46 protein-coding genes and 3 tRNA genes (1 of these 49 running past the window's edge) are annotated in these 57,671 nt (G+C 66.8%); 20 read left to right on the forward strand and 29 right to left on the reverse strand.

The window, feature by feature from the left end:
• The 6 genes from VFW45_14815 to VFW45_14840 all read right to left on the reverse strand — a co-directional run.
• On the reverse strand, nt 1-544 hold a 544-nt coding region (locus VFW45_14815; protein HEU5182057.1), incomplete at its 3' end, for a hypothetical protein.
• Between the two features lie 104 nt (nt 545-648).
• Nucleotides 649-723, reverse strand: a tRNA-Glu gene (locus VFW45_14820).
• Nucleotides 724-728: 5 nt separating this feature from the next.
• Nucleotides 729-802: transfer RNA gene (locus VFW45_14825), tRNA-Gln, on the reverse strand.
• A 148-nt stretch (nt 803-950) separates the two neighbouring features.
• A complete protein-coding gene (locus VFW45_14830; GenBank protein ID HEU5182058.1) occupies nt 951-1,115 on the reverse strand; it encodes a hypothetical protein in 165 nt (54 codons plus the stop codon).
• Between the two features lie 139 nt (nt 1,116-1,254).
• Nucleotides 1,255-2,691, reverse strand: coding sequence for a glutamate--tRNA ligase (gene gltX, locus VFW45_14835; protein ID HEU5182059.1), 1,437 nt, complete (start codon nt 2,689-2,691; stop codon nt 1,255-1,257).
• Nucleotides 2,692-2,735: 44 nt separating this feature from the next.
• Nucleotides 2,736-2,827 (reverse strand) — tRNA-Ser (locus VFW45_14840).
• A 154-nt stretch (nt 2,828-2,981) separates the two neighbouring features.
• On the opposite strand from VFW45_14840, the gene VFW45_14845 reads away from it, so the two are divergent.
• From VFW45_14845 to VFW45_14855, 3 genes are all read left to right on the forward strand, one after another.
• Nucleotides 2,982-3,578 (forward strand): porin family protein, encoded by a 597-nt coding sequence (locus VFW45_14845; GenBank protein ID HEU5182060.1) that lies wholly within the window; start codon nt 2,982-2,984, stop codon nt 3,576-3,578.
• Nucleotides 3,579-3,964: 386 nt separating this feature from the next.
• Nucleotides 3,965-4,453, forward strand: coding sequence for a GAF domain-containing protein (locus VFW45_14850; GenBank protein ID HEU5182061.1), 489 nt, complete (start codon nt 3,965-3,967; stop codon nt 4,451-4,453).
• 25 nt (nt 4,454-4,478) lie between these two features.
• Nucleotides 4,479-6,899 (forward strand): PAS domain S-box protein, encoded by a 2,421-nt coding sequence (locus VFW45_14855; protein ID HEU5182062.1) that lies wholly within the window; start codon nt 4,479-4,481, stop codon nt 6,897-6,899.
• Between the two features lie 477 nt (nt 6,900-7,376).
• Here the strand turns inward: VFW45_14855 and VFW45_14860 are convergent, their stop codons facing one another.
• Nucleotides 7,377-7,688, reverse strand: coding sequence for a hypothetical protein (locus tag VFW45_14860; GenBank protein ID HEU5182063.1), 312 nt, complete (start codon nt 7,686-7,688; stop codon nt 7,377-7,379).
• A 294-nt stretch (nt 7,689-7,982) separates the two neighbouring features.
• Between VFW45_14860 and VFW45_14865 the strand changes: the two genes are divergently transcribed.
• Nucleotides 7,983-10,727, forward strand: a complete 2,745-nt coding sequence (locus VFW45_14865) for a VIT domain-containing protein (protein ID HEU5182064.1) — start codon at nt 7,983-7,985, stop codon at nt 10,725-10,727.
• Nucleotides 10,728-10,786: 59 nt separating this feature from the next.
• Here the strand turns inward: VFW45_14865 and VFW45_14870 are convergent, their stop codons facing one another.
• Complete coding sequence (locus VFW45_14870; protein ID HEU5182065.1) at nt 10,787-11,566, reverse strand: hypothetical protein; 780 nt, start codon at nt 11,564-11,566, stop codon at nt 10,787-10,789.
• 95 nt (nt 11,567-11,661) lie between these two features.
• Between VFW45_14870 and VFW45_14875 the strand changes: the two genes are divergently transcribed.
• From VFW45_14875 to VFW45_14900, 6 genes are all read left to right on the forward strand, one after another.
• Nucleotides 11,662-13,068 (forward strand): glycoside hydrolase family 47 protein, encoded by a 1,407-nt coding sequence (locus VFW45_14875; GenBank protein HEU5182066.1) that lies wholly within the window; start codon nt 11,662-11,664, stop codon nt 13,066-13,068.
• Between the two features lie 90 nt (nt 13,069-13,158).
• A complete protein-coding gene (locus VFW45_14880) occupies nt 13,159-13,707 on the forward strand; it encodes a hypothetical protein (protein HEU5182067.1) in 549 nt (182 codons plus the stop codon).
• Between the two features lie 112 nt (nt 13,708-13,819).
• The gene (locus VFW45_14885) at nt 13,820-14,164 is read left to right on the forward strand and encodes a hypothetical protein (protein HEU5182068.1); all 345 of its coding nucleotides are present in this window, start codon (nt 13,820-13,822) and stop codon (nt 14,162-14,164) included.
• A 112-nt stretch (nt 14,165-14,276) separates the two neighbouring features.
• The gene (locus tag VFW45_14890; GenBank protein ID HEU5182069.1) at nt 14,277-15,503 is read left to right on the forward strand and encodes a TolC family protein; all 1,227 of its coding nucleotides are present in this window, start codon (nt 14,277-14,279) and stop codon (nt 15,501-15,503) included.
• Nucleotides 15,500-16,687, forward strand: a complete 1,188-nt coding sequence (locus VFW45_14895) for an efflux RND transporter periplasmic adaptor subunit (GenBank protein ID HEU5182070.1) — start codon at nt 15,500-15,502, stop codon at nt 16,685-16,687. The genes VFW45_14890 and VFW45_14895 overlap by 4 nt, the downstream gene beginning before the upstream one ends.
• Nucleotides 16,687-19,779, forward strand: coding sequence for a CusA/CzcA family heavy metal efflux RND transporter (locus VFW45_14900; protein ID HEU5182071.1), 3,093 nt, complete (start codon nt 16,687-16,689; stop codon nt 19,777-19,779). Before VFW45_14895 ends, VFW45_14900 begins: the two co-directional genes overlap by 1 nt.
• Nucleotides 19,780-19,863: 84 nt before the next feature.
• Here VFW45_14900 and VFW45_14905 read toward each other — a convergent pair whose 3' ends face one another.
• From VFW45_14905 to VFW45_14945, 9 genes are all read right to left on the reverse strand, one after another.
• Nucleotides 19,864-20,415: a sulfur transferase domain-containing protein gene (locus VFW45_14905; protein ID HEU5182072.1), complete on the reverse strand. Its 552-nt coding sequence runs from the start codon at nt 20,413-20,415 to the stop codon at nt 19,864-19,866.
• Between the two features lie 358 nt (nt 20,416-20,773).
• A complete protein-coding gene (locus VFW45_14910; GenBank protein ID HEU5182073.1) occupies nt 20,774-23,074 on the reverse strand; it encodes an NADP-dependent malic enzyme in 2,301 nt (766 codons plus the stop codon).
• Nucleotides 23,075-23,088: 14 nt separating this feature from the next.
• On the reverse strand, nt 23,089-24,045 hold the full coding sequence (locus tag VFW45_14915) for a branched-chain amino acid transaminase (GenBank protein HEU5182074.1): 957 nt from the start codon (nt 24,043-24,045) through the stop codon (nt 23,089-23,091).
• A 28-nt stretch (nt 24,046-24,073) separates the two neighbouring features.
• A complete protein-coding gene (locus VFW45_14920; GenBank protein ID HEU5182075.1) occupies nt 24,074-25,405 on the reverse strand; it encodes an acetyl-CoA hydrolase/transferase C-terminal domain-containing protein in 1,332 nt (443 codons plus the stop codon).
• The gene (locus tag VFW45_14925) at nt 25,402-26,565 is read right to left on the reverse strand and encodes an alanine dehydrogenase (protein ID HEU5182076.1); all 1,164 of its coding nucleotides are present in this window, start codon (nt 26,563-26,565) and stop codon (nt 25,402-25,404) included. Before VFW45_14925 ends, VFW45_14920 begins: the two co-directional genes overlap by 4 nt.
• Entirely contained in the window at nt 26,562-28,022 is a 1,461-nt protein-coding gene (locus VFW45_14930; protein HEU5182077.1) for a 2-oxoacid:acceptor oxidoreductase family protein, read from the reverse strand. The genes VFW45_14925 and VFW45_14930 overlap by 4 nt, the downstream gene beginning before the upstream one ends.
• Nucleotides 28,003-29,145 (reverse strand): 3-methyl-2-oxobutanoate dehydrogenase subunit VorB, encoded by a 1,143-nt coding sequence (gene vorB, locus VFW45_14935; protein ID HEU5182078.1) that lies wholly within the window; start codon nt 29,143-29,145, stop codon nt 28,003-28,005. The genes VFW45_14930 and vorB overlap by 20 nt, the downstream gene beginning before the upstream one ends.
• The gene (locus VFW45_14940) at nt 29,126-29,374 is read right to left on the reverse strand and encodes a 4Fe-4S dicluster domain-containing protein (protein ID HEU5182079.1); all 249 of its coding nucleotides are present in this window, start codon (nt 29,372-29,374) and stop codon (nt 29,126-29,128) included. Before VFW45_14940 ends, vorB begins: the two co-directional genes overlap by 20 nt.
• Nucleotides 29,375-29,652: 278 nt before the next feature.
• Nucleotides 29,653-30,792 carry a TIGR04053 family radical SAM/SPASM domain-containing protein gene (locus VFW45_14945; protein ID HEU5182080.1) on the reverse strand — a complete coding sequence of 380 codons (1,140 nt, stop codon included), beginning with the start codon at nt 30,790-30,792 and terminating at the stop codon, nt 29,653-29,655.
• Between the two features lie 532 nt (nt 30,793-31,324).
• On the opposite strand from VFW45_14945, the gene VFW45_14950 reads away from it, so the two are divergent.
• The 10 genes from VFW45_14950 to VFW45_14995 all read left to right on the forward strand — a co-directional run bounded on the left by VFW45_14950 (nt 31,325) and on the right by VFW45_14995 (nt 45,040).
• A complete protein-coding gene (locus VFW45_14950; protein ID HEU5182081.1) occupies nt 31,325-32,617 on the forward strand; it encodes a cytochrome c3 family protein in 1,293 nt (430 codons plus the stop codon).
• A gap of 90 nt (nt 32,618-32,707) precedes the next feature.
• Complete coding sequence (locus VFW45_14955) at nt 32,708-34,138, forward strand: YncE family protein (GenBank protein HEU5182082.1); 1,431 nt, start codon at nt 32,708-32,710, stop codon at nt 34,136-34,138.
• Nucleotides 34,139-34,176: 38 nt separating this feature from the next.
• Nucleotides 34,177-36,348 (forward strand): hypothetical protein, encoded by a 2,172-nt coding sequence (locus VFW45_14960; protein HEU5182083.1) that lies wholly within the window; start codon nt 34,177-34,179, stop codon nt 36,346-36,348.
• A 14-nt stretch (nt 36,349-36,362) separates the two neighbouring features.
• Nucleotides 36,363-36,938: a GNA1162 family protein gene (locus VFW45_14965; GenBank protein ID HEU5182084.1), complete on the forward strand. Its 576-nt coding sequence runs from the start codon at nt 36,363-36,365 to the stop codon at nt 36,936-36,938.
• Nucleotides 36,939-36,963: 25 nt separating this feature from the next.
• Nucleotides 36,964-38,094: a hypothetical protein gene (locus VFW45_14970; protein HEU5182085.1), complete on the forward strand. Its 1,131-nt coding sequence runs from the start codon at nt 36,964-36,966 to the stop codon at nt 38,092-38,094.
• A complete protein-coding gene (locus VFW45_14975; protein HEU5182086.1) occupies nt 38,091-39,794 on the forward strand; it encodes a peptidylprolyl isomerase in 1,704 nt (567 codons plus the stop codon). The genes VFW45_14970 and VFW45_14975 overlap by 4 nt, the downstream gene beginning before the upstream one ends.
• A gap of 29 nt (nt 39,795-39,823) precedes the next feature.
• Nucleotides 39,824-41,788, forward strand: coding sequence for a cytochrome c3 family protein (locus VFW45_14980; protein HEU5182087.1), 1,965 nt, complete (start codon nt 39,824-39,826; stop codon nt 41,786-41,788).
• The gene (locus tag VFW45_14985; GenBank protein HEU5182088.1) at nt 41,769-43,076 is read left to right on the forward strand and encodes a cytochrome c3 family protein; all 1,308 of its coding nucleotides are present in this window, start codon (nt 41,769-41,771) and stop codon (nt 43,074-43,076) included. Before VFW45_14980 ends, VFW45_14985 begins: the two co-directional genes overlap by 20 nt.
• Nucleotides 43,073-43,981: an NHL repeat-containing protein gene (locus VFW45_14990; GenBank protein HEU5182089.1), complete on the forward strand. Its 909-nt coding sequence runs from the start codon at nt 43,073-43,075 to the stop codon at nt 43,979-43,981. The genes VFW45_14985 and VFW45_14990 overlap by 4 nt, the downstream gene beginning before the upstream one ends.
• An 81-nt stretch (nt 43,982-44,062) precedes the next feature.
• On the forward strand, nt 44,063-45,040 hold the full coding sequence (locus VFW45_14995) for a hypothetical protein (GenBank protein ID HEU5182090.1): 978 nt from the start codon (nt 44,063-44,065) through the stop codon (nt 45,038-45,040).
• Nucleotides 45,041-45,086: 46 nt separating this feature from the next.
• On the opposite strand, the gene VFW45_15000 is transcribed toward VFW45_14995, so the two are convergent.
• The 12 genes from VFW45_15000 to had form a co-directional block, all read right to left on the reverse strand.
• Nucleotides 45,087-47,492 (reverse strand): ABC transporter permease, encoded by a 2,406-nt coding sequence (locus VFW45_15000; protein HEU5182091.1) that lies wholly within the window; start codon nt 47,490-47,492, stop codon nt 45,087-45,089.
• A 268-nt stretch (nt 47,493-47,760) separates the two neighbouring features.
• Nucleotides 47,761-48,216, reverse strand: a complete 456-nt coding sequence (locus VFW45_15005) for an Rrf2 family transcriptional regulator (protein HEU5182092.1) — start codon at nt 48,214-48,216, stop codon at nt 47,761-47,763.
• Nucleotides 48,213-48,704 carry a GNAT family N-acetyltransferase gene (locus tag VFW45_15010; protein ID HEU5182093.1) on the reverse strand — a complete coding sequence of 164 codons (492 nt, stop codon included), beginning with the start codon at nt 48,702-48,704 and terminating at the stop codon, nt 48,213-48,215. The genes VFW45_15005 and VFW45_15010 overlap by 4 nt, the downstream gene beginning before the upstream one ends.
• A complete protein-coding gene (locus VFW45_15015; GenBank protein ID HEU5182094.1) occupies nt 48,697-49,440 on the reverse strand; it encodes an SDR family oxidoreductase in 744 nt (247 codons plus the stop codon). The genes VFW45_15010 and VFW45_15015 overlap by 8 nt, the downstream gene beginning before the upstream one ends.
• Nucleotides 49,437-50,357 (reverse strand): benzoyl-CoA reductase subunit D, encoded by a 921-nt coding sequence (gene bcrD, locus VFW45_15020; GenBank protein HEU5182095.1) that lies wholly within the window; start codon nt 50,355-50,357, stop codon nt 49,437-49,439. The genes VFW45_15015 and bcrD overlap by 4 nt, the downstream gene beginning before the upstream one ends.
• Nucleotides 50,354-51,700 (reverse strand): BadF/BadG/BcrA/BcrD ATPase family protein, encoded by a 1,347-nt coding sequence (locus tag VFW45_15025; protein HEU5182096.1) that lies wholly within the window; start codon nt 51,698-51,700, stop codon nt 50,354-50,356. Before VFW45_15025 ends, bcrD begins: the two co-directional genes overlap by 4 nt.
• Nucleotides 51,701-51,782: 82 nt before the next feature.
• Nucleotides 51,783-53,090 carry a benzoyl-CoA reductase subunit B gene (bcrB, locus tag VFW45_15030; protein ID HEU5182097.1) on the reverse strand — a complete coding sequence of 436 codons (1,308 nt, stop codon included), beginning with the start codon at nt 53,088-53,090 and terminating at the stop codon, nt 51,783-51,785.
• Entirely contained in the window at nt 53,074-54,285 is a 1,212-nt protein-coding gene (gene bcrC, locus VFW45_15035; GenBank protein HEU5182098.1) for a benzoyl-CoA reductase subunit C, read from the reverse strand. Before bcrC ends, bcrB begins: the two co-directional genes overlap by 17 nt.
• A complete protein-coding gene (locus tag VFW45_15040; GenBank protein HEU5182099.1) occupies nt 54,282-55,052 on the reverse strand; it encodes a cyclohexa-1,5-dienecarbonyl-CoA hydratase in 771 nt (256 codons plus the stop codon). The genes bcrC and VFW45_15040 overlap by 4 nt, the downstream gene beginning before the upstream one ends.
• Nucleotides 55,049-55,516, reverse strand: coding sequence for a GNAT family N-acetyltransferase (locus VFW45_15045; GenBank protein HEU5182100.1), 468 nt, complete (start codon nt 55,514-55,516; stop codon nt 55,049-55,051). Before VFW45_15045 ends, VFW45_15040 begins: the two co-directional genes overlap by 4 nt.
• Nucleotides 55,513-56,619 carry a 6-oxocyclohex-1-ene-1-carbonyl-CoA hydratase gene (oah, locus tag VFW45_15050; GenBank protein HEU5182101.1) on the reverse strand — a complete coding sequence of 369 codons (1,107 nt, stop codon included), beginning with the start codon at nt 56,617-56,619 and terminating at the stop codon, nt 55,513-55,515. Before oah ends, VFW45_15045 begins: the two co-directional genes overlap by 4 nt.
• A gap of 3 nt (nt 56,620-56,622) precedes the next feature.
• Nucleotides 56,623-57,671: the 3' portion of a 6-hydroxycyclohex-1-ene-1-carbonyl-CoA dehydrogenase gene (gene had, locus VFW45_15055; protein HEU5182102.1), read on the reverse strand. It continues 25 nt past the right edge of the window; only the last 1,049 of its 1,074 coding nucleotides appear in the window; its start codon lies off the right edge, out of view; it ends in the stop codon at nt 56,623-56,625.

Below are 57,671 nucleotides of genomic sequence, written 5' to 3' on the forward strand. Positions count from 1 at the left end.
CCATGAAGAGGTTGCCCCAGCCCGGCGGCAAAGCGAGCGCCGCGGTCCCGAGAGCCATGAAGCAGGCCCCCATGATCGGCACCGGCTTCACCGAGAAGGCCCCGGCCGTCACGATCCCCGCTCCGTAAAGGAGCAGCCAGACTGCGGGCAGCAGATCGGAGCGTCCGGAATTGAAAAGCCCCGGCGTCAGGATCGCTCCCGCCGCCAGCGGCGGTATTAGCGCCAGGAAAAAGCGGCGCGCCGGCCGGGCCAGCAGGGCGATTTTGAGACGGCGCGCCTTGCGCGCATTGAGGGAGGTGCCGACGATGACGGCCACCAGGGCCGCGAGGAGCCAGGTCTCCAGCCAGCGCCAGCTCGAGTCGGCTCCCGCCGCCGCGACCGCCGCCACCAGCGCGACGCTCCCGATGAGCATCGCGCCGAAGCCCGACAGCGCGGTGAACGAGGCGGCCCGCTCCATCGTCTCGCGGATGAAGCGGACATTTTCGATGGCCCTCTGCTGCAGGCTCTCGGGAGATCGAGGGGGAACGGGCACGGGGCTGTTCATGCCGGCAAGATACGCTGCGATTCGAGCGATGTCAAGTACTTTGTACTACAAACTTCAAGCCCGACAAAAAAGCCCGCGTCTCAGTCGCGGGCTTCGAAGATTGCTGGTAGCGCTACGGGGATTCGAACCCCGGTTTGATGGCTGAGAACCACCCGTCCTAACCCCTAGACGATAGCGCCATAGCTGGATCCGGGACAGGGATTCGAACCCCGATACCATGGTCCAGAGCCATGTGTCCTACCGTTGGACGATCCCGGATCGGAGCCGGGATTCTAGCCAATTGCCGTCTTTGCTTCAAGTGAGATCGCCCACCGTTACAGGCGTCGGGTGGAAAGCGCCCGCGCCTGAACGGCCGACATGGGATCAGGGGAAAAACCGAACCGAGACCGGAACAGGTGCCATGGCGTCAGGCCGGTGTGAAGTCCGGGCAGCTGCACCCTGCGGCGGTGCAGCGCCTTCCCGGCTCGGGAGCCTCCTCCGGCGCGTCGATTTTCGGATCGACTTCCACCTCCGGCGGCTCCATCACGTGGCTCGAGGCCGGATGGCCGCAGCGGCAAACTGGATCTTCCATATTCACTCCTTCCATAAGTCGCGATAGGCACCCTTGCAGGCGGCGGCTGGAAAGCGGCCGCGCCTGAACGGCCGATCCCGAGCGGCGGCTGGAGAGCGGCCGCGCCTGAACGGCCGATCCTGAGTCAGGAACGCGAGTCTCATACAGTCGAAAATCCCGCGATCGCCGTCTCGATGCGGCGCAGCGCCCTGTCGCGTCCGATCAGGACCAGCACGGTGAAGATCCCGGGAGACACTGCCTGCCCGGTCAGCGCCACACGCAGCGGATGAATCAGCTTGGCCGCGGCGATGCCCAGATTCTCCCCGGTCTTGCGCAGCGCCTCCTCGGTCGACTCCTCCGTGAAGGGCTCCACCTTGGTCAAGGCCTGCCGCAACGCCTTCAGCCGGTCGGGCACGGCAGGATCCTGCAGATGCTTGCGCACCGCCTCCGGATTGAGCTCGACGTCGTCCTTCAGAAAAACGGCGCAGTCGCGCACGATGTCCGACAGCTTGCGCGAGCGCGGCTTGAGCGCTTCGATCACCTGCTCGAACCAGACGCTGCGCTCGTCGTCGAGACTGGGATCCCACTCCCCTTTCTCTTCCAGCGGCTTGCGGATCGTCTCGCGGATCAGCGCCGCCGGCATGGCGTTGACGTACTGCCCGTTCAGCCACTCCAGCTTCTGCTCGTCGAACACCGCTCCCTTCTTGCCGACTCCCTCGAACGAGAACAGCCCGACCAGCTCGTCCTTGGACAGGAACTCCCGCCCGTCGCCGGGGGACCAGCCCAGCAGCGCCAGGAAGTTGAACAGCGCGTCGGGAAGATAGCCGGCCTCGCGGTACTCAGTGACCGCGACCGCCCCATGCCGCTTGCTCAGCCGCTTCTTGTCGGCCCCCAGGATCAGCGGCAGGTGCGCGAAGCTGGGCTGCGGCTCGCCGAGCGCCTGGTAGAGCAGGATCTGCTTCGGCGTGTTGCTGATGTGATCGTCGCCGCGGATCACGTCGGTGATCTTCATGTCGACGTCATCCGAAACCACCGACAGGTGGTAAGTGGGGGTCCCGTCGGAGCGCAGCAGGACGAAATCCTCGATCGTGTCGTTGGCAAACGCGGTCCTGCCGTGGACCCGATCCTCCCAGCTCGTCTCTCCCGCCGGGATGCGGAAGCGCAGGCAATGCGACTCGCCCGTGGCGATGCGCCGCGCCGCCTCTTCCGGCGCCAGGCCGGCGCACTTCCGATCGTATTTCCAGGCGATCCCTTGCTGCTCCGCCGCCTGCCGTCGTGCCTGCAGATCGGCCGGATCGCAGAAGCAGACGTAGGCCTTGCCCGTTACCTGCAGCTTTCTTCCCGTCGCGACGTGCCCGGCGCGGCGCTGCGACTGGAAGTGCGGCCCCTCGTCCCAGTCCAGCCCCAGCCACTGGAGCCCTTCCAGGATTGCCTCGGTCATCTCCTGGCGCGAGCGCTCCACATCGGTGTCCTCGATGCGCAGGACGAAAACACCCTTCTGCTTGCGGGCGAACAGCCAGTTGAACAGGGCGGTGCGCGCCCCGCCGACGTGCAGGTAGCCGGTGGGCGACGGCGCAAATCTCAGGCGGACGCTCATCGGCGACGGAATCTGGAGGGGGGCCTGTATTCGGGAGAAAAAACTGGCGGAGAGGGAGGGATTCGAACCCTCGACCCGGTTTTACCCAGGTAACGCATTAGCAGTGCGCCCTGTTCGGCCACTCCAGCACCTCTCCGCGTGGTCCTGCCGGCCGGGAAGGCGGTAGTCTAGCGTGAAGCCCCTTTTGTTGTCCATGAACGGCCGTTTCCTTGACTCGATGAAACCCGGCACCTAGAATCGCGCGACTTTGCGAGTCCCGAGACGACGACGCCGGAAGCTGGAGGTCGATCATGCGAAACAGGATCCTGCTCGCCCCGATCGCGGCGCTCATGCTCTGGTGCGCCTCCCCCGCGCTCGCCCAGAACCGCTCCGAGGCCTGGGAGCTGAACCCCTACATGGTCTTCACCGATTTCGATCGCGACACCGAAATCGACGAGGACCTGGGCGTCGGGTTCCGCTTCGGATACAACTTCACGCCGTTGCACGAGATGGAGTTCTCCTTCGACGGCGTTTCCACCGAGGACTCGGTGGTCGGACAGATCGACGTCGACGTCTTCAAGTTCCAGTCGAACTACACCTTCAACTTCAATTTTCAGCGCCACCAGCCGGTCATCCCCTACTTCACGACCGGCCTCGGCTTCATCCGCTTCGATGTGAGCGCCCCGGGGATCCCTTCCGACGACGAAGTCGACATGCTGTTCAACTTCGGCGGCGGGGTGCGCTTCTTCATCGGTCCGGTCTTCAACATCCGCCTCGACTTCCGCTTCATCTTTTTCGAGGGGGACAACCAGGTCCTGCGCGACATCGACTACCAGAACAACGAGTTCGGCTTCGGCGTCGGCTGGGTGGTAGGGGGCAAAACGCCTTCCCCAAAGCGGCATCATTGAGGTCGAAGCCCCTCCTCTGATCAAATGCCGGCCTTCAGACGCGCCCGGTTTCCAGACCTCGTATATTGGGGTGGCCGTGCGGTGAGACGCCTCCCAGAAACCCCTCTTCCGATCAAGTACCGGCCCTTCAGACGCGCCCGGTTTCCAGGCGCCGTCTGTAAGGGTGCCGCCGCCGGAAGCTAATCCGATCAAGATTTCCAGGCGTCGTCTGTAAGGGTGACGACGAAGACCCTCATTACACTTGTGTTATCCCACAGTCCCCCCCTTAGGGTCCTATCTTCTTATATGGTTGCGCCGCCGCGCGCCGGCTCCTAGATTCTCCCTCCGGCCGGGGCCTGCCCTGGATCCCGCACGTCTGCGGGAAAGCCCGGCCTACGGAGGGATCGATGACGGGCGAGGAAATTTGCCGCCAGCTCGAGGACCTGCGCCGCAGCGGCGCCGGCCTCGAGGAGATCCTGGCGCGCGCCGTGGATCTGCTGCACCGCTCCAACCCCCGCTTCCACTGGACTGGGATCTACGAGCTCTACCCCGACAACGTGCTGCGATTGGGCCCGTTCATCGGGGCCCCGACCGATCACGTCTTCATCGCCGTCGGCTACGGCGTCTGCGGCACGGCTGTCGCCGAAAACCGGAATATCAACGTCCCCGACGTGCGCCAGGCGCCGAACTACCTCGCCTGCTCCAGCGAGACCCGCTCCGAGCTGGTGGTGCTCATTCGCTCCGGCAAGAAGATTCACGCCCAGATCGACATCGACAGTCACGAGCTGGACGCCTTCGATCGCGACGCCGTGTCGCAGGTCGAGAAAGTGGCGGAATACCTGGCCGAGGCCTACGCACGCTCGACGCGTCCCGCCTCGGGGAGCTCCACAGCCTAGCATTGTCGCCCCGGCGGGAGACTGCGTGAAAGAGATCCACCAAGCCACCGATACCGAGACGGAGTCACCGGAACGGAAGCTGGCCCACTTCGAGCGGCGCTTCCGCCTGCTCGACGAACACCTGCGCCTGCTGGAGCGGGAGCGCCAGAAGCTCTCCGCCATCGTCCATCACACCGACGCCGGCTTCCTGGTGCTGGACGCCTCGCTCAAGGTGACCTGGGCCAACTCGATCTTCGCACGCGAGTTCTCGCGCAACGACCATCCCGGAGCGCTCGTGGGCGCAGCCTGCAACACCCTTCTGTGCGGCGAGGCGTCGATCTGCAGCCACTGCCCCGCCGCGCGCCCTTTCACCACGGGAAAGGTAGCGCACCACGAGATGCGACTGGAAACCGAAGCCCAGACGCGCGCCCTCTACGTCACCGCGATGCCGATCCGGTCCCTTACCGGCGAGACCGACCAGTGCATCGTCATGGTCCAGGACGTCTCCGACCTGGAGGTGCTGCGCAGCTCACAGCAGGCGCTGAAGGAAAGCGAAGAGCGCTTCCGCTCCATCTTCGAGCACGCCGCCAGCGGCATGACCGCCGTCAGCCCGGACGGCGTGCTGCTGCAAGTCAACCCCGCCTTCTGCCGCTTCCTCGGCTACTCGGCCGAAGAGCTGATCGGCCGCAACGTCGTGGACATCACCGACCCGGCCGACAGGGAGCCGACCCGGAAGCTGGTGGCCGCGGGCCGCGACGGGTCCAAGACTGCCATGGAGATGGAGAAGCGCTACCTACGAAAGGACGGCTCCATCGCCTGGGGGCACATCAGCATCACCTGGATTCGCGATGCCGAGGGAAAGCCCATCGTCGCCGTCGGCCTGGTCGAGGACATCGGCGAGCGCAAGCACGCCGAAGAGGCGCTGCGCCAGAGCGAAGCCCGCAAGGGAGCAATCCTGGACACGGCGCTGGACGCCATCATCACGATCGATCAGGCGGGGATCGCGCTCGAGTTCAACCCCGCCGCGGAACAGCTGTTCGGCCACCGGCGGGAGGAGGTCCTCGGCAGGAACATCCTGGAGCTGATCGTCCCGCCGGAGGAGCAGCAGAAAATCCGCGAGGGGCTGCAGAAGTTCTTTCTCACCGGCGAGAGCCCGCTGGCGGGAAGGCACGTCGAGATGCCCGCCATGCACCGCGACGGCACGCGCTTCCCGGTGGAGTTCGCGGTCAGCCGCATCCAGACCACCGGACCACCGGCCTTCACCGCCTACATCCGCGACCTCACCGAGCAGCGTCAGGCTGAAGAGGCCCTGCGCCAGCGCGAGGACCAGCTGCGGCATTCTCAGAAGATGGAAGCGATCGGCACGCTCGCCGGCGGCGTGGCGCATGACTTCAACAACCTGCTCACCGGCATCCTGGGCTACGCCGAGCTGCTCAAGCTGGGCTCCCGCCCCGGGGAGAAAGTCTTCCAGTCGGCGGAAGTGATCGAAAAGGCCGCCTCGCGCGCCGCTTCACTGACCCAGCAGCTGCTTGGCTTCGCGCGGCGCGGCAAGCATCAGAATGTCTCCCTGGATCTGCACGCCTCAATCCAGGAGGTGACCGGGCTGCTCGGCCGCACGCTCGACAAATCGATCAACCTGCGCCAGGAGCTGTGCACCGAGCCGGTCATGATCCAGGGGGATCCCGGCCAGATGGGACAGGTGATCCTGAACCTGGCGGTGAACGCCGCCGACGCCATGACTGCGGGCGGCGACCTGGTCTTCCGCACCTCGATCGTGAAGCTGACCGACGACCAGCGCGCGCGCCACGCGGGCCACAATGGAGCGCACCACGTTCTCCTGTCGGTAACGGATTCGGGGTGCGGCATCCCTTCCGACGTCCTGCCGCGGGTCTTCGAGCCCTTCTTCACGACCAAGGAGCGGGGCAAAGGGACCGGCATGGGGCTGGCCATGGTCTATGGCATCGTGCAGAACCATGGCGGTTTCATCGAGATCGACACCACCGTCGGACACGGCACGACCTTCCGGCTCTATTTTCCTGAGGCCAGCAGGACCGATCGGCCCCAAAGCGCCCGCCTGGCGGCCGGACAGTCGCGGGCCGGCAGCGGCACCGTCCTGGTGGTGGACGACGAGGAGTCGGTGCGCTGTGTGGCTACTGCGTTCCTCGAGGAGATGGGCTACACGGTCCTCACGGCGAAAGACGGCGAGGAGGCGGTGCAGATCTATCGCGGCTCGCAGGTTCCCATCGACCTGGTCATCATCGACATGATCATGCCGAAGCTCGGAGGGCGGGACTGTTTCCGCGCGCTGAAGAAAGTGAACCCGGAGGTGCGGGCCATCATCTCGACCGGCTACGACGTCAATGCCGCAGCCCAGGAGATCCTGGACGAGGGGATGCGCGGCTTCATTCAGAAGCCCTATCTTATGCGGCAACTCTCAGACGTAGTGTCGGCGGCGCTCAAGTCTTGAGATTGCTTGTGGAGACGACTCCACCGTTGCAGGCGGCGGCTGGGAAACGGCCGCGCCTGAACGGCCGCCACTTGATCAGGAGCTCGTGGAGACTGGGACTCCCTTGCAGGCGGTGACTGGGATCGGGCGTGTCTGAAGGGCCGGGACTGAGCAGAAGCCAGGACTGAAGTTCGAGCCTTAATCTATCCAGATTCTGATCAGGGTTTTCTGACCAAGTACCGGCCCTTGAGGCGCGGCGCCGTCAGCCGTCGCCTCCAAGGGTGCCCTGCCGGAAGCTCAATCCATCCAGATTTCGATCACGGATTCCTGATCAAATATCGGGCCTTGAGGCGCGGCGTCTATCAGCCGTCGCCTCCAAGGGTGCCCTGCGTGAAGCTCAATCCATCCAGATTTCGATCAGGGATTCCCGATCAAGTACCGGCCCTTGAGGCGCGGCGTCTATCAGCCGTCGCCTCCAAGGGTGCCTCTGTGTGAAGCTCAATCCATCCAAAACTCGATGCGGTAGATCAGATCGGAAGCGTTGCGAATGATCCAGCCGAGGAAAGCGCCGGGGAGCATTCCGTTGGAATGGTCCCGGATCTGCCCCCAGAACTTGCCGCCGCTCTGGAACAGCTTCACGTCGCCCCGGTGGGTCCCCTGCTGCTTGTGCCTCCAGAGTGCATGTCCCTCCCGGCCGCGCTTGCGCTTCTCCAGGGTGAACACGTAGCGGGGATTCGCTTTCAGCAACTCGATCAGGTCGTCCAGTCCCTTTCCCTGCACGAACACCAGATCGAAGTTCACAACGCGCATGGTCGCCTCCCCTGTCGCTTTGATGGGGAAATCCACTCACCGACTTCCCGACAGAAGCATACCCTGCCAAGAGCCATGGGAGTAGGGGTCCCAGAGATCATGGGGCGAGTTCTTCAGTGTGAGAGCTCGGCCGGCTGGATCACCGTGAGAGGGACTTCGTGCAGGTCCGACACCGCACGGGCGGGGTGCGGGTTCCGGACCGCGCCACTCGAAGCAAGCCATTCCCAAGAAGCGCAAGCGCGCGTACCTTCCTGACAAGGGGATCGGATCGCCCATCCATCAGGAGGTGCCGCGATGAAATCGATCAGCGCCACTGTCCTCGCCCTGTTGTCGATCGCGACTCTCGGTCTCGCCCAGGCTCAAGAGGCATCGCAGGCTCCCACGACGCCGGACAGCGTGCCGGGAGGAGATCTGCGTGTCGCCGGTGACCCGGCCAACCCCCGTTCCTTTCCTCTCAAGCACACCGAGGTCCACGCCGAGATCACGGGAAGCGTGGCCCAGGTCCGAGTGGATCAGGTCTTCCAGAACCCGTATGACCGGATCATCGAAGCAATCTATGTCTTTCCGCTTCCTCACCGGGCGGCGGTGGACGACATGGAGATCCGACTCGGGGATCGAACCATCCGCGGGACGATCGAGCGGAGGGAGGAAGCTCGGGCAATCTACGAGAAAGCCCGCAGCTCCGGCCGGGCCGCCGCGCTGCTGGATCAGGAGCGGCCCAACATCTTCACGCAGTCGGTGGCGAACATCCTGCCGGGCGAGGAGATCGTGGTCAGCCTGCGGTATTTCGACCTGCTGCCCTACGAGTCAGGCTCCTACGAGTTCGTCTTTCCGATGGTCGTGGGGCCGCGTTTCATTCCGGGCGAGCCGGTCGGAAAACAAGGAAGCGGCTGGTCCGCCGATACCTCCGTCGTTCCCGACGCCTCACGCATCACGCCGCCGGTGCTCAAGTCGGATGAGCGATCGGGACGCGACATCGCGGTCGAAATCGATCTGAAAGCCGGCATCCGGATACAGGCTCTCTCCTCTCGGACCCATAAGGTGGAGATCGAGCGGCCGGCGCCCGATCAGGCCCGGATTCGGCTGCGGCCGGAGGATGCGATTCCCAACAAGGACTTCGTGATGCGTTACCGCATCGACGGCGCCGTTCCCGGCGTCGTCATGCTGCCACATCGGACCGGCAAGCAGGGCAACTTCCTCCTTCTCATCCAGCCGGAGGCAAAGCCCTGGCCGGAGCACATCATGCCCAAGGAGATGGTCTTCGTCGTGGACTGCTCGGGCTCGATGTCGGGATTCCCCATCGAGAAGGTCAAGGAGGCGATGCATTACGCCCTCGACAGCCTCAATCCACTGGACAACTTCCAGATCATCCGCTTCTCGAATCAGGCCGAGAGCTTTGCGCAAGGTCCGGTCCCGGCGAGTCCCGCCCATGTCGCTCTGGCCCACGCCTATGTGGACGGTCTCTCCGGAGCGGGAGGAACCATCATGCTCGAGGGAGTCAAGACCGCCTTGAGCTACCCCGAAGATCCGCAGCGCCTGCGGATCATCTCGTTCATGACGGACGGATATATCGGCAACGAAACTCAGATTCTCGATTACCTCCGCAAGAACCTGGGCGGCGCACGCCTCTTCTCCTTCGGCGTCGGCAGCTCTCCCAACCGGTTCCTCCTCGAGAAGATGGCGGAATTCGGGCGCGGCGGCGTGCAGTACCTCCTCCCGAATGGCAACGTGACGGAGGCAATCCAGGGCTTCTACGACAGGATTCGCAATCCGTACCTGACGGATATCAGCGTGGACTGGGGTACGGCGCAAGTGTCGGAGCTATTCCCGAAAGAGGTTCCGGACCTCTTCCTCGGCCAGAGTGTCACCCTCTTCGGAGCTTATGAAAAACCGGGATCCGCCGAAATCACTTTACGGGGCAGGCTCGGCGGCAAGCCCTATGAGCAGAAGCTGCGAGTAGAGCTGCCGGAACAGGCGGCGGACGGCGAGGCCATCGGCACCCTGTGGGCCCGGTCCAAGATCGAAGAGCTTTCCGATCGCATGATCGAGAGCCCCCAGAGCTCGATCGTGGAGGAGATAACCCAGATCGCGATGGAGCATCGCCTCGTCTCTTCCTACACCTCGTTCGTGGCGGTGGAAGAACAGCCAAGGACGAACGGCGAACAGCCCGCTGTGGTCCCTGTTCCCGTCCCCTTGCCTGAAGGGATGAAGGACCCGGAAGCGGAGAAGCCTGTCCTTGGCGGGGTCGTCGGTGGAGTGGTGGGCGGGGTCATCGGCGGTGTCCTGGGAGGGGTTCCGGGAGGCATCCCAGGGCCTCCGCCTTCTCCGGAAAAAACCCGGGGGCCTTACAACGAAAGAGTTCGCGTCGAAGGCAAAGAGGAAGGTGTCAGCACCGGGAGCACGCGAATGAGTACGACCATTACTTCCGAGTATGTTTCCGGCCTCCCCATGCTGGGCACCGACTATCAGGATGTCCTGACTTTGGCTCCTGGTGTCATCGATGCCGGAAAACAGGCTTGTGCCACCGTGCGTGGTTCGCGCGACACCGAAGCGGTAGGCCTGGTGGATGGCGTGAACACGTCCAACGTGACCGGTGGGAAGCAGACGGAAATCGAAGGCCTCGAGGCAACCCTGTCCTCCGTCGGCGCGCAGCAGACCGCACCCCGGCAGGACTCGCTCTTCCTCTTTCTCCGTACGGCGCGCACAGGCTATCGGGTCGGCGAGCCGATCGAGATTCTCGTCGCCATCAAGAACCTGTCCCTGAACAATCTCATGATTCCCGATGCTCTATCCGTCGAGGATGGAAGCTCCTCTTTCAGGATCCTGGACGATGCGGGAAACATCCTCGACCAGCCGGAGCCAGGGATCTGCCTGGAGAGAAAGAGGACCATCGCTCCCGGGGCGTGGTTCGTGTACAGGCTCGTGCTCAACGGTGCGGGAAGGTTCCAGCTGGATCGTCCCGGTGTCTACCAGGTCAGGTTCCTGGGGTTCGACGCCGGCCTGCCCGACTCCACCCTGCTGCTGAAACTCGAGCCGTAGGCGCGAAGGGCCTGCTGCCGTCGCCGCGGATGCGGCAACGGACTTCGGTCCAGCTCCGATCAGGGGAACTCAATTGCCGAAATGCCCCACTTGAATCGGAGCACGGGCTTACAGGCAGAAGCCTCCACGGTGACGGTCACCGAACCGTGGAGAGTTCCTGAATCCGGCGGAGTGATTGTGAATGCGACCTTGCCGGTCTCTTTCAGCTTCGCGGAGGCCTCGTAGCTGCCGCCCGGTCCCTTGAAAGCGTAATGAATCGCCTCTTCGGGCTTGAAGCCGTCTCCCTCAATCAGCCAGGTGTCGGCGTTCAGGGAAAGGCGCTTCGCCTGCAGCCGGCAGCCTCGATCCTCTGCCTCGATCGGAAATGGGATGACTTCGACAAAGCCCTTCTGCTCGCCGTCCGGGGAGATGAGACCCAGCATGTAGACCTGGCCGGCCAAAAAGCCGATGGCGTTGATATCGTTTTCTTCCAAGCCCGCTTGGCATTGAGTCTTGGGTGTCTCCGATACTTTTGGAGGCTCCGGCTGGGGGCAAGCCACTTTCCCTGCGTCGTCCACGCGGAATCCCGACTGCGACAGGTTCCCATTCTTCGTGCTCCAGACCCAGCTATAGAGACTGAGCTCCTTGCCGGGGTTGAAGCCTGTTGCCGACAGTTTGTAATGGACAAAAGTCACTTTCCCTCGCTTCTCCCTGCTCATCTCCTTCAGCTTCAGCTCTACGCCCGGTGAATTCTTCGAGGAATACTCGTATCGGGGCCCCTCCGGGCTCGATTCAGGAACAGCCGCCGTGATGGACAGACCAAGGAACGCGCAGACCAGCGAAATCATTGCACGGCTCATTTTTCCTCCCTGAAATCAGGGTTGGTCATGCTCCATCCTCGTGGGCAGTTTGTGATAGTAATGCATCTGCTGGCAACCGCTCACGGGAGTTCGTGATGTCCAATCTTCGGCTTCTGCTCGCCGCTCTCACCCCGATGGTTCTGGCCATGCCGGCGTGGGCAAGCGGACCGGCGGCGGATCCCAAGCAGCCAGCCGTGAAACAGCTCGACCGGACGGCGCTGGCGGCCGAAGTACGCGACGAGTTCCTGCGCTCGTGGAAGGCCTACAAGGAATACGCCTGGGGCCACGATGAGCTCAAGCCACTCACCAAGGCACCCAGGGACTGGTACGGCGAGAGCCTGCTCATGACGCCGGTCGACGCCCTGGACACCATGCTCCTGATGGGCTTGACCGAGGAAGCAGACGAGGCGAAACAGCTGATCCTCGACAAGCTCTCTTTCGACCGGGACCTCCCGGTCAAGAACTTCGAAATCACCATCCGGCTGCTCGGCGGGCTGCTGTCGAGCTACCAGATCACCGGCGACGAGCGGTTGCTGCGTCTCGCCGACGATCTCGGAGGGCGCCTGCTCCCCGCCTTCGAATCGCCCACCGGCATGCCGTATATGTTCGTCAATCTCAAGACGGGCAAGCCTTCCGGAGCGCGCAGCAATCCCGCCGAAATCGGTACCCTGGTCCTGGAGTTCGGAACCCTCTCCCGGCTCACCGGCAAGCAGGTGTACTACGACAAAGCCAAGAACGCCCTGGTGCAGCTCTATCGCCGCCGATCGAAGATGGGACTGGTGGGCGAGGAGATCGACGTGGAGACCGGCCATTGGGTCAGCCCGCAGAGCCATGTGGGCGGCGGCATCGATTCCTACTATGAGTACCTCCTCAAGTGCTCGCGGCTGTTCGACGATAAGGAATGCGGGACGATGTGGCGGGAAAGCCTGAGCGCCCTCAACAAGCATCTGGCCGACGAGGCGCCTTCGGGATTCTGGTACGCCCAGGTGGACATGAACACCGGCAAGCGCACCGCGAGCGAGTTCGGCGCGCTGCACGCGTTCCTGCCCGCGGTGCTCGCCCTGGGGGGCGATCTGAAGCACGCGCGCCGCCTTCAGTCATCCTGCGACAAGATGTGGCGGATGCATGGCATCGAGCCCGACCTGTTCGACTATCGGTCGATGCGCGTCGTCGCCCCCGCCTACCCGCTGCGCCCCGAGATCATCGAATCAGCCACCATCCTCCATCGCCTCACCCGGGATCCCATTTATCTGGCGATGGGACGCGCCTACTTCGAGGCAATCAAGCAGCGCTGCCGGACGGATGCCGGCACCACGGTCCTGAAGGACGTCACCACCGGGGAACAAGGCGATCTGATGCCCAGCTATTACCTCGCCGAGACCCTCAAGTACCTCTATCTTCTCTTCTCCCCCGACAGCAAGCTCGATCTGGATAAGGTCGTCTTCAATACCGAGGCCCATCCGCTGCGGAAAGCCGCGCCCCGGCCGGACGGCGCGCGCTGAGGCCGGCGGCTCCACGCTCGGCTTTCTCGCGTGACAACGGCGGATGCGCTACCATCCCGGCGCACGTTGTCGCCAGTGCGGAGGGCCAACATGATGACCGCCCCATCCCGGACGCTCGACGAGCAGCGCGCCGAGTTCGCGCGCAATCGCTTCCTCGCCATGCCGATAGCCGGCATCATCGCCTGGACCATCATCGGCATCGGCGGCGCCTTCCTGCCGGTGCCCCTCGCTTCCTGGCTCCTGTTCATTGGCACCGGCTCGATCTTCGGCCTCGGCCTGCTGGTCGCCCGGTTCACCGGCGAAGATCTCCTGGGAAAGACGAGGAACAAGAACGTCTTCGACGATCTGTTCTTTCACACCCTGGTGATGGCCTGGCTGATTTTCTCCATCGCCATCCCCTTCTTCATGATCGAGCCCACCTCGCTGCCGCTGTCGGTCGGAATCCTCTCCGGCCTGATGTGGATCCCCTTCTCCTGGATCATCCAGCACTGGGTTGGCCTGTTCCACGGCATCGTACGCACCGTCCTCATCGTCGTGGCCTGGTACCTGTTCCCACAGCGCCGCTTCGTCGTCATCCCCGCGATTATCGTGGCAGTCTACCTGGTGACGATCGCCGTCCTGGCCCGCCGCCGGCGGTGACTGGTTACCCGCTGCCGCATCTTCAAAACGACGTTGACAGCGCTCTGGCATGGCGTCGCGACAAAATGCTGGCATTGACTCCCTGCGCAATCGGCTCTATCGTAAGCTCCGCATGTCCTCAATCCGGCTGTTGACCAAGACGGGCCGCGCGAATACGGCCAAAGCCGCCGCCCTTCTTGTCCTCTGCATCCTGGCGTTGGACCTCACCGACGCTGCCTGCGACCCCCTGATCATTTCCTGGGGGACGCCGGGTCTCTCCGACGTGCAGGCGGGAGACGGCGACCCATGCGGGGACACCTGCGTTCCCGACTGCTTCTGCTGCTCTTCGAGCGTTCCCGCCGTCCACCTGAGCCTGGCGTGGGAATGGGCTCCAAGCGTCGTGACTGAGAATCCCTGCAATCCAAGACCCTCTTCGGGGTTCCCGAACTTCCCCGATCACATCCCGATCTCCGCGTAATCCCCAGCGTCCCTTCTTACATCTTCATAAGAGTCCTTTCGGGTCGTCCCCGAGGACATCAAGCGCCGGGCGGCGCCGGCGACTTCTCTCTCCTGATTCGTCGAGGTTGGTGATGTGGAAAAGATCCCCGTGGGTCCTGCTATCCCTGTCTTTGTCAGCCGTCGCCGTCGCGGGCGACGAAAGGACGATTACCCTCGACGAAGCACTGCGCCGCGCCCAGGAGCAGTCTCCCGCGGGGCTGGAGATCGCCCTGGAGGTCGAGAGAGCGCGCGCCCGGATTGGCGCCAGCGGTCTTTGGAGCAATCCGGAATTCGCGCTCGTGCGCGAGGAATCGGCGGGCGTCGTGGAGCGTTTCGCGAACGTCACCCAGACTTTTCCTTTGACGGGCCGCCTGGCGCTCGAGCGGGACTCGGCCCGCCGGGGCCATGCGGCGGCCGAAGCCGCGGCCAGTCAGGAAAGGGTCGCCCTGCGCGCCAGGGTGCAGGCATCCTTCATCGACCTGCTGCTTGCCCAGGAGCGCGCCGGTACCGTCGAGACCGCACGCTCGCAGATGCAGGAGCTGGTGGAAGCCCTGCGCGCTCGCGAGCGCGAAGGTGAGTCTTCGGGATTCGATCGCATGAGAGCGGAGCGGGAGCTTGCCGAGATCGCCGCGGACCTTGCCCTCGCCCGCGGAGAGCTTGCCGGCGCCGGCTCTTCCCTGGCGGCGCTCGTGAACCTGCCGCCTGATGGCCTGCTGGCCACGGGCCGGCTGGATGCCGAAGAACCCCTGCCGAAGCGTGAGGAAGTCCTCCGACGCTTCGAAACCCGGGGCGACGTCGTGGCACTGGACCTCGAGGCCGAGGGCTCCGATCTGGCGGCTCGCGCCGCGCATCGCCGCGCGGTCCCCGACGCCGCGCTCACGTTCGGAACCAAGACCACGGAAGCGGGCAACTCCGAGGACAGAGGACCGGTTCTCGGCATCGCTCTCTCCATCCCTATCCTCGACCGGGGACAGGGGCAGCGCGGAGTGGCCCGGGCGGAAGCCGCCTTGGCGCGCGCCCGGCGAGCGGCCCTGGCGCGACAGGTCCTCGGCGAGATCGAGGCCGCCTATGCCGACACCGTCTCACGCCGCGACGCGGAGCTTGCCTACGGCGGCTTGGATGACCCGGAGGACCTCGTCCGGATCGCCCGTGCGGCCTACGACGCCGGAAGCATGGGGATTCTCGAGCTCCTCGACGCCTATCGCACCGTTCTCGCAGTGCGCCTCCGGCAGCTCGAGCTCCACGCGGCCGCCCGCCGCGCGGAAACCATCCTGGATCTGGCGATCGGGGGGAATTCTCCCTCGGCGGAGGCCCGATGATGCACCCTGTGTCTCACGCGCAACCCCGGTGGGCGAAACCGACCCTGACCACGCTGCTCTTCCTGGCGATTGCCTGCGGCGGGACACCGGAGCCGGAGCACGAGAAAGAAGCGGCACATCCGGCCAGGGAAGAGATCGTCCTCTCGACGGAGGCCGTCCGGGCGGCAGGCATCGAGGTCGTTTCGGTCTCCCGTGAGACGTTCCACCCTCACGTCATCGCCAGCGGGATCATCCGTCCCATCGCGTCGAAGAACGTGACGGTGAGGCCCCTCGCCGGCGGCCGGGTGGTCCGGGTCCTCGCCGACATCGGGGACCGGGTCAGGCGAGGTCAGATCCTGGCCAGCATCGAAGGCGCCGAAGTGAGCGCCGCCGTGGCCAGGCATCGGACCGCGGCCGCGCACGAGGAAGCCGCCAGGCGCGCCCTGGAGCGCGGCGAGAAGCTCCTGGAGATGAAAGGCATCAGCCGTGCCGAGGTGGAGATCCGCCGCGCCGAAGCCGAATCCGCGTCGGCGGAGGCCCAGGCGGCCCGGCAGGATCTCGCTCGCCTCGGACTCGATCCCGACGATAAATCGCTGGCCGATCGCCCTCGCGCCGAGTTTTCCGTGACGGCTCCCATGGAGGGGGTCGTCCTGTCACGGTCCCTCTCACCGGGATTGCTGGTCGGGCGGGAAGCCGCCCTGTTCGAGATCGCCGAGCTGTCTCGAGTCTGGGCCATCGTAGATGTCTACGAGAAGGACCTCGGACAGGTCCGGGACCAGGGTGAGGTGGAGATCACGACCGACACCTTCCCAGGGTCCGTCTTCACGGGAACGATCGCCCTTATCGAGCCGTCGCTCGACGAGGCGGGGCGGACGGCCCATCTGCGGGTGGCTCTCGACAACGCCTCGGGACAGCTTCGTCCCGGGATGTTCATCACGGCCGCGATTCCATTGCGCGGAGCAACCGATGCCGAAGCGACCGCCGTTCCCAGCGACGCCGTGCAGATGATCACCGGCCTGCCCGCGGTCTTCGTCGAGAAAGGACCCGGGCGGTTCGAGCTGCGGCCCGTCGAGGTGGGCCGGGAGGCGCACGGGATGACGGAGATCCGCCACGGCTTGAAGGAGCAGGAGCGCGTGGCGACAAAGGGCGCCTTCGTTCTCAAGTCGGAATTGCTGAAAGGGACCATCGAAGGCGAGGAGCACTGATGATCCATCGCCTGATCGAACTGTCGCTGCGAAACCGTCTCGCGGTGACCATGGCCGCCGTCCTCCTGGTCGCCGCCGGGGCGGTTGCGCTCGGAAGACTTCCCATCGATGCCATGCCCGACGTCACCTCGGTCCAGGTGCAGGTGCTGACCAAGGCTCCGGCCCTCGGGCCTCTCGAGATCGAACAGTTCATCACGCGTCCCATCGAGAACGCGATGAGCGGCCTTCCCCGGCTCGAGGAGGTCCGCTCGGTCTCGCGCTACGGGCTGTCGGCCGTGACGGTCGTCTTCCAGGACGGGACCGACATCTACTGGGCCAGGAACCTCGTCGAGCAGCGTCTCTCCGCCGCCCAGGAGTCGATCCCACCCGACGTCGAGCGCCCGGAAATGGGCCCCATCTCCACCGGCCTCGGCGAGGTCTTCATGTTCGTCCTCGAAGGCGAGGGACACTCGGCGATGGAGCTGCGCACGCTGCTGGATTGGGACATTGCCTACCGGCTGCGCAGCGTCCCCGGGGTGATCGAGGTCAACACCTGGGGAGGGCTCGCGAAGCAATATCACGTCCTCCTGGATCCCGGCCGGCTCCTCGCCTACCACCTTTCGATTCCCCAGGTCTTCCAGGCGGTGGAGCGCAACAACCTGAACCGCGGCGGCGGCATCATCGAGAAAGGCGGCGAGGGCTATGTGATCCGCGGAGAAGGCATGGTTACCGGCGCCGCGGATCTGGAAAAGGTCGTCGTCGGCACCACCGCCGAGGGAACGCCCATCCTCATCCGGCACGTCGCCGAGGTGCGGGAAGGACCGATGCTGCGCATCGGCGGCGCGACCAAGGATGGAAAAGGAGAAACGGTCATCGGGATGGTCATGATGCTCGCGGGCGAGAATGCGCGCGAAGTGGTGGGTCGCGTGAAACAGGCCCTCGACGAGATCCAGCCGACCCTCCCGAAGGGGATCCGGATCGTTCCCTACTACGACCGCGAGGCCCTCGTCTCGCGCGTCATCTCGACGGTTTCCAAGAACCTCGTCGAGGGAGGTCTCCTCGTCATCGCCGTCCTCCTGCTGGTGCTCGGAAACCTCCGGGGCGGGCTGATCGTCGCCTCCGCCATCCCTCTGTCGATGTTGATCGCCTTCATCGCCATGGTGCGCTCCGGCATCTCGGGGAACCTCATGAGCCTCGGAGCCATCGACTTCGGGCTGATCGTCGACGGCTCGGTCGTCATGGTGGAGAACATCGTGCGCCGGACCGCCGGCTCGCCACAGTCCCGCGACGAGCGCCAGCAATCCGTTCTGGCGGCCGCCCTGGAGGTCGGCAGACCGATCGCCTTCGCCGTCGGGATCATCCTGATCGTCTACCTGCCAATCCTGTCCCTCAGCGGCATCGAAGGGAAGATGTTCCGGCCCATGGCCTGGACCGTGGTTTTCGCGATCGCCGGGTCGCTCCTGGTGGCCCTCACGATTATCCCGGTGCTCTGCTCTCTGGTCCTTCCTCCACAGGTCAGAGAGCGGGAAACCTGGCTTCTCCGGGCGGCGCATCGAGCCTACGAGCCGGCTCTCCGATGGGCGATGGCACGTCCCCGAGCCACCGGCCTCATCGCCCTCGGGGTCTTTTGCCTCTCGATGCTCGCCGTCCCCTTTCTCGGTGCGGAGTTCGTCCCGCGCCTCGACGAAGGCGATATCGTGATCCAGGCTTCGCGCCTGCCCAGCGTGTCGCTCACGCAGTCGCTTGCCTCGACCACTCAGATCGAAAAGGTCCTGGTCAAGATTCCCGAAGTCGAGACGGTCGTGTCCCGTACCGGAAGCCCCGAAGTGGCCACCGACGTGATGGGCCTGGATCTCTCCGATGTTTTCGTCATTCTCAAGCCCCCGGGGGAATGGCGCCGCGGGATCGACAAGCAGGAGCTCATCGCCGAAATGCACGAGGCCCTCGAAAAGAACGTCCCGGCCAACGTCTTCAGCTTCACCCAGCCGATCGAGATGCGCTTCAACGAGCTGATCGCGGGCGCCAAGAGCGACCTGGCTGTGAAGGTTTTCGGAGACGATCTCGACGTCCTCTCCGCCAAGGCCGCCGAGCTCGGCTCCCTGATCGCAAGGATTCCCGGCGCGGCGGACGTCCGCATCGAGCAGACCGCGGGACTCCCCATGATTCGCGTCGTGGTGAACCGGGATCGAATCGCCCGCCTGGGAGCCAGCGCGGACGACGTGCTGTCGGCCGTCGAGGCGGCCCGCAGCGGGCGGATCGTGGGAAGCGTCCTGGAAGGAAGGCGCCGCTTCGAAATCGCGGTGCGTCTCAAGGAGGGCGTCGCGACCGATCCCCATTCCCTTGCCGCGGTTCCTGTCGGGACGCAGGACGGCCGACTGATACCGCTGGCCCAGCTGGCGGATATCGAGATCCAGGAAGGTCCGGCCCAGATCAGCCGGGAGCAGGCGCTCCGCCGGGTCACCATCGAAGCCAATGTGCGCGGCCGCGACATCGCCGGCTTCGTCGCCGAGGCCCGCCGTGCCGTGGCGACCCGCCTCGACCTGCCTTCAGGCTACTACGTGACCTGGGGTGGGCAGTTCGAGCATCTCGAGGCGGCGACGAGACGCCTCGCCATCGCCGTTCCGTTCGCCCTTTTCCTGATTCTCACGCTCCTGTACGCCGCCTTCGGATCGATCCGGGCGGCGGCGCTGATCTTCCTGAACGTGCCGATGGCGGCCACCGGAGGCATCGGCGCTCTCCTCGTCCGCGGCATGCCCTTCAGCATCTCGGCGGGAATCGGCTTCATCGCGCTCTTCGGGGTCGCCGTCCTCAACGGCGTCGTCCTTCTCTCGTTCACCCGCAAGCTGGAGACCGAGGAGGGAATGGATCCGGGGCAAGCTGCCCTGCGCGCGGCCCATATCCGCCTTCGCCCGGTCCTGATGACGGCGCTGGTCGCGAGCCTGGGATTCGTGCCGATGGCGCTCGCAACGGGAGCCGGAGCGGAAGTCCAGAAGCCGCTCGCCACGGTGGTCATCGGAGGGTTGCTCACGTCGACGCTTCTGACCTTGCTGGTCCTTCCGACGCTTTATCGATGGTTCGCCGGACCGGGAACAGCAGCGTCGCAGCGACCCTGAGCCGCCAATTCTCGTGCCGCTGACGGGAACCATCTCTCGTGTCGCCCCGATGCGAGAACGCCGTCACGTCGCCGACGGTGTCCGCTACTTCCGCACCGTGGGCACCGGGGCGATGGTGTCGAGAGCGAATTTCTCGGCCTGCGGCGTCGCGAGCCCGATCGCCACAGCCTCCTCGCGGGCCTTGTCGATGGTCCATCCGTCCTTCAGGACGCGCTTGATCATCCACAGGGAGCCCACCCGGTTTCCCGACTTGCAATGGATGAACACCGGCTGGTTCGCGGGAGCGCCCAGGACGGCCAGGAACTTCTCGACCACATCCGGATCGGGATGGGCCGGATCGAAAGGAATATGGAAGTAAGCGAGCTTCGCCTGCAGGGCCGCCGCTCTGCCCGCCTCGACGTCGGCGCCTTCCTCGGTCGCGGCCCGCAGGTTGATGACCGAGGCGAAGCCTTGCTTCTTGAGGAAGGCCATCGCCGAGGGCTCGGTCGCCCCGCCGAAGCCGAACCTGGCGCCCCCATAACCGCGGGAGCCTTCCAGCAGGGAGTAATTCTTGATCCCCGGAGCCTCCGACTTCTTCACCGCGGGGTCGACGGATGGAGTCGGCTCCAGGGCCGAAGCGGCGCCCAACCCGATCAACAGTCCACAGAAGATCGCCGCCGCAAAAGGGTGCAGGCGCCGGGGTGAGTCCCGAGGGCTTGAGAAGCGACGGATTATCGCGCCGAAGCCTCTCATGAGCGGAATCCCGTCGCCGTTTCCGAGGATGTGTGGCTCGAGTCGTCTAGGCGGTGCCGGCAGGTGTCGCAGGAGCCTCCAAGGCAGGAACAGGGCACCCCGTCGGCCTGCGCCTCGCTGCACAGCCCCGTTCCGCGCCACTCACGCATCCGCCCTTCGCTTGCGCCAGCATCGCTTTGGCATCGCATCGAGCCCTTCCTGTCCGCTTCACGAGAATTGCCGAGCATCGCGACCTCCATGCGCGGCCGGACCGCGCCTTGGTTCAATCCTGTGCCGCGGCCAGCATTGCCTCGCCGGTCGCCGGCAAATCCACTTTTCGAGCCAGAGCGGCGTCCGCCACCGCGATCGTCGCCAGGTTCACGATGTCGCTCACCGTGCTTCCCTGGTGCAGCACGTGCACGGGTTTGTCCATGCCGGCCAGCATCGGGCCGATTATTTCGGCCCCTCCAAGCCGGTGCAGGAGCTTGTAGGCGACGTTGGCGGCGGAGAGATCCGGGAAGACGAGCACGTTGGCATCCCCCCGGATGGCGCTGAACGGGAACACGGTCTCCGCCAGATGCGGCTCCACGGCAGTGTCGGCCTGCATCTCGCCGTCCACCACCAGGTCGGGGCGCCGCTCGCGGACCATGCGGGTGGCCTCGGCGACCTTCCGCGCGAAGGGATGTCCGACACTGCCGAAGTTCGAGAACGACAGCATGGCAATCCTCGGCTCGAGACCGAAGCGACACGCCAGATCGCTGGCCAGGATGGCGGTTTCCGCCAGCGTCGCGGCGTCGGGCTCGACGTTGACGGTCGCGTCGGCGACGAAGATCGATCGGTTGCGGAAGGTCATCAGGAACACACCCACGACCCGCTGCACGCCGGGGCGGGTCCCGATGATCTGCAGCAGCGGTCTGATGACGTCCGGATAGTGGCGCGTCACCCCGGAGACCAGGGCGTCCGCCTCGCCGCGCGCGACCATGAGCGCCCCGAACATGTCGGGATCGAGGACCATCCGGCGGGCGTCTTCGCGCGTCACGCCCTTGCGCCGCCGCAGGGCGTACAGCGTGTCAGCGGCGGCGTCGGCCACCTTGGAGCGTGCAGGATCGACGACCGTCACCCCGGCAAGCGGCACCCCCAGGTCCCGCGCCGCCTCCTGCACCGCCTCCGCAGAACCGAGCAAAATGGGCCGCGCGACGCGATCTTCGACCAGGACCGTCGCGGCCCGAAGGATGCGGGGATGGGTCCCCTCGGGGAAAACGATCGAGCGCGAATCCTTGCGGGCGCGATGCGTGATGATCCGCATCGCCTCCCGCGCGGGGCCCAGGCGGCTCTCCAACCGTTCGCGGTACTGCTCGAGATCGACCGAGCGCCGGGCCACGCCCGACTCCATGGCCGCCCGCGCCACCGCCGTCGCCTCCCAGGTGATGACTCGCGGATCGAAGGGCTTGGGAATGATGTATTCCGGCCCGAAGGTGAAGCGCCCCTGACCGTAAGCGGAAAGCACGCTCTCGGGAACCGCCTGGCGGGCCAGCCCGGCCAGGGCATGCAAGGCCGCCAGCTTCATCGGCAGGTTGATGGCGGCGGCCCGCACGTCGAGGGCCCCACGGAAGATGAAGGGAAATCCCAGGACATTGTTGACCTGGTTCGGAAAGTCCGACCTTCCCGTCGCCATGATCAGGTCATCCCGCACGCGGCGCGCCGTGTCGTAGGGGATCTCCGGATCCGGATTCGCCATCGCCAGGATGATCGGCCTCGGCGCCATCGATGCCACCATCTCCCGGGTGACCAGATTGGCTTCGCTCAATCCGATGAGCAGGTCTGCGCCGCGCATCGCCTCCGCCAGGGTGCGGCACTTCTCGTCGGTGGCGAAGAGGGCCTTGTAGGGATTCATCCCCTTCTCGCGTCCTTTGTGGACCACGCCGGAGCGATCCACCATGAGGATCTGATTCGTCTGCATGCCCAGCGCCAGGAGAATCTTTGCCGAAGCGATGGCCGCCGACCCCGCGCCCGCGAACACCACGCGCACCTCCGTCAGACGCTTGCGCTGCAGCTCCAGGGCGTTCACCACGGCAGCCCCGGCGATGATCGCGGTTCCGTGCTGGTCATCGTGGAAGACCGGGATGCTCATGGTCCGGATCAGCTCCTCCTCAATCCGGAAGCAGGCCGGGGCGGCGATGTCCTCGAGGTTGATGCCGCCGAAGGTCGGCTCGAGCAGACGCACGGTCCGGATGACCTCCTCCGGGTCGGTCGAATCGATCTCCAGGTCGAAGACGTCCACGTCGGCGAAGCGCTTGAAAAGGACTGCCTTCCCCTCCATGACCGGTTTGCCGGCCGCCGGGCCGATGGCGCCCAATCCCAGCACCGCCGTGCCGTTGCTGACGACCGCCACGAGATTGCCCTTGCCCGTGAGCTCGTAGACCGACTCGGGGTTCCCCTGGATCTCCCGGCACGGCTCGGCCACGCCGGGCGTATAGGCGAGCGACAGGTCGCGCTGGGTCCTGCAGGGCTTGGTGGCGACGACCTCGATCTTTCCGGGGCGGCCGCCACGGTGGTAGCTCAGTGCCTCGCGGTGAAGATCCATGGGCTCTCCCTTCATCAAGCCACGGCCGGAACCGCCGCCTTCGCCGTTCGATCGTAGCCGTACACGGGCTCGGCCCACGCGCGGTATTCGGGGATTCTGCCCCGCACCACGCGCTCGTAGAGCGATTGCAGCTGCAGGGTCAGGGGACCCGGAGCGCCGTTGGCGATCACGCGCCCGTCGATGCGCGTCACCGGAGCGATCTGGGCGGCGGTCCCGCAAAGGAAGAGCTCGTCGGCCACCACCAGCTCCGCCCGGTCCACTCCGCGCTCGTCGGTGCGGACGTCCAGCACCTCGCGCGCCATGCGGATGATGGTGTCCCGCGTGATCCCTTCCAGGATTCCCTGGGAAGCGTCGGGCGTCACCAGGCGCCCGTCGCGCACCATGAACAGGTTCATGGCGCTCCCCTCCGCGACCCGCCCTTCCTCGTTGAGGAAGATCGCCTCGTCGAAGCCCCGATCGCGCGCCTCCTGCGCCGCCAGCGCGGAGTTGACGTAGGCGCCGCAGATCTTGGCCCGGCACGGAATGGAATTGTCCTGAAGCCGCCGCCACGATGAGATGCCGCAATGCAGCCCCTTGCGGGTGTCGACGTAGTCCCCCATGGGCACCGCGATCATCGCGAAGGACTCCTCAACAGGCAGGTTGACGCCCACCTTGGTGGCCGCCTTGAAGGCGATGGGCCTGACATAGACGTCGGTCTCGAAACCGTTCAGGCGGATCAGCCGCGCGGCAATCCTGGCCAGATCCGCGGGCTGGGCCAGCATCCGGATCTTCAGGAACTTCACGTTCTGGGCCATGCGCGCGAAGTGATCGGTGGCACGAAACAGCAGCACCTCGCGGCTCTCCTCGTCACGGTAGGCGCGAATCCCCTCGAACACTCCCGTGCCGTACTGCAGGCCGTGGGTCAGCAGCGGAATGCGCGCCTGCGATTCCGGCATGAAGTGTCCGTTCAGGAAAACAACCTGCTCCGCCATGTTGATCCCTCCTCGGCCTCGCGGCCGCTCAATAACCGCCGACCATCGCCTCGCGGCTCGCGGAGCCGTCGAGCAGGTGGCGGGCAACGGCATGTTCCGTCAGCGCCTCCCGGAAGTCGGGATGCGCAATGGCGATCAGCGCCGCGGCGCGCCGCCGCAGAGAGAGGCCGTGAAGCCGGGCGACCCCATACTCCGTGACCACGGCATGCACGTCGGCGCGGGTTGTCACGATCCCGGACCCGAGGTCGAGCATCGGCACGATGCGCGACACGCGCCCGCCCTTGGCGGTGGACGGCAGTGCGATGATCGGGATGCCGCCCTTCGAGCGCGCCGCACCGCGGATGAAATCGACCTGTCCGCCGAAGCCGGAGTAGATCGACGTCCCGATCGTGTCGGCGCACACCTGCCCGGTCAGGTCGATCTGCAGCGCCGAGTTGATCGCCACCATGCGGTCATTGGCGGCGATGACGAAAGGATCGTTGGTGTACTCGGTCGGGTGCAGCTCGATGATCGGATTGTTGTGGACGAAGCGGTAGAGCCTGCGACTTCCCATGAGGAATCCCGCCACGACCTTCCCCCGGTGCAGAGACTTGCGCTCGTTGTTGATGACCCCCGATTCGATCAGGTCCACCACCCCATCGGAGAACATCTCGGTGTGCACTCCCAGGTCCCGGCGGTCTCCCAGCTCGGCCAGGACCGCGTCGGGGATGCCGCCGATGCCCATCTGCAGGGTGGCGCCGTCCTCGATCAGCCCGGCGACGTGCCGCGCGATGCGGCGGTGCAGCTCGCCGGCGGGATGCCGCGGCAGCTCCAGGACCGGATGGTCGGTCTCGATGATGGCGTCGAGCTTGCGGATGTGGATGAAGGAGTCGCCCAGGGTCCGGGGCATCTGCTGGTTGACCTCGGCGATGACCAGGCGCGCCGCCTCGGCCGCCGCTTTGGTGGTGTCCACGCCGACGCCGTATGAGCAGAAGCCGTGCTCGTCGGGCGGCGACACCTGGATCAGGCAGATATCGATGGGCATCGCCCCGCGGAACAGCGAGGGGATCTCCGAAAGGAAGATCGGCATGTAATCGGAGCGCCCGTCGTTGACCGCCTCGCGCACGTTGGCGCCGACGAACATGGCGGTGTGCCGAAAGTGCGGCTCCATGCCCGGCCTCACGTAACCGGCATCTCCCAGGGTGAGCAGGTGGATAATCTCCACGTCGCGCAGGGAGGAGGCCCGGGCGATCAAGGCCCGAACCAGGGCCTCCGGCTCGGATGCCCCCGGATGGATGTAGACGCGCTCTCCCGAGCGGACGCGCTCGATGGCCTTCTCGGGCGTCGTCACCTTGGCACGATAGGCCGTGAACCAGCTCACGGGCGCCTCCCTGCCGCGGCTGACGGCGCCATCGGCTGGGGCGCCCCGACGATTTCGCCGATCGCGGTGGCGCGCAGCCCGAATGCCCGGCCGACGCTGGGACAGACCAGCTCGCCCTGGTAGAGATAGAGGCCCCGGGCGAAGCCCGGCTCGCGCATCAGAGTGGAGTCGAGGCCGCGCGCTGCCAGCGTCTCCACGAAGGGCAGGGCGGCATAAGTAAGCGCCAGGGACGCGGTTCGGGCCACCGCGGAGCTCAGGTTGGGCACGGCGCAATGGACCACTTCGTGCTCGACGAAAACCGGATCAGCCAGCGTGGTCGGCCGGCTGGTCTCAACGCACCCCCCCTGGTCAATCGCCAGGTCGATGATCACGGCGCCCGGCTTCATCCTTCGCACCACCTCACGGGTGACGATCAGCGGCGCCCGCTCGCCGCGCACCAGGACCGCTCCGATGACCACGTCGGCATAGGCGACAGCGCGATCCACCGAAGCCAGGTGCGAGACCTCCGTGACGATGCCACGCCCGAAGATCTCGTCGGCGCGGCGCAGCGCCGTCAGGCTCGTGTCGAGCAGCGTGACCTGAGCTCCATTGCCGACCGCGCGGCGAGCGGCCGCGACCCCGGAAACGCCGGCTCCGAGAATGACGACGTGCGCCGGCGGGATGCCAATCGAGCCGCCGAGCAGGATGCCGCGGCCGCCGGAAAGCGTCTGGAGCTGGTGGGCCGCGACGCCGACCGCGAGCTGGCCGCCAATCTCGCTCATGGCGTGCAAAACCGGCGCGTCGCCGTGGGAGTCCTCCAGGATCTCCAATCCGATCAGCGTGACGCCGCGGCGCAGAAGGGCCTCGAGGTGGCTCCTGGAGGCGGCTGCGAGGTGGTGGAAGGCGAGGATGGCCTGGCCCTCGCGCAGATGCGGAACTTCCTCCGCGGCCAAAGCCGAGACCTTTATCACCAGGTCGGCCCTGCCGAACACCTCGTCGGTGCCGTACACCACGCGGGCCCCGGCGTCGGCGTACTTCTCATCCGCGAAGCGCGCCGCCCGCCCCGCTCCCGACTCGATCACCACCACGTGTCCCTGATGGACGAGGGACCGTGCCCCGGCCGGCGTCAGCGCCACGCGATGCTCCGTGGCGACGCGCTCCCGCGGGACTCCCAGGATCATGATGCTCCTCCGCGGAGGGCGGGGGTCGCCTGACGGATCCCCTCCTCCAGCGCGTTGAGGTTCAGCTCCAGGGCGCCCGGCTTGAGCGCGTGCTGCTGCAGTGCCGCGCGCACGGCCCATACCGGAAGAATGCCGGTCCTGCCGATCCAGGCCCCGAGCGCCACCAGGTTGGCGGCGCGCGCCGAGCCCAGATGCTCGGCGATGGAGGTGGCGGGAACGGCCAGAACTTCGCGGTCGGACAACGGTGGGGGATCTTGGATCAGCCCCGAATCGTAGATGATGAGACCCTGGGGCCCGACGTCCTCCGCGAATTTCATCAGGGAGGGCCGATTGAAGGCGAACAGCACCGAAGCCTCGCTCACCAGCGGCGAGTCGACTTCGTGTTCGCTCAGAATGACGTGGCAGTGGGCCGTGCCGCCGCGCATCTCGGGGCCATAGGAAGGCAGCCAGGAGACGGCCCGGCCGCTCAACATGCCAGCCTCCGCGATGACCGTGCCGAGGAACAACACTCCTTGGCCGCCGAAGCCGGCCACCTTGATGCGCGGATTCCGGAAGCGCGGCTCAATCGCCTCGGCCGACCAGCCGTCGTGCGTCCCTCCCGGAACGGCCTGGGCTGCATCGAGCCCCAGGACTTTTGGCACATCGACCGGCTCGACGCGGCGGCGTGCTCCGGTGGGTTTGCGGCCTTCGACTCTCACGTCGCGCTTCACACCCAGCGGAAACGTCTTCGTCATGGTTTCCAGAACCCACCTCGCCGAGTCGGGAGGCTCCTGCTTCCAGCCCGTCGGGCAGGGGGACAGCACCTCGACGAGGGAGAAGCCCTTCCCTTCCATCTGGTTCTTGATCGCCTTGCGGACGGCCCGCCGGACCTGCAGGTCATGCCGACCGTCCCCGAGAGCCACCCGCTCAAGGTAGACGGGGGCATCCAGCGAGCCGAGGAGCTCGCAGACCTTGATGGGATAGCCCTCCTGCTCGGGGGCGCGTCCGCGGGGCGTGGTCGAGGTGATCTGGCCCACGAGCGAAGTGGGAGCAAGCTGCCCGCCCGTCATCCCGTACAGGGCGTTGTTGATGAAGATGACGGTCAGGTCCTCGCCGCGCGCGGCCGCCTGCAGAATCTCGTTGCCACCGATGGCGGCGAGATCCCCATCTCCCTGGTAGACGATGACGATGCTGTCGGGTCGCGCCCGCTTGACCGCGGTGGCGACCGCCGGGGCCCGCCCGTGCGGCGCCTGGATGTGCCCCACGTCCAGATAGTAGTAAGCGAAGACGGAGCAGCCGACGGGATTGATGAAGACCATCCGATCGGCAATCCCGAGGTCGTCGACCGCCTCCGCCACCAGCTTGTGCACGTTGCCGTGGCCGCAGCCCGGGCAGTAATGGGTGACCGTCGGGTCTCCGTCCTTGCGATCGAAGGCCGGATAGAACGACCGGGGCCGCTCATGAAGCAGCTTGAGCATGACTCACCTCCCGCGCCGGCTTGAACGCCGCCGCCCAGCGCCGTCCCTCCATGACCCGGACCGCCTCGGCGGCAATCTCCTCCGCCGAAGGGACATTGCCTCCCATGCGACCGTAGAAGGCGACCGGACATCGCTCGCCGGCAGCCAGCCGCACGTCCTCCACCATCTGCCCGGCGCTCAGCTCGACGACGAGGATCTTCGCGACGCGGTGCGCCAGCCGGCGCATGACCGCCTCGGGAAAAGGCCAGAGCGTCAGCGGCCGCAGCAGCCCGGCCCGAATCCCCGCGCCTCGCAGCAGGACCAGCGCACGGCGCAGCACGCGCGCGACGATGCCATAGCCCACCAGGAGGATCTCCGCGTCGGCCACGGCCTCTTCGACGTAGCGCACTTCGCTTTGCCGGATCGTCTCGTATTTGACCTGCAAACCGCGCTCGTGCTGCTCGAGGGCGTCGTGGGACAGGAAGATGGAGGTGATCAGGTTGTGCCGGGTGGCGGCATCGCCCCGCACCGCCCAGGGCCGCGCGGGTGGAGCCGTCGGTGCGAGCGGCAGCTTCACCGGCTCCATCGTCTGCCCGACGAAGCCGTCCGCCAGGACGAAGGCCGGATTGCGGTACTTGTCCGACAGCTCGAAGGCCAGCACCGTGAGGTCGGCCATCTCCTGCGCCGAGGCAGGCGCCAGGACGATGTTGCGGTAGCAGCCGTGGCCGCCGCCCTTGACCACCTGGAAGTAGTCGCCCTGCTCGGGACCGATGTTCCCGAGGCCGGGGCCCCCACGCATGATGTCGACGACGACGATCGGCAGCTCGGAGCCGGCCGCGTAGGAGACCCCTTCCATCATGAGGGAGATGCCCGGGCTGGAGGACCCGGTCATCGTGCGCTCACCGGCCGACGATGCGCCATACAGCATGTTGATGGCCGCAACCTCGCTTTCCGCCTGCAGGAAGGTGCCGCCGCAAGGCGGGAACAGCCGCGCCGCCGTTTCGGCCAGCTCGCTCGCCGGCGTGATGGGATATCCGTAAAACGATCGGCAGCCGGCCAGCAGGGCTCCATGGATTGCCGCCTCGTTCCCTTTCATCAGGCGCGGCTCGGCGCGTCGAGCTCCCTTAGGCAGCGGGCTGCTCATCGGCATCCCTCCTGTAGACGGCGATGGCCCCCGGCTCGGGGCAGGCATAGAAACAGTGGCTGTCGGCCAGGCACCCCTCGCCGGCAAACCTGACCGGGTGATATCCCTGGTGATTGAAGCCCGCGGAATGCGACAGGCAATTCCCCGGGCAGACGGAGATGCACAGGCCGCACCCCTTGCATTCCTCGCTGTTGATCACGACCCAACCGTGCGCTCTTGCACCAGGCATGGCGATCCTCCTCGGCAACAGGCATAGCAGGGTCCGTGCCTGATTCACGAGGATGGATCGATGAGATCCCGGGGACCTCAGCCTCGCCGTGGAGGCGGGTTTGTGGGCCTTTCAGGCGCGATGAGCAGGTTCTTTCGCGTCGCGCGGCGCGTCGTGATTCCCGGCGCGCCGAAACTTCTGCGGCGGCGCTCAGTTCTCGCGCATCGTTTGCGGTGGGAGGAAGCGAGAGACTTGGTGGGATTTCGCATCCCGGGCGGACACCCGGCGGGACGGTTCCCTCACACTCCAGCTTGAGCCGCCGCGCCGGCCGGCGACGGCCGGTAGGCGCACCACGGATCGCTCGCGAGATAGTTCCCCGTCAGCGCGAAGGCGCGGGATCGCGAGCCGCCGCACACGCCGCGGAACTCGCATCGTCCGCAGACGCCGAGGAAGCTCTCCGGAGTGCGGAGGCTGCGGAACAGCGGAGTCTCCCGGTACATCGATGCCAGCGGCGCCGTTCGGATGTTGCCCGCCTTCACCGGGAGGAAGCCGCTCGGATAGACGTCGCCGAGGTGTGAGACGAAGAGAAAGCCGTTGCCTGAATTGACCCCCTGGGAGGCAAGGCCGATCGTATGCCCGGGTCCTTCGGTGCGCACGAGCTGAGCCGGCAGCGACTGCCCCGAGCGGCTCCCCGTCGGCGCGGAGCCCCGCAAACCTTCCCGCATCATGACGTAACGGCGGAAATGCGGTGCCTCGGTGACCTTCACGAGGAACTCGGAGCGCTTCTGCACCTGATAGAGGATCTCGAACAGCTCCTCGCACTGCTCGGCGGTCAACCCGTTGAGCTTCGATCCCCTGCCCGTCGGGATCAGGAAGAAGACCTCCCAGAAGACCACGCCGAGGCGGGTCACCAGCTCGGCCATCTCCTCCAGATAGGGCGCCGACTCGGCGCACAGGGTCGTATTGATCTGCAGCGGAAGATCGTGCCGGTGGGCCCATTCCACCGCCTGCATCGTCTTGGCATAGGCGCCGGGAACGCCGCGGAAGGCGTCGTGCAGCGCCGCGGTCGGGTAGTCGAGACTCTGCGCCATCTGGCTCAGCCCGGCCTGCTTCAGATCCTTCACCACCTCCTCGGTCAGCCGCTCGGTCGCGGCCGGGATGGTGGCCATGCGAAGGCCGAGGTTCGCTCCCGTGCGGATCAGGCGCATCAGGTCGGGGCGCTTGAGCGGATCGCCGCCGCTCAGAATGAAGATCGGAGTACCGAGCCCGGCCGCCTGGCGCAGGAGGTCCTCTCCTTCCTCGGTGGTCAGCTCGTCGCAATGGCGCAGCGGCTGGGCCGAGGCCCGGCAGTGCAGGCAGGCGAGATCGCAGGACTGGGTGGTCTCCCAGATGATCAGGAAGGGAGTGCGATCGTAGTCCAGCCGGGGCATCTTCATCATGGCGACCGCTCCTTCGACGCCCGCGTGCCACGCCTCGAGGCGGGAAACGGGGACAGCCTTCGCAGGAGGTACAGCAACGACTGTGCCACGCTCATTCCCCCTGCGCTCGGCGCGGTGCCCCGGCGACCCCGGCTCACGGGCCTTCAGGCGACCCGGTTGCCTCTAAAAATTTCGCAGAGCCTCTCGATTCCCCGCAAATCTTTCGCTCGCCTCGAGCCCGGTTCCTCGCTCTTGCCCGCGCGCAAACCGGTTTTTGCAGCGTTTCCATGGGGAAGCAGAGATTTCGTTCCTGTGTTTTCGCCGTGCACGCTTCTTGCAGTTCTGCTGCGGCGGGCAGGGGCAGGCAACGGCAAAGGGTTGCAGCCGTTCTCTCTCCCGGCGCCCTGGATCCAAGCAAAAACCGCGAACGTCTCGCGGGCGACTCCCCCCCAGCAGGGAGGTGATGAAAGGCCGGGGAGCAGAGTGAATGCGGGATTCACCGTGGGATGAACGGACCAACTCCTTCCCTCAAGGGGAAGCACACGAGGCGCACATGAGAACGCTAACCAAGATCGTCGCGGTGACGGCCTCCGTGGCGGCGCTCTTCCTGTGGGGGACGCCGGTATGGGCGTTCCACGACGGTGGCGTCGCCTATTGCACGGGCTGCCATAGCATGCACAGCTCCCCCAGCTCGAGCCACCTGCTGATGAAGAGCGACGCCGGTTCCACCTGCCTGCGCTGTCATGAAAGAACCGGCGACGCCGGGCCGAGCAGCTATCACATCAGCACTCCGGCGAGCGAGTTGCTGAATGCGACCGACATTCCCAAGCAGCGCACACCCGGTGGTGATTTCGGCTGGCTGCGGCAGAACCTCACGGCCCTCTCCACCTTCGGCAGCCCCGTCAACAACCAGGGATTCACTCGCGGTCACAACATCATCGCGATGGACAACAGCTACACCTTCGTCGACGGTCCCACCGCTCCGGGCGGGACGATGCCGGCGTCGGAGCTGACCTGCATCAGCTGCCATGATCCGCACAGCCGCGCCCGCCGTCTCGACGACGGCAGCGTCGTCTATCCCACCAGCGTCGGCGTCTCCGCGCCGATCGAGGAGTCGGGCTCCTACGGCTTCGTCCCCGGCCCGGGGATGGCGGCGGGGGTCTACCGCCTGCTCGGCGGATCGGCCTACCAGGCCTTCGACAGCGGCCCGAGCTTCCCCGGAGTGCCGGCGGCCGTGGTTCCAAACACCTACAATCGGACGGAAGCCGCGACCCAGACCCGGGTGGCGTACGGGCACGGCACCACGAGCGGCTACGTCTCCTGGGGCAAGTGGTGCTCCACCTGCCACACCGGCATGCACTCCGACACGGCCTCGAACCTCGTCCACGTCGTCGACGCTCAGCTCAACGCGAACGCCGACATCTACAACTCCTACATCAAGACCGGCGATCTCACCGGGAGCTCGGCGAACTCTTACACGTCGCTCGTCCCCTTCGCCAAGAACACCAATGACGTGGCGACCCTCGCCCTCCAGGCCCTCAACGACGATTCCGATCTGACCGGCCCGGCCGGGACGGATCGAATCGGATGCCTCTCCTGCCACCGCGCGCACGCCAGCGGCTGGAGATTTGGGATGCGCTGGAACAGCGAGTCGGAGTTCCTGACGCTGGCCGACGGAACCGGCGCCCCGGTCTACCCGGGTGTCGATGCCGGCATGGGCAACCAGGGCCAGTACAACCGCGGCTACACGGTGAACCAGATGAAGGCGGCGTACTACGATCGTCCGCCGACGGTCTTCGCCGCGGCTCAGAGGCAGTACTGCAACAAGTGCCACGCGAAGGATTGACCGGACGATCCGGGCTCCCGCCCGGATCCCGGAAAGACTCAGGGGCCGGCCGCTTGGCCGGCCCCTTGTCGTGTTAGGCTGAGGCCCGAATTGGGCCGATGGCCCGTCCTTCCCGGGGACGATTTGAGAGCGCTGGCAGGAGCTTTGCTCGTTCTCTTCGCAGCGGCCGGTTGTGCCGCTTCGAGGCTCGTCGACAAGTCGCCGCTTCCGAGGGACGAGGCCCGCATTCATCTCTACCTCCTCCCGCTTCCCCCGGACGCTGCCCGCCTCGAGGTTCTCCTGGAGGGAGCCTCCGCCGTGCGGGAAGATGGATCGCTGATTCCGCTGCAGCTCGCATTCAATCGCCTCCGAGCGGGAGATCCCGATCGCGAGCGGCGGCTCGCCTCGGGGCCGGCCCCCCCCGGCCGCTACGCCGGATTGGAGCTGCGGATCGGCTCCGCCGCCCTGACGGGCGAAGGGGGCGGCGCCCTCGGCACCGACGCCGCCGTCACGGTTCCTTTTCTTTTCACGGTGCAGGAAAAGCAGCCCGTGGTGATTTCGCTGCGTCTCGATCATGCCGGCTCGATGACCGAGGGGATGCGCTTCCAGCCGTCCTTCGTGGCCGAGGCGCCGCCCCGGCCGCCGTCCGGCCTGATTGCCCTGGCCAGCGCGCGCGGCTCGGACGAGCTGGCGATCTTCGACAAGGTGTCCGGCCGGATTGCCGGAATCGTCCCGACCGGACGCCGTCCGGGGGGGCTGGCGCTGGATTCCGCCCGGCGGCGCGCCTACGTTGCCGTCACCGGGGAGGATCGGATTGAAGCGATCGGGCTCCTCGAGCAGGCGGTGCTCGCCCGGCTGAACCTGCGGGTCGGGGACGAGCCGGTGGAGGTCGCGCTGACCCCCGACGGCCAGACGCTGGTCACCGCGAATGCCGGGTCCAGCAGCGCCAGCATCGTGGACGCATTGGCGCTCGTGGAGCGCGCGCGCGTTTCGGTCGGCAACGAGCCGGGATCGGTTCTCCTGGATCGGGCCGGACGGCGCGCCTACCTGTTCAACACCGGCTCGAGCAGCATCACCGTCATCGACGTGGCGGCGCGTGCGGTGGTGGCCACCCTGGGGACGGAGGCGGGGCCGCTGCGCGGACAGCTCGACCGGGACGGCAGGCGCCTGTACGTCATTCATCGCGCCTCCCCTTACCTGACGATTTTCGACACGAACACGCTCGCGGCAGTCGCCCGCACCTACGTCGGTCCCGGGGCGACCGCGCTGAAGGTCGATCCGAAGACCGACCGGATCTACCTGGCTCGCCGAAAAACGGGGATCCTCGAGATCTTCGATCCTGCCTCCCTCCTGCCCACCGACTCCATCCCGGTGGACGGCGAGATCTCCTTCGTCACCATCGACGACGAGGGAAACGCCCTGGTGCTCACCTTGCCGGGGTCCGGGGAGGCGCGCCGGATCGGAATCGCCGGGAAGACGGCCGCCGCGCGCACCGACGTCGGGGCCGATCCCCGTTACGCGGCCCTGGTCGGAGAAAGGTGACGGGTGGTGTGGATCGCGGACGCGCGCGCGCGCCGGGAATGCAGCCAAGGCGATTTCCGGCATCGTGGCTCGCCGTCCTGGTGGCCGGCTTGCTCATCCCCACCTCCGGGGCGCGCGCCCAGGACGTCTCGGGATACGCGGAGCTGGCGGCCTCGCGGGACCGCACTCACCTGGTGGATGGAGGGGTCACGGACGTGCTGAGCGACTCGTTCCTGCAGCGCTACAGCGTCGACTTCCTGTGGCGGCTGTATCCGAATCTCCAGGTAATGGCCGGAGGTCTGTACGAGCGCGACTTCACCGAGGCCTCCCTGAACGACGTCGATCTCGAGACGCTGCAGCGCAAGGTCCGGCCCTACGTCACGGCCACGCTGCGCACGCCGATCCAGTCGGCCTCGGTGGGCTGGTATCGTAACGAAGACACCTTTCGTTCGGACGGGTCCTCCCTCGGAGCCGTGCAGGAGATCGTGAACGCCACCCTGGGATGGAGGCCGGAGCGCTTTCCGCAAACCACCCTGCGGTTCCTGCGCACCCACGACTACGATCCTGACCGCGTGATCCAGGACACCAACACCGACCTGCTCGACCTGGTCCTGGAGGACGAGGTGAAGGACTCGGTGCACATCTACTACCGAGGGGCCCTCGAGGAGATTGACGATCGGATCAACGACTTCCAGCTGAACCGCATCTCCCATTCGGGACGGGTCGACTATGGCGACTCCTGGTGGGACCAGCGCCTCCAGGTGGGCGGGGAATACGACATCCACAAGACGTCGGAGGAGGTGACGAGCAGCGGCGGCGGCGAGGTGCTCACGCCGCTGTTTCCCATCGGCGGTCTGTCGGGCCTCGACGATACCCCGGCCGACGGCTTCCTGGCGGCCACCCCCGCGCTGATCGACGAGGATCGGATCGCCGGCGTCGGGCTCGACCTCGGGCTGCCGCCGATCGGCGGGGACGTCCGTCCGCGCAATCTCGGGCTCGACTTCGGGGCGACGACCCGCGTGAACACTCTCTTCGTCTGGGTGGACCGCGACCTCCCGGCCGCGGTCTCCGGCTCGTTCTCCTGGGAGCTGTACACCAGCGCCGACAACGTGACCTGGCAGCTCGAGCAGACCATCTTTCCGGCGCTGTTCGGGCCGTTCGTGACCCGCTTCGAGATTCGCTTCACCGCCGTGGACGCCCGCTACGTCAAGCTCGCGGTGCGTCCTCTTGCCGCCAGCGTTCCGAACGCGACCCAGTTTCCCAATATCTTCATCACCGAGCTGCAGGCCGCCGTCCGGACCGCGGCGGCGGATGCGACCGGCCGGAACGAGCTGACCACACAGCTCCTGACCACGAGCCTGAGGCTCCGGCTGACCGATCGTCCCGCCGTGACCTACGAGTTCTCCGCCTTCGGTCGGAAGATCGAGGACTTTCCGGTCTACGGCACGATCTCCAACGGATTCTCGCTGCACCACGTCTTCAATCCGGTCTACTCGACGATGGCCCGCGTGGCCCGCGAGGACAGCCACGAGTCGGATGGCGACCGCACCACCTACCTCTATACGGCGTCGCTCCGGGCGGTTCCGCTGTCGACCCTGGAAAGCACGCTGGTGTTCAGCGGCCGATCCTCGGAGCACGAGGGACTGCCAAGCGATTCGGCCGGGGTGCGCTGGACGACGCAGGCCGAGCTCTACCGGGGAATCAGCGCGCGGCTGGGTCTCGGGCGCTCGGCCGTGCTGACCGAGGACGGAGAGCGCACGGAGATGCGGGAGGTCGACGTCCTGACGACCCTCGACCCGCACCCGGCGGTGACCCTGAGCCTGCTTGTTCAGGACGACTCGGGGAACCGCCAGGGCGGGCACCTGGTGGAGGAGGTGCCGGTGGAGCGGCAGGCCGAGGAGGCGGGAGTGACGTTCCGGCCCTTCGCCACCCTCTATATGTTCTTCTCCTACCGGCGGGACCGCGAGAATTCCCTGCCGGTCCGCTTCACGCGCAGCTCGTCGGCGAGCTGGGCCCCTTTCCCCGACGGGCGGCTCCAGATTCTGTTCCGTTTCGACGACTCGTACCGCTCGGATTTGGAGGCGGAGAGCCGGATCTTCTCTCCACGTGTGCGCTGGAACGTCACCGACCGCTGGTATCTCGAGGCCGCCTACGAGAGCGCCGAGTTCAATTCCGCCCTGGACGATCGCTCGTCCGACATCGTAACGTTCAGCACGCGGATATGGTTCTGAGGAGGACCCGCCCCTTGAAGCGCATCTGGATGATGTCCCTGGCCGGCATGCTGGCGCTGCTTTCGGCGTGCGCCACCTCGCAGGGGGAACGCACGACGTTCCACGACCCGAATATGGACTTCAGCACCCTCCACAAGGTGGCGGTGCTTCCCTTCGCGAACCTGACGACGAGCGCCAAGGCGGAGGAGCGGGTGCGCGACGTCTTCATGACGATGCTGCAGGCGACCGGCGCGTTCTACGTCCTTCCTCCCGGCGAGGTGGCCCGGGCCGTCTCCCGGACCGGTCTTGCCAATCCGTCGGCGCCGACCGCCGAGGAGGCGGTGAAGCTCGCGAAGAACCTCGAGGCCGACGCGATCCTGACCGGCAGCCTGCTGGAATACGGCGAGGTGCGCTCCGCCTCGGCGAGCGCCAACGTGATCTCGGTGAACGTCGCGATGATGGAATCCACCACCGGCAAGGTCGTCTGGAGCGCTTCCGCCACCGAAGGGGGGATCGGCGCCGGCAAGCGCCTCTTCGGAGGAGGCGGGGAGCCGATGAACGTGGTCACGGCCAAAGCGGTGGAAGACTTGATCCACGAGCTTTTCAAGTAGAATGACGCCCCCTAGGGAACCTCGCATGATGCTCATCCGCCGGCGGCTCGCGGCCGCCCTGATGGCCGTTGCGGCCGCGGTCGGCTCTCGCGGCCGGCTCTGCGCGGAGGACCTGCGGGTCCCCGCCCCCGCGGAGGAGATCGCCGTCTTCCCGTTCGAGGACCTTTCGGCCGCGGCGGCGCCGGCGGAGGAGATCGGGGAGCGCTTCCGCGAGGCCCTGGAGGCCCGCGGACTGCGGGTCCTCCGGCCGGACGCGACGGAAGCGTTTCTGCGCCGGCACAGGGTGCGCTGGGTCGGCGGGATCTCCCGAGAGGTGGGAAAGTCGCTGCGCGAGGAGACCGGGGCCGGCGCCGTGCTGGTCGCCTCGGTCGATCTCTTCGACGCAGGCTCCGTCCCACGCTTCGCGCTCACCGCGCGCCTCGTGTCGGCCGGGCCGGAGCCGCGCATCCTCTGGATGGATGCCGCCTCGGGCGCCGGCGACGAGAAGCCCGGGGTGCTCGACCTCGGCCTGGTCTACGACGTCGCGCTCCTGGAGGAGCGGGCCATCGACCGTCTGGCCGGCTCGCTCGATCCCGTCTGGAGGCTGGGCCACGTCAAGCGTCCCGGGCCGGAGAAGGCGGCGAGAAGCCGCCGGCCGCGCAGTTTCTTCCGGTCTCCGGAAGGGGCGGGCGCCTGGAAGGCGGCCGCGAAGACCGCCGTGCTTCCCTTCGCCAACGGGACGACGGCGCCGGATGCCGGCCAGATTGTCACCCTGCAGATCGTTCGCGCCCTGGTGAACGGGAGCAATCTGGAGGTGCTCGAGCCCGGAGTCGTCCGCGAGACGCTCCTCCAGTCGCGGCTGATCCAGGAGGAAGGGCTTTCGGTCCCGCAAGCCGACCTGCTGCGCGCGGTCCTGGGTGTGGACCTGGCGCTGTTCGGAGAAGTCACGGAATATGTCGAAGGAGGTCCCGCAGGGTTCGAGCCGGCAGTCGATTTTTCGGTGCGCGCGATCGACACGCAGCGCGGGCAGGTCATCTGGTCCTCGATCAGCCAGGAGCGCGGCTTCGAGGGAGCCGTCTTTTTCGGCCTCGGCCGGATCCCGACCGCCCACCTCCTGACCTCAGAAATGTCCCGGTCCCTCGTGGCGACTCTCGAGGGTCCCAAAGGAGCACGATGAGCACGCCAAAGGTCCCGTCGAGAATCCTGCTGTGCGGCCTCGCGGCCTTGATCGGCGCCGCAGCGTCTCCCGCGCGGCTGCCGGTATTCGCCGGCAAGGAGGCGGTGGCCACCGTGAACGGCGAGCCGGTCACGCTGGAAGATCTGGCTCGCCACGTGGGCAGCCTGCATGAAGGGATCGCCGAGCCGGCGGCCCCGGTGAAGAAGGCGGATCCCTCCCGGATCCTGCAGCGGATGATCGATGCGCGGCTGGTGGCGCAGGAAGCCAGGAGGATCGGCCTCGATCAGCTCCCCGACATCAAGAAGCGCCTCGATGACGACCGCCTCGATCTGGTGAAGAGCCTCGTGGTGCGCGACGCGGTGAAGGATGTCCCGCCCCCCTCCCCCGCCGAGATCGACCAGCGCGCCCGCGAGTCGGTCCGCGATCTGCGGGTCGAGTCGGTGCTCTTCACGCGCGAGGAGGACGCCCGCGCCTTCGTCGCCGCGGTACGCGGCGGAGGCGACTTCGGCGCCCTGGCGCGCGCCGCCTTCTCCGCCGGCAAGGCCCGGGAGCCGGGGCCCGCGGCCTCCATGAAGCCCGATGCCTTGCGCCCCGAGGTGGCCGATCCGATCCTGGCGCTGAAGCCCGGCGGCGTGACCGAGCCGCTCCGCATCACGGAGGGGTTCACCGTCGCGCACCTCCTCGAGATCCGGTATCCCGTGGAGGCCGCGGACCGCGCCGCCGCCGAGCGCGACCTCCTGGAGCCGCGGCGCCAGGCGCGCCTCGAGCAGGCGAAGGTTCGGATGCGCCGCGATTATTTCCAGGTCGACCAGGGCCTGCTCGCAAAACTGGATTATGAGGCCGCCTCACCCGGCCTCGCTGCCCTGCGCAAAGACACCCGGGTGCTGGCGCGCGTCAAGGGAGATCCGCCGGTCCTGGTGAAGGACCTCACGGCGGAAGTGGAGAAGAACTTCTACCATGGCGTGCAGGAGGCCATCGAGCGCAAGCGGGTCAACGAGAGTCTTCCCCGGCTGCTGGATCGGGTCCTGATGGAGCGCGCCACGCTGCTGGAGGCGAAGCGGCTCAAGATCGAGAGCACCGCCGAGTTTCGCGACACGCTGCGCGAGCGCGAGGACGAGCGCCTGTTCGAGGCCTTCCTGCAGAAGGTGGTTCATCCGGACATCCATCTTACCGACGACGAGCTGCAGCGCTACTATGCCGCCCATGCGAAGGACTATGCATCGCCCGAGATGATGCGCCTGGAGGGGATCGCTTTCGGCCGGCGGGAAGATGCGCAGTCGGCCTTCCAGAAGCTCCAGAAGGGGGCCGATATGAAGTGGATGCAGGCGAACGCGCCGGGCAGGGCGGATCGGGAGCATTTTCCCGAGATGGCCGATCTGGGGAACGGCCTCGTGGTCACCAGCACCTTTCCCGAGCCCATCCGCAACGCGGTCGCCGGCGCCACGGGCGGCGACCTGCGGCTGGCCTCCTCCCCGGCCGGGCCGCACTACGTCCTCGCCATCCGCCAGGTGGTTCCGGCCTCGCCGCGCCCCTTCGACAGTGTGCGCAGCGACATCGCCTCGCTTCTTTACAGGCAGAAACGGCAGGCGGCGCTCGACGAATGGACCGCGAAGCTGCGGGCCGCCTCCGTGGTGAAGACCTTCGCCGACGGCAAGACGCTCGCCTCGCTTCTGCAGGAAGCTTCGGGGAAGCGCAGGTGAAAGGGGCTTTCCCGGACAGGCGCCGGGCGGTGCGCCGCGCCCGACTCGGGTGGCTGCCGCTTTTCCTCCTGGCGGCTTGCATCTCCTCCGCCGCCGCCGAGCCGCGCGGCGGCCCCACCCGGCAGTTCCAGAAAAAAGGGTGTCTCGACTGCCACAAGCAGTTCGCCGATCGCATCCGCTCCCTGCCGGACCTCCATCCCGGCGTCAAGAACGGAGACTGCGAGCAGTGCCACCTGCGGCACGGGATCGTGCCGAAGCTTCTTCTGAAGAAGGAGCAGGGTCAGCTCTGTCTCGAGTGCCACAACCGCGACAAGATCGGCCTGGACGCCGCCCACGTCCACGCGCCGGTGAAGTCGGGCCAGTGCACCGGCTGCCACGATCCGCACGGATCGGCCGCGCCGCGGCTGCTGAAGGCCGAAGGTCCGCAGGCCTGCTTCTCCTGCCACGACCGCAAGCCGTTCGAGCGGCGCTTCGTGCACGAGGTCCTGCAAAAGCAGGGGTGCGTCGCCTGCCACCAGGCGCACGGCTCGGCCCAGCCGGCGCTTCTGGTGAAGGGCGAGGCGCCCCTCTGCCTCTCATGCCACGACGCCACGCGCGACAGCTTCCGCAAGGCGCACGGCGGCTACCCGGTGGAAAAGGCGCGCTGTGCATCCTGCCACGACCCTCATTCTTCCGCGGAGAAGGGGCTGATGAAGCCGAACGTGCATGCCCCGGCCGCGGCGGCGGACTGCGGCTCCTGCCACGCCAAGCCCGGATCGGAGAAGCCCTTCGCGCTCCTCGACGAGGCGGGGAAATTGTGCCGCACCTGCCACGATGACGAGTCCCTCAAGCAGGGGGGCAAGGACGAGCATGCTCCCTTCGCCACCGGCGACTGCCTGACCTGCCACGACCCGCACGCCTCGCAGCAGGCGTCCCTGCTGATCGAGCCTCCCAAATCGCTGTGCGTGGAGTGCCACTCCGAGAAGGGGCGCGCTCCCGCCCATCCGCACGCGGCGATGAGCGCGGAGAAGGCATGCCTCTCCTGCCACCGGCCGCATGCCGGCACGGGGAAGGCGCTGCTCGCCTCCCCGGTGCCGGGGCTGTGTGAAGGCTGTCACGCCGGGGTGAAGAAGGAGAAGGAGGCGAAGGTGCTCCACGCCCCCTTCGACTCGGGCGACTGCGTGGCGTGCCACGATCCGCACGGTTCCGATGTCCCCGCCATCCTGCGCGAGCGGGCCGACGCGGTCTGCTTCAGCTGCCACACCGACGCCCGCGCCGATTTCCAGAAGGCGGAAGTGCATCGTCCCGTCCTGACCGGCCAGTGCGTCGCCTGCCACTTCCCCCACGGCTCGGCGCAGAAGGCGCTGCTGCGCGCCCCGGCGGAGACGCTGTGCGCGCAATGCCATTCCGAGCTGACGCAGCAGGATGCCAAGGGGACGGCCCACGCGCCCGTGGCGGCCGGCGACTGCCTCACCTGCCACGATCCACACGCTTCGGACACCCCCGGCATGCTGGCGAAGAGCCAGGTGTCGTTGTGCGCCGACTGCCACGGCGACATCACCGAGACCAAGGAAAAGACCGTCAGCCGCCATGCTCCGGCGCAGTCGGGAACGTGCACCGCCTGCCACAACCCGCACCGCTCCTCCCTGTCGGCGCTCCTGAAGGTCCAGAGCCCCGATCTCTGCCTCTCGTGCCACCAGAATCTGAAGGAGGCGCTGGCGAAGCAGCATGCGCACCCGCCCGCGGCGCGCGACTGCCTGCGCTGCCACGTTCCTCACGCCTCGCCGCAAAAAGCCCTTCTGTCGCGGCCCACCGCGCAGCTCTGCTCCGAATGCCACGCCACCGGAGAGGAGGGCTTCCGCAAGGCGCATCTCGGGATCGATCCCGGCGTGATGAATTGCGTGAGTTGCCACACTCCCCACGCGTCGGAGGACCCGAAGCTGTTCAAGGAGCAGACGCATGCTCCATTCGCCGGACATTCGTGCGAGGAATGCCATGTGGTCCCCGCCCACTGACCGGGTCGCGCCCCGGGCGCTGCTCGGGCTGCTCGCCGCGCTGGCGCTCGCCGCCACGCCGGCGCACTCCGCCACGCCGGCGGCTTCCTCGGCCGACAAGTTTCATCTCAAGCCCGGGGCGACCGGGAAAGTCTGCCTCGGGTGCCACGCGGATCTGGCGGAAGCCGCGGCCCTCCCGGTCGTGCACGCGCCGGTGAAGGCGGGAGACTGCATCGCCTGCCACAATCCGCATGCCTCGTCGCACGGCAAGCTGCTGGAGGCGAGCGGCGCGGCGCTGTGCGCGCGCTGCCATCCGACGATCGCGCCTCCCGGCGCCGCGCATCTGCACGCGCCGGTCGCGGCCGGCGAATGCGCCCGCTGCCACGATCCCCACGGCAGCCGGAATGCGAGTCTGCTGCGGGCGGTGGGCAACGAGACCTGCGCCAGCTGTCATGCCGCGCTCGTCGGCCATGTGACCCACGCGAAGTTCGCGCACCCTCCCGCGGCGAAGAACTGCCTCGTCTGCCACGATCCGCACGGCGGACGGTCGGGAGAGTTCCTCCTGAAGAAAGACGTCCCCGAGCTGTGCACCGGCTGCCACACCGCCAGCGCGCCGGAGTTCGTCAAGCGCCACGTCGGCTACCCGGTGGCCAAGGCGCGCTGCACCTCCTGCCATGATCCGCACGGCTCCGACCAGGCGGGGGGGCTCTGGGCGAAGGTCCATCCTCCGGCCGCCAACCGGATGTGCGCCCAGTGCCATCTCGACGCGACCGGCCCCAATCCCACCGGCCTGCGAAAAACCGGCTCCGAGCTGTGCCGCTCCTGCCATGGCGAGGTGCTCCGGCAGATCAGCACGCGCAGCCATGTGCACCTGCCGGTCGCCGACCGGGTCGCCTGCCTGAACTGCCACTCGCCGCACGCCTCCGCGCAGGACGCGCTGCTGCGACAGCCGGCGAAGCAGCTGTGCGGCCGCTGTCACGCAGCCACCATCGCCCGGCAGGAGACGTCCAAGACGAAACATCCTCCGGTCGAAGAGGGGATGTGCGGGAGCTGTCACGAGGTGCACGCTTCCGATCACCGCTTCCTGCTGAACGACGCGAACGTGATGGAGGTGTGCGGCGCCTGCCACGAGTGGAAGAACCATTCGACCCATCCGATCGGCGAGAAGGCGGTCGACCCTCGCAACCCGAACCTGACCGTCGATTGCCTGAGCTGCCATCGAACCCACGGCGCCGCCCATCAGGGCCTCGCCCACTTCGATCGGGATTCCGAGCTGTGCGTCCAATGCCATCAGGGGGTGCGTCGATGAGACGCAGAAACGCCACCGCCCGGCTCCTGCGCGCCGTCTTGTGCCTGGGACTCGCAGGCGGATTGGCCCTGGCCGCTTCCGGGGTGCGGCTCAGGCCGCTGCCGCCGATCTACGTCGATGCCGCGGGAGCCCCGCTCCGCCAGCCGCAGGGAGTCGGCTGCGGAGCATCGACCCTGGTGGTGGCCGACACCGGCAACAGCCGCCTCGTCCCCTACTCGATCGCCGGCGAGCAGATCACGGCCGGCAAGGAGATCCGCATCCCGGAGCTCGTTTCGCCGTCGCGGGTCCAGGTGGCGGAAGACGGAACCCTCTTCGCTCTCGACGGCAAGAGCCACAAGATCTTCCGGCTGTCGACGGCCGGGGCCTTGCAGGGCACGGTCCCGGTCCCGGCTGAACCGGCGGCCGGCGCTCCCTTCGTTCAGAGCTTCCGGCGCGCTGCTTCGGGGGACCTTTATCTTCTCGACGTGGGAACGGGCCGTGTCGTGGTGCTCGCCCCCGACGGCGCGCTCCGCCGGACGATTCCGCTGCCCGCGCGCGGCGGCTCCTTCACGGATCTTGCAGTCGATTCGGCCGGGACGGTTTTCGTCCTCGACAGCGCGGCACGCCGGCTGCTGGCAGCCCGCGCCACGGACACCGGACTCGCGCCCCTGGCCGACGGCATGAAGGACGAGGTGGAATTTCCCATCGCCCTGGCGGTTCACGACGGCAAGATCTTCGTCGTCGATCAGTCAGGAGGCGGAATCGTCATCCTGGGGCCGGACGGCTCGTTCCACGGGCATCAATCGGGCATGGGCTGGAACGTCGGGTCGCTGCGTTACCCGAGCGATCTCTGCGCCCTCTCCGGCCTTCTCTTCGTGGCCGACCGCGAGAATCAGCGCATTCAGATTTTTTCCCTCGCCGATTGAGACTTCCTCGAGGGATTTTGCGCCTTCGTGCCATTCTCAATCTGGCACATCGCTTGCTCGAGTAGTACCAAGAGGCTCGAAATGCGAAAAAACTTCCTCGTCTCGACCACCGTCCTGATCGTCACCGGCATTTTTTGCGCCATGTCTCAGGCAGCCTCGCCGACCTCATTTATGTATCTCCTTTCCGACTTCACCGGAGTGATTCCTTACAGCGACGTGAAGCTCCACGCCGACAGGGCTCATGACGAGATCTATGCGATCCTCGGGAACACCATTCGGACCTTCAACGCCGCCGGGATGGAGATTTACAGCTTCACGATCGACCCTGCGCTGGGCACGGTTTACGACCTGGTGGTCGAGGAAGACGGCGGGCTTCTTCTCCTGGTCCTCGACTTGCAGCCGGGGGAGCCTCTCCGGTGGTTCATTCTCCGCTGCGATTACCGCGGCCGGCCCCAGGCGGAGCTGCCGCTCACCGGGCTGCCGCCCGAGCTGGTCTCCTTCCGGCCGAATGCCATGTTCCTGGAGACCGACCGACTGCTTCTCGTCGCCAAGGCCGACCTCGAGGTGGTGTCGTTCGACCGCGGCGGGCGGTTCCGCGAGCGGATCGACCTGGCGGCGCGCTGCAAGGTCGCGGATTTCCGGCGAGCCGGCCACGAGATCGCGGGGTTCGACGTCGCGGAGAACGGCGATCTCCTGTTCACCGTCCCGACCCTCTTCCGTGCCTTCGTCGTTCCACGGCAGGGAGAGTTCCGCTCCTTCGGACATCCGGGCTCGACTTCTGGCTCTTTCGGGGTCGTGGACGGAATCGTGGCCGACGATCAGGGAGGCGCGCTGGTGGCCGACAAGAATCGCGGCGTGGTGATGCGGTTCGACAGGAATCTGGAGTTCGTCGCGGAATTCGGAGATGCGGGAGAAGGTCCTGCCTTACTGATCCGTCCCGCCGAGCTCGCCTTCGGAAGTCATTCCACGCTCTACGTCACCCAGGCGCGGGATCGGGGGGTGGCGGTATTCCGCCTCGAGCCGCCTGCCGAGGCGGGCGGCACCGCAGCCACTCCTTAGAGCTTCCGTCGCTGCGCCGGCACCCCGTCCGGAACCTCGCTCCTTCCTACTCGCACCGCAGGACCACGATCGGGTCCACCGTGGCGGCGCGACGCGCCGGAAGGTAGCTGGCCGCGAGCGAGACGAGGACCAGCAGCGCCGTCATGACGACGAAGGTCAGGGGATCGGTCGGCGCCAGGTTGGTTAGAAGGCTCCGCAACAGGCGCGTGAGCCCCCAGGCTCCCCCCAGACCGATGGCGACGCCGAAGGCCGACAGGACGAGCCCCTTCCCCACCACCAGCCGCATGACCTCCTGGCGGGGTGCTCCCATCGCCAGGCGGATGCCGATCTCCCGCGTGCGCTGCGCGACGGTGAAGGCCATCACGCCATAGACGCCGAGCACCGCGGTCGAGAGCGCGATGAACGCGAAGATGGCGATGAGGGTCATGTTGAAGCGCGGATTGACCAGCTGATATCCCACCAGCTTCTCCATCGTCATGATGCGGCCGATCTCCATGTCGGGGTCCACTCCGGCGAGACGGGCGCGGATCGCGGCCGTCTGCTGCTCGGGATCGCCGGAGGTTCGCACGATGAGCTGGACGGCCCAGCGTGGAAGCTGCGCGAAAGGCCAGTAGATCTGGGGTGCGGGGCGCTCGTCGGGATTGAAGGGACGGACGTCGCCCACCACGCCGACGATTTCGAAGGTCTCCTGATGCAGCAGCATCCGGAGGCGCTGGCCGATGGGGTTTCCATCCGGCCAGAAACGCCGCGCCATGGTCTCGTTGATAATGGCCACCTTCGGTTTCCCCGCCGCATCCTCGGGCGTGAAGCTCCGGCCGCGCAGGAGCGGGATACCGAGCGTCTTGAAGTAGCCTGGATCGACGTCGAACCAGGCGACCGAGGGCCGTTTCCCGGCCGGCGGGACCAGCCGTCCTTCGATCGTGAACTCCTGCTCGCCGTCTCCCCCCGACAGCGGCACGGCCGAGCCCTCCGCCACCGAGACGACGGACGGCACCGACGCCACCTCTTCCGCGGCGCGCCGGAACAGCTGAGCCACCTGCGAGGCTTCGGGATACTTTCCGGGAGAGCTGAACAGAGGCACGATGGCGAGGTTCCGGCGATCGAAGCCGGGCTGCCAATCCACCAGGTTCGCGAAGCTACGCATCAGCAATCCGGCGGCGATGAGCAGCAGCAGGGACAGGGCGATTTCCCCCACGACCAGACCGTTGCGGATGCGCACGCCGCGCGGCCGCTCGCTCGCCGCCCGCGAGCTCTTCAGGGCATCCTGGAGGCTCACCGAGCTGCCATGGAGGGCCGGGATCAGCCCGGAGAGCAGACTGACGAGCAGGGAAAGCAGAATCGTGAAGCCAAGCACGGGAAGGCTCACGTGGACATCCTGAAGGCGCGGGAACCAGTCGGGCGCCAATTTGAGGAAGAAGTCGACGGCCCAGAAAGCCACCAGCGCTCCGACGCAGGCTCCGGCCGCGGCCAGGAGGAGGCTCTCGCTCAGCATGGTGCGCATCAAGTCGAGGCGATTGGCGCCCAGGGCCAGGCGCACCGCCTGCTCCTTCTCCTGCGCGAGCGAGCGCGCCAGCATCAGGTTGGCCACGTTGGCGCACGCGATCAGCAGGACCAGCCCGACCGCGCCCAGGAAGATCAGGAGCGCCGGACGCACCGGCCGGGTGATCCGCTCGCCCAGCGACTGCACCGAGACGCCCCAGCCGGCGTTGGTGTCGGGATGCTCCTTGGCCAGCTGCGCCCGTAGCGTGTCCATCTCGGATTGCGCCTGATCCAGGGTGGCGCCGTCCGCGAGGCGCGCGAATGGAATGAACCCCCGCCAGTCGCGCTTGTCCTGGCGCTCCGGCCAAAGCGGAATCCACAGGTCGATGGACTCGAGGTTCTGCACCTCGAAGCCCGCCGGCAGCACCCCGATCACCTCGTAGGGCTCCGAGTCGATGTCGAGACGGCGGCCCACCGCGGCTGCCTCTCCCCCGAGGTGCGTCCGCCAGAACGCATGGCTCACGAGCGCGACATGCTGTCGCCCGGGAAGCATGTCCGGCTCCTCGAAGGTCCGGCCGGTTGCCGGCTTGACCTCGAAGGCCCGGAAGAACCCGGGCGTCGCGATTCCGCCGCGAGTGCCGAGAGTCTTGCCGGCCAGCTTCACGCTGAACGGCCAGCTTCTCGCCAACCCGATCGCCTGCAGCGTCCGGCTGCGGCGCGCCCAATCCGACGCATTGGCGGGGGAAGCCGCGCACCAGCTCCCCAGCTGCTCGACATTGGTCTCGCAGACGTAGACCAGGCGATCCGGGCGCGGATAGGGCAGCGGCCGGAGCAGGACCCCATGAACGAAGCTGAAGATGGTGGTGTTGGCGCCCATCCCCAGCGCGAGCGTCAGGACGACGGCGAGCGAGAATCCGGGAGCGTGGGCGAGTCGGCGGGCGGCCAGGCGCAGATCGCGAAGGAATCCGCTCACGAGAGCCTCCTTTCGAGAGAGAAATCCTGACCACGGAGCAGCAAGTCCGATGCCAGACCATTCCCAGGTCAGGATCGCGCCGGGCCCCCTCGCGGTCTCCTCTTTTCCCAGGCCGGCATCGTCCGCTTCCGGAATTCACGCGGCCGGAACCGGACGATGCCGATTGCGCCGGCGCCCGAGCGGCACTCCTTCCGTCCCGACGCCATGTTCCTCGAGTCCGGCAGGCTGCTGAAGGCCGAAAAGCGCCGCGCCTCGTCCGGAATCTCGTCTAGCCTGCTTTGCGGCCGGGTCCGGATGCCGGCACCGGCAGGAGGCCGCGCTTGCCGGCGAGGGTGTCGAGCGTGACGGACGCGAACGTGCTGCGGGTGTTCTCGTCCACCTCGTCGAAGAGACGCTTGAGCCGGCAGGTGGGTAGGTTGGCGCAGGGTTCGGGGCGGTCCTGGATGAGGCACTGGCGCAGAGGTCGGGGAGGCTCGAAGGCGCTGACAACGTCGAGGACGGTGACTTTGGACGGCTCCTTGGCGAGCCGGTAGCCTCCGCCGACACCGCGCGTTCCCGTCGCGATCCCCGAGCGGACGAGACGCTGGAACACCTTCGCGAGAGCCGCCTCGGGAACGCCATAGCGACCGGCAACCTGGGCGACGGTGACCTGGGCGTCGTCCTCCGCCTGGGCCATCTCGAGAGCCGCATACAGCGCGTAGCGCGTGCTCTTGTTGAGCTTCAAGACCTGAGATCCAGGTCGAGGCAGAGGCGAGCGGACGGGCGGAAGCCCTGCCGGTGGAAGAAGCCGAGCAGGGGTTGATCATCCCAGCTCACCTCCGTGCGAATCGAGGCCACGCCGAGGCCCGTCAGGTTGGTCCGGAGCTGAGATAGCAGCGCCGCGCCCACACCCCGGCCGCGAAAGGCGGGATGCACTCCCAGCGTGTCGAGAACCGCCACCGGCTCGAGCATCCCGAACTCGCCGTAATAAACCTTCGCGATCAGGAACGCGCAGAACCGGCCGCCCTGCTCCGCGGCGAGCGAGATCCTGATGCCCGTCTCCTGCTGGCTCTCGCGCAGCTTGACGCGGAAATACTCGTCACGCCGACGGCCCACGATGCGCGCATCGAGCGCGATGACCGACTCCAAATCCGACGGGCGCAGGTTGCGCACGACGATCGCATCGCGCTCCGGATGGATGTCCTCCATGGCGACCTCCGGTTTCTCAGGCAATGAGCTGTCCTCCATCCACTCGCAGGACCTGCCCGGTGATGTGCCTGGCGAGAGGCGAGACGAGGAATAGAACGGCGCCGGCGACATCCTCGGGGTCGCCCATGCGGCCGAGCGCGGCCTCTTCCGCAGCCCGATCGCGATGCTCTCTGGGCAGGACGTCGGTCATGGGCGTGTGAATCATCCCGGGAGAAATCAGGTTGACCCGGATCCCGAACCGTCCCACCTCACGTGCGGCGCTGCGCCCCAGCCCGATGAGCCCGGCCTTGCTCGCGGCATAGTTTGTCTGGCCGAACCGGCCCCGCTCCCCATTGATCGAGGTGATGAGGACGATGGCCCCCTCGCCCGTCTCGCGCATCCAGGGGACGACCCGCTTGAGCACGAGAAAGGCCGAATCGAGGTTGATGCGCATCACCGCGTCCCAGTCGGCCTCCGGGAGCTTCCAGAGCACCGCGTCCCGAGCGATCCCGGCGCCATGAACCAGGATGTCGAGGCGTCCATGCTCGCGCCGGAACGCCTCGAGCTGCCGGTCGATCGACTCGCGGCTGGCGAGATCGCACTCCAGCCTGGCGGCCCCTTCCGGAGCGGCAATCCCGGGGCGATCGAGGCTGGTGACCTCGCATCCGGCCGTCAGCAGAAGCTTCACGATCGCGGAGCCGATTCCTCCCCCGCCGCCCGTGACGAGCGCGATCTTGCCCTTCAGAGAGAGGAGATCCGCGAGTCCCGAGGTCGGGGTCATGCTCCGGCTCCGGCGACCGCCGTGGTCGTGCCGTCCCCTTGGCCGAACACCATTCTCCGGGCCGCGAGCTTGCGCACCCGGTAGGCTCCCCAAAGGCTCGCGCCGAGAGCGCCGGCGAAGACTGAATCACGATGCGCGCGAATCTGGATGGGCGCTTTCTCCGCCTCGGCGGCCTCCTGCAGCGCCGCCAGCAGGCCGATGTCGGCGGCCAATCCGCCGGTGACCAGGGTCACCCCCCGCGCCGAGGAGGAGACGAGAAGGCGCAGGTATCTTCCGGCCATCGACTCATGAATCCCCTTGATGATGTTGGGCGTCGAGACTCCGCGCGACACCATGTTGATGACGTCGGTCTCCGCCAGCACGGCGCAGATCGACGAGCAGGTCTCCGGCTTCGTGGCCTGCTTCGACAGAGGGCCGATTTCATCCAGCGTGATTCCCAGGTACCGGCTGATGTTCTCGAGAAATTGACCCGAGCCGGAGGCGCACTGGCTGGTCATGCGATAGCCGAGGACTCTCGCCCGGTGGTCCATCACGATGCCGCGGGTGTGGAGCGCGCCGATGTCGAGAATGGACCGCGCCTCGGGATCGAGGAACAGTCCGCCGCGGGCATGGGTCGTCATTCCGTAGAAATGGCCGGTGCGGAACGGCACCATCTCGCCCTCGCCCGTGGTCGCGATATAGGCGAGATCTTCACGGGCCAGCCCGGCCTGACTCAGGCAATCCCCGAAAAGGTCGTCGGCGACCTTCTGGCAGTCGCGCCGGCGGATCCGCTCGCAGCGGGTCAGCAGAACGCGCGCCGCTCCCTCCCCGGTATCCTCCAGCAGCGCCACCTTCACGGCCGAGGAGCCCACGTCGATTCCCGCCACGCATAGCGCGGATGAGACAGGGTGGCTTCCTTGCCGCGCCCCGGCGCTCATGCGGCTCTCCCGCCTTCAGCGCCCCGGTCCGAGGTCGCCTCCCCGCTTCCCGGCGAACCCCGCCGCAGCCACTCCCGCCGGGCGAAGAGCGCCGCGCCCAGGGCCCCCGTGTAGATCGAATCCGGCGAGATGTTCAGCGTCATCTCCCCGTAGTTGTCGATGATGAGCCCGCGCAGCGCTCTCACGGCGGCGGGGTTCTTCGCCACGCCGCCGGTGAAGGTGAACTCGTCGCTCACGCCGCCCGAGCGCGCCAGCAGCGACAGCGCGCGCAGGATGATCGCCCGGTGCAGCCCCGCCAGGATGTCCTCGCGCTTCTCTCCCAGCGACAGACGCTCGCGCAGCTCGGCGCCGGCGAAGACGGTGCAGGTGGAGTTGATGCGCACCGGCCGGCTGGAGCGGCAAGCCATCGGCCCCAACTCCTGGACGCCCAGGTTCATCTCGTCGGCAATATAGCCGAGGTAGCGGCCGCAGCCGGCGGCACAGCGGTCGTTCATCTGGAAGGAGATCACGATGCCTTCGGCGTCCACTTGGATCGCCTTGGTGTCCTGTCCGCCGATGTCGAGCACGGTGCGCGTGCCGGGGAACATGGCGTGCGCCCCGAGGCCGTGGCAGAGGATCTCGGAGCGGATCTGTTCCTTGGGAAACGGCAGCGTGGCCCTCCCGTAGCCGGTGCCGACGGTGCAGGCGAGATCAAGCGTCACCTCGGCAACCTCCTCCACCGCCCGCGTCAGCGCGGCCGGAGCTTCGGGCAGGCGCGACAACGCCGCCCGGGCATGGCGCCCGAAATTCCCCGCATCGGTCGGACGGTTCTCCACGTCCAGAATCGCCTTGTCGAACAAACCGACCAGCCGGTCGAATCCCACCGGCGAGGTCTTCGCCGCCTCCTCCGCGAGCCGCAGGTAGATGCTCCCGGCGAGATCCCGGAAGAAATCGCTCTTGCGGCTGGCCCCCGACCGGAAGAGCTCAGCCGCGCCCCGCTCCATGGCTGCGAGGATCTCCCCGACGACCTCGCGCAGCGCGTCCGAATCACCCTCGGCCATGAACCGGTGCATCACCTCGCTCAGGACCCGCAGCTGAGAGCGATACTGCTGCTCGCGCAGCCCATGCTCCAGCTCGGCCAGGAGCGCGCGCCCGCTCCCGGCGGCGGGGTCCGACCCTTCCAGCGCTGAGGCGACCAGGGCGAAGCGCGCGCCGATGAGCCCTTCGGAGAGCGCCACGTCGCAGGCTATCTTGTAGTTGCTCCGGCTGTTGGTGATGCCGCGGCCCAGGATGGCGCCGCTTTCCGCCAGGATGACCGCCTTGGTGGTCGTCGAGCCCAGGTCGATTCCCACGCAGCACTTCATGCCCCGCCCCCGTTCACCGACCGCTCCCACTGGCTTCCGGCGCGTCGTGCGCCTCCGGTGCTCCCCGTTTCCTGGTTGCGCATCAGTGCACCGCGTGCATCCGCTTCTGCTCGATCATCTGGAAGTAGGATTCGAGCCGGTTCTTGATGTTGGCCGCCGAAAAATACCTGGGATCGACCAGGTCGCTCTCGATGAAACCGCCGGGACGGCCGGTGCGCTTCTCCACCTCGCGGAGGATCATGAGCTGGCCGGCGCTGAAGGAGTTGCAGCTCTTGATCGAGTTCACGAGCAGCCCGTCGGCGTCGTAGTCCTTGACGTAGCGGGAGAGCATGTCGACGCGGCTTGGCAGGCTCAGGTTGGTGTAGCAGCCCATGCAGTAATCGGCCAGCGTCTCGAGCGGGCGCGAGGGATCGTGGCGGAAGCCCGTGTCGTACACGCCGCCCACCTTGGTGTAGGTGGAAGCGACGACGACCGCCCCCTCGTCGGCGAACATCTTCCAGAACTCGCGGAAGCTGGTCCAGTTCGGCGGTCCCTCCACCACCAGCCGGAAGCGCTCGCGATCCACGGCGCCGTCGGGCGTCACGGGGCCCAGGTTCAGACGCTTGCGCTCCTCGACCTCCTCGCGCAGCGTCCGGTAGTAATCCACCGCCTCCGGCGTTCCGCGAAAGGCGGTGAAGATGGGACCGATGTAATAGACGCCGCCGAAATAGGCGTCGATGGGCGAAGGGCGATGCTTCGCAGATTCCAGGACGGCCACCAGATCGTCTTCCGCGCGCGCCGACAGTGCCAGCATCTCTCGTAACCGGTCCTCGTCATACCGCCTCCCGGAAACCGACTCCAGAGCAGGGATGATCTTCTCCTTCAGCTGCGCGACGACGTAGCGGCGCATCTCCTCGGTCACGACGCCATCCGCCTGGTAGGGAACGTGCAGCATGGCCACCGGACAGGAGTATTCCTCCTTGAGAATCTCGAACCACTTCATGAAGGTGAAGCAGCCGGTGTAGGAAAGGAGGAGCAGGTCCGGGTCCGGGAGCCGCTCGCCGGTCGGGCCGACGTTGCCCGATTTCATCATTCCGAGATCGCACTTCACGTAGGTGCAGACATCCTCGGAGTGGCCCAGCTTCTCGGCCACGGCGATGTACTCGCGCGATTTCCCGCGCATCGCCGATTGCAGCGCGTTGATCTCGGGAAGCACCGGCAGGAGATCGAACGAGCGCAGCAGCTCGGTCAGGTTGCCCGGGACGAAGGTGTAGGCGTTCTTCTCCCCGGACCCGGGGCAGCCGGCGAGCCGGTGATAGTGCTCGGCAATCATCCGCTTCTGGCGCAGCTGGCTGTCTTCCTTGCACACGGCGGACACCGCGGGAGCCTTCGGATCAATGGGCGTCGGCATGGCGGTTCCCCTCGTCGCTCCACAGCTTGATCGAATCGGCAAACGTTCCCGTCTGCTCGCGGATGACCTGGAACTGCCCGTTGTTCTCGGCGAACTTGAAGGCGGTGTAGGGGACGCCCGCCTTTTCCAGGACCTTGATCGCCATCGGCTGATCGAGCAGCGCGGGATCGCAGAAGCTGGCCGCGCAGAAGACGACCCCTTCGGCCCCCGCGCACCGCACGCGGCGCACCAGCTCGCTTCCTTTCTCGCCCCCGGCGATGAAGCGGATGGGACTGTCCACACCCTGGTCCAGGAAGGCTTCCACCAGAGCGTCGAGCGGGTCGGCCGTTTCGCGGATCGGGCCGCGAATCCAGCGGTGCACCTGGACGAAGTCGTCGTCCACGATGTAGCAGCCGGAGCGCTCCAGCGTGCGAATCAATCCGAGTGGAGGCTGCTCGCAAAAGGAGCCGGTGACGACGACGCGCGCCTGGTCCATCATGCGGCGCGTGGTATCGGCTTCAAGCGCCTCGCCATAATCGGCGAGCAGCTTCGTGAAGTCCTCGACGCACAGGACCTGGCCGGCGCGCAGGAGCAGATACAGCTCGCTGGTCGGGACCTTCCAGGGTTCCCGCCGCCGCAGATCGAAGAGCGACTCCACCTGCATGCGATTGGCGTTGTACAGCGCAATCGATTTCCGCAGCGATGCCGCCTCGTAGGGGCGTGCGCCGCGGGCCGTCAGCGCGCGGGAGAGATCCATCAGCGCGCGGCCGTAGAACTCCCCCCCGATGCCCCGATCGAAATCCTGGGGCACGTCGAGATAGAACGAGAGCTTGTGCGGAAACTGGAGCTTCCACATGCCGGAGAGATTCCGGATGACGTCGCAGGTCGCCGGAAAGATCATCCCGTCGAGGACGTCGAGGCTGCCGTCGAGCCCCATTTCGAGCGTGCTGCGCGGAATGTGGCAGATGTAGGACTGGTAGTAGGCGTCGCCGCGAATGATCTCCAGGTTGTCGCCGCCGCCCATGATGCCCACCGGCAGCACGCCTTGCGCGTGCAGCAGCTCGCGCGGGATATAGACGGGCATGAAGCCGACCGCCAGAGAACCCGTGCGCCCCTTCCATTCGCGCACCGAGCCGAGGGCCGTGTCCCGGTAAAGCTTCTCGGCGATGCCGACGATCTTCCCCAGCTCTCCTTCCGGGCCGGCCGGGCTTCTCACGCGTTCCTCCACTCCGGCGGCCGCTTCTCCAGGAACGCCTGAAGTCCTTCGACCGCATCGGAGGTCTTCATCAGGTCTTCGCAATAGGACCTTTCGATCTCAGCCAGCTCCGCGCGGAATCTCCGGCCGAAGGCGGCGCGCGCCGCGCGAACCGCCAGCCGCAGGCTCGAGGCGGAGCGGGGCAGCAAGTGTTGTCGCGCGTAGTCGAGGGCCGCATGCGCGGGATCTTCGGCCACCTCGTCGACGAGACCCAGCCGCTGCGCCTCCGCGGCGTCCAGGGTGCGCCCGGAGAGCAGCAGGTCCTCCGCGCCTCCCCGCGTCATCCGTTCCGTCAGGAGCACGGATGCGGCCGGGGCGAAGACGCCCAGCACGATCTCCGGCTGGCCGAACCGGGCGGACGGAGCAGCGAAGATCCGATGACAAAAGGCGGCCAGCTCCAGCCCGCCGCCGAGGCATTGCCCGCGCACCGCCGCGAGGGTCACGACCGACGCATCGAGCATCCGGTAGAAGAGCCCGTGAAAGCCGTGCAGCATCGCCGTGAATTGCTCCGGCAGATGCTCCTGGACGCTGGCGCCGAAGGAGAAATGCGGTCCGTCGCCTTCCAGGAGGACGGCCTTGAGCGAGGGCTCGCGCCGGGCCCGGTCGTAGATCGCCGAGAGCGCCTCGACCTTCTCCCGGTCCAGGATGTTGGCCTTGGGAGTCGCCAGGAAGACCCGCCAGAGAGAGCCGCCTTCGAGAGCTTCGAGACGCACCGGATTCCCGCTCATGCTCGATTTTCCAAATCCAGCTCGAGCTGGACGAAGCTTCCGCCCACGAATCCATTGGAGCGGAAGAAGGAGAGAATCGGAACGTTGCCCCGGCCGACCATCGTCCGCACGCGCTCGACTCCGGCTTTCTTGAAGCGCCGGCAGGCCTCGGAGAGCAGCTCCGAGGCCACTCCCTTGCGCATATGGGCCGGATCCACTCCTACCGCGAAGATCCAGCCGCAGATGTCGGAGCCGAACTCGAAGGCGCGCACCTCGCCCAGGAGAAAGGCGACGAGACCGCGCTCCCCCTCGGCGCACAATCCGACGCGCGGCGTGCCGTCGGAATCCTCGAGGAAGCGCTTGAAGACTCCCTTCCAATATCCGGGGTTCTTCCTGCCCGTGTGCAAGGCGTCGATCCGGATGACCTCCGCGAGGTCCGCGGGGCCCAAATCGCGCGTGCGCTGCGCCACGGCCTGCTTGCTCACCTCGCCGCTCCCGCTCCGTGGACGGAGGAAAGCAGCTCCCGGAGGAGATCGTCGTTCCAGTCGCACCCTTCGGCCAGGCGCCGGCGAAGGAGCAGGAAGTCGACCTCGCGATGCTCCTTGTCTCCTTCGTGGAAGGCGCGGAAGCCGGCGCGCCCCTCGGTCATCATGTTGAGCGCCAGCCAGGCGCGATTCGATTCGCGGTTCCGATCCCAATGCTCCAGCTTGTGCTTTCGGACGCTCTCCAAGGTCTTGGCAAGGCACCCCGGCATGGTCATCGCCAGGGACAGCGCCAGGGAGTCGACCGCTTCGTCCAGCAGCGTCAGATCAATCTCTCCCCGCTTGAGCAGCTCTTTCCCCACGGAAAGCTCCGCCCCTTCCTGGCGCTCGCCCAGGGCGACCCTTCCGAAGGAATCCAGGTAGCGCTGCGTGATCACGAGCGGATTGGGAACGAACGAGCCGTCGACCTTCAACGCGGGGACGATTCGGGTGAGGAGTCCGAGGCGGTAGGCCTTGTGCGCGCTCCACGGCTGGCAGAGCGTGCAGCTCTCCATCGCCGCCTCCACCCCGACGAACAGTGGCAGGAAATCGGTGCTTCCGCCGTCCGGCGCCGAGCCGTGCCGAGGTCCCGCCTGGCCGAACATCGCCAGGTCCTGCGCCACCGAGAAGTCGCAGGCCATGCCGATCTCCTGTCCGCCGGCGATGCGCATTCCGTTGACGCGGCAGATCACCGGCTTGTCGCACGACAGGATCGCGCTGACCATATCGTTGAAGAGCCGCATGTAGAGGCGGTATTCCTGCGGGCGGCCGGCGTAGTACTCGGCATATTCGGCGGTGTTGCCACCGGTGCAGAAGGCGCGGTGGCCGCTTCCCGTGAGGACGACGGCCACGCAGCGGCGATCATTGGACGCGCGTCGAAATCCGAGGATCACCCCCTTGGCCATCTCGGTGGTGTAGGAATTGAGCTGGTCGGGATTGTCGAGCGTGATGCGGACGACGTGGAGACCTTCCGCCACGGCGCCGTCCGCGCGCTTCAGGGGCGTCGTGGCATAGCGGACGCCCGAGTGCTCCGTGCCGGCTGCCAGATCGTGATCCTTGAGGTTCATTTTCTACTCCTGCGGAACCAGAATGACGCGTCGCGCGATCTTCCGCTCATGGATCAAAGGAAAGACTTCGTTGATGGTGGCAAGAGGCCGGCGCTCGAGGAACTCCCCAAGCGCGACCTTCCCCGAGAGAATCAAATCGACAACGGCCGGATAGTGCTCGGGCAGGCAGCCCCAGTTCCCCTGCGCCGTGGCGTCCATCGCCATCAGGTTGGAGAGCCGCAGCTCGATCTTCTGCGCGGTAAATCCGACGATTGCGAGATACCCGCCATGTCCCAGCAGGCCGAACGCCGTCGTCTGGCCCTGCGTGGTGCCCGAGGTTTCGAAGATCTTCTGCCGGTAAGTCGGAATATCGCGTGCTTCGGCGAAGCTCTTCAACGCCGCCTTCAGTCCCTTGGCATCGAGCTGGTCGGCGCGCAGCGTGAGAGAGCAGCCGTGTCGGGCCATGAGAGCCAGCCGCTGGGCGCTCACGTCGATGGCCGCCACGTGCGCCCCGAGCGCGGCGGCAATCTGGGCGCCGAAGCCTCCCACGCCGCCGACGCCCACGAACACCGCGAGATCGCCCGCCTTCAGCCCGCTGCGCAAAATGGCCTGATAGGGAGTCGAGACGGCGTCGGCGACCACCGACAACGAGGCCAGGTCGACTCCGGACCGGTTGACCTCCTGGTCACCGAGATCGGGCACCGGGCACAATCCGTGGGCGGGCACGATCAGATGGGTGGCAAATCCGCCGTGCACATCGCAGCCTGGAAAGGTCTGGCGGGGACAAATCGACCCGTGACCGTCCCGGCAGACCTGGCAGCGGCCACATGGAATCACGGCGGGGACGATCACCTGACGTCCCATCCAGGAGGAAGTGTCATCGCCGGTCTGCACGACCGTGCCGCTCACCTCGTGACCGAGCGTCAGGGGGAATGGCTTGCGGGTGGGGACACCTTCGTAGAAGAAGCCCAAATCCGTGTGGCAGACGCCGCAGCCCTCCACCCGGACCGTGACCTCGCCCTTTCCGGCGGATTGATCGCGGGTTTCCCAGGTCATCGGCTCGTTACGGCTTC

It is taken from the genome of Candidatus Polarisedimenticolia bacterium (assembly GCA_035764505.1).
GTDB lineage: Bacteria > Acidobacteriota > Polarisedimenticolia > Gp22-AA2 > AA152 > AA152.

Bases quoted from the DNA above. Each gene is read 5' to 3' on its own strand.
- VFW45_14830 (HEU5182058.1), bottom strand. From the start codon at position 1,115: ATGGAAGATCCAGTTTGCCGCTGCGGCCATCCGGCCTCGAGCCACGTG.
- gltX (HEU5182059.1), bottom strand. From the start codon at position 2,691: ATGAGCGTCCGCCTGAGATTTGCGCCGTCGCCCACCGGCTACCTGCAC.
- VFW45_14845 (HEU5182060.1), top strand. From the start codon at position 2,982: ATGCGAAACAGGATCCTGCTCGCCCCGATCGCGGCGCTCATGCTCTGG.
- VFW45_14850 (HEU5182061.1), top strand. From the start codon at position 3,965: ATGACGGGCGAGGAAATTTGCCGCCAGCTCGAGGACCTGCGCCGCAGC.
- VFW45_14860 (HEU5182063.1), bottom strand. From the start codon at position 7,688: ATGCGCGTTGTGAACTTCGATCTGGTGTTCGTGCAGGGAAAGGGACTG.
- VFW45_14865 (HEU5182064.1), top strand. From the start codon at position 7,983: ATGAAATCGATCAGCGCCACTGTCCTCGCCCTGTTGTCGATCGCGACT.
- VFW45_14870 (HEU5182065.1), bottom strand. From the start codon at position 11,566: ATGAGCCGTGCAATGATTTCGCTGGTCTGCGCGTTCCTTGGTCTGTCC.
- VFW45_14875 (HEU5182066.1), top strand. From the start codon at position 11,662: ATGTCCAATCTTCGGCTTCTGCTCGCCGCTCTCACCCCGATGGTTCTG.
- VFW45_14880 (HEU5182067.1), top strand. From the start codon at position 13,159: ATGATGACCGCCCCATCCCGGACGCTCGACGAGCAGCGCGCCGAGTTC.
- VFW45_14885 (HEU5182068.1), top strand. From the start codon at position 13,820: ATGTCCTCAATCCGGCTGTTGACCAAGACGGGCCGCGCGAATACGGCC.
- VFW45_14890 (HEU5182069.1), top strand. From the start codon at position 14,277: ATGTGGAAAAGATCCCCGTGGGTCCTGCTATCCCTGTCTTTGTCAGCC.
- VFW45_14895 (HEU5182070.1), top strand. From the start codon at position 15,500: ATGATGCACCCTGTGTCTCACGCGCAACCCCGGTGGGCGAAACCGACC.
- VFW45_14900 (HEU5182071.1), top strand. From the start codon at position 16,687: ATGATCCATCGCCTGATCGAACTGTCGCTGCGAAACCGTCTCGCGGTG.
- VFW45_14910 (HEU5182073.1), bottom strand. From the start codon at position 23,074: ATGGATCTTCACCGCGAGGCACTGAGCTACCACCGTGGCGGCCGCCCC.
- VFW45_14915 (HEU5182074.1), bottom strand. From the start codon at position 24,045: ATGGCGGAGCAGGTTGTTTTCCTGAACGGACACTTCATGCCGGAATCG.
- VFW45_14925 (HEU5182076.1), bottom strand. From the start codon at position 26,565: ATGATCCTGGGAGTCCCGCGGGAGCGCGTCGCCACGGAGCATCGCGTG.
- VFW45_14930 (HEU5182077.1), bottom strand. From the start codon at position 28,022: ATGCTCAAGCTGCTTCATGAGCGGCCCCGGTCGTTCTATCCGGCCTTC.
- vorB (HEU5182078.1), bottom strand. From the start codon at position 29,145: ATGAGCAGCCCGCTGCCTAAGGGAGCTCGACGCGCCGAGCCGCGCCTG.
- VFW45_14940 (HEU5182079.1), bottom strand. From the start codon at position 29,374: ATGCCTGGTGCAAGAGCGCACGGTTGGGTCGTGATCAACAGCGAGGAA.
- VFW45_14945 (HEU5182080.1), bottom strand. From the start codon at position 30,792: ATGATGAAGATGCCCCGGCTGGACTACGATCGCACTCCCTTCCTGATC.
- VFW45_14950 (HEU5182081.1), top strand. From the start codon at position 31,325: ATGAGAACGCTAACCAAGATCGTCGCGGTGACGGCCTCCGTGGCGGCG.
- VFW45_14960 (HEU5182083.1), top strand. From the start codon at position 34,177: ATGCAGCCAAGGCGATTTCCGGCATCGTGGCTCGCCGTCCTGGTGGCC.
- VFW45_14970 (HEU5182085.1), top strand. From the start codon at position 36,964: ATGATGCTCATCCGCCGGCGGCTCGCGGCCGCCCTGATGGCCGTTGCG.
- VFW45_14975 (HEU5182086.1), top strand. From the start codon at position 38,091: ATGAGCACGCCAAAGGTCCCGTCGAGAATCCTGCTGTGCGGCCTCGCG.
- VFW45_14985 (HEU5182088.1), top strand. From the start codon at position 41,769: ATGTGGTCCCCGCCCACTGACCGGGTCGCGCCCCGGGCGCTGCTCGGG.
- VFW45_14990 (HEU5182089.1), top strand. From the start codon at position 43,073: ATGAGACGCAGAAACGCCACCGCCCGGCTCCTGCGCGCCGTCTTGTGC.
- VFW45_14995 (HEU5182090.1), top strand. From the start codon at position 44,063: ATGCGAAAAAACTTCCTCGTCTCGACCACCGTCCTGATCGTCACCGGC.
- VFW45_15015 (HEU5182094.1), bottom strand. From the start codon at position 49,440: ATGACCCCGACCTCGGGACTCGCGGATCTCCTCTCTCTGAAGGGCAAG.
- bcrD (HEU5182095.1), bottom strand. From the start codon at position 50,357: ATGAGCGCCGGGGCGCGGCAAGGAAGCCACCCTGTCTCATCCGCGCTA.
- VFW45_15025 (HEU5182096.1), bottom strand. From the start codon at position 51,700: ATGAAGTGCTGCGTGGGAATCGACCTGGGCTCGACGACCACCAAGGCG.
- bcrB (HEU5182097.1), bottom strand. From the start codon at position 53,090: ATGCCGACGCCCATTGATCCGAAGGCTCCCGCGGTGTCCGCCGTGTGC.
- VFW45_15040 (HEU5182099.1), bottom strand. From the start codon at position 55,052: ATGAGCGGGAATCCGGTGCGTCTCGAAGCTCTCGAAGGCGGCTCTCTC.
- oah (HEU5182101.1), bottom strand. From the start codon at position 56,619: ATGAACCTCAAGGATCACGATCTGGCAGCCGGCACGGAGCACTCGGGC.